45 protein-coding genes and 1 tRNA gene (2 of these 46 cut by a window edge) are annotated in these 57,671 nt (G+C 46.4%); 16 read left to right on the top strand and 30 right to left on the bottom strand.

The window, feature by feature from the left end; translation table 11 throughout:
* Both BUB18_RS12115 and BUB18_RS12110 read left to right on the top strand, forming a co-directional pair.
* A protein-coding gene (locus BUB18_RS12115; RefSeq protein ID WP_073081082.1) for a SusC/RagA family TonB-linked outer membrane protein crosses the window boundary here: on the top strand, positions 1-3,171 show its 3' portion. The gene continues 198 nt to the left of window position 1, outside the view; 3,171 of the gene's 3,369 nt are visible here — the last part of the coding sequence; its start codon lies beyond the left edge, outside the window; its stop codon occupies positions 3,169-3,171.
* A 12-nt stretch (positions 3,172-3,183) separates the two neighbouring features.
* Positions 3,184-4,710, top strand: a complete 1,527-nt coding sequence (locus BUB18_RS12110) for a RagB/SusD family nutrient uptake outer membrane protein (protein ID WP_073081080.1) — start codon at positions 3,184-3,186, stop codon at positions 4,708-4,710.
* 96 nt (positions 4,711-4,806) lie between these two features.
* Here BUB18_RS12110 and BUB18_RS12105 read toward each other — a convergent pair whose 3' ends face one another.
* The 8 genes from BUB18_RS12105 to BUB18_RS12070 all read right to left on the bottom strand — a co-directional run bounded on the left by BUB18_RS12105 (position 4,807) and on the right by BUB18_RS12070 (position 13,826).
* On the bottom strand, positions 4,807-5,466 hold the full coding sequence (locus BUB18_RS12105) for a response regulator transcription factor (protein ID WP_073081078.1): 660 nt from the start codon (positions 5,464-5,466) through the stop codon (positions 4,807-4,809).
* Positions 5,467-5,468: 2 nt separating this feature from the next.
* A complete protein-coding gene (locus tag BUB18_RS12100; RefSeq protein ID WP_073081076.1) occupies positions 5,469-6,869 on the bottom strand; it encodes an ATP-binding protein in 1,401 nt (466 codons plus the stop codon).
* Positions 6,870-6,953: 84 nt separating this feature from the next.
* Positions 6,954-7,676: an urea ABC transporter ATP-binding subunit UrtE gene (urtE, locus tag BUB18_RS12095; protein WP_143159919.1), complete on the bottom strand. Its 723-nt coding sequence runs from the start codon at positions 7,674-7,676 to the stop codon at positions 6,954-6,956.
* Positions 7,673-8,428 carry an urea ABC transporter ATP-binding protein UrtD gene (urtD, locus tag BUB18_RS12090; RefSeq protein ID WP_073081074.1) on the bottom strand — a complete coding sequence of 252 codons (756 nt, stop codon included), beginning with the start codon at positions 8,426-8,428 and terminating at the stop codon, positions 7,673-7,675. The genes urtE and urtD overlap by 4 nt, the downstream gene beginning before the upstream one ends.
* 1 nt (position 8,429) lies before the next feature.
* Positions 8,430-9,494: an urea ABC transporter permease subunit UrtC gene (gene urtC, locus BUB18_RS12085; protein ID WP_073081072.1), complete on the bottom strand. Its 1,065-nt coding sequence runs from the start codon at positions 9,492-9,494 to the stop codon at positions 8,430-8,432.
* Between the two features lie 12 nt (positions 9,495-9,506).
* Complete coding sequence (gene urtB / locus BUB18_RS28985; protein ID WP_218588035.1) at positions 9,507-11,141, bottom strand: urea ABC transporter permease subunit UrtB; 1,635 nt, start codon at positions 11,139-11,141, stop codon at positions 9,507-9,509.
* Positions 11,142-11,198: 57 nt separating this feature from the next.
* Positions 11,199-12,509 carry an urea ABC transporter substrate-binding protein gene (urtA, locus tag BUB18_RS12075; RefSeq protein ID WP_073081070.1) on the bottom strand — a complete coding sequence of 437 codons (1,311 nt, stop codon included), beginning with the start codon at positions 12,507-12,509 and terminating at the stop codon, positions 11,199-11,201.
* Between the two features lie 36 nt (positions 12,510-12,545).
* The gene (locus BUB18_RS12070) at positions 12,546-13,826 is read right to left on the bottom strand and encodes a porin family protein (protein WP_143159918.1); all 1,281 of its coding nucleotides are present in this window, start codon (positions 13,824-13,826) and stop codon (positions 12,546-12,548) included.
* Positions 13,827-14,672: 846 nt separating this feature from the next.
* Between BUB18_RS12070 and BUB18_RS12065 the strand changes: the two genes are divergently transcribed.
* Together BUB18_RS12065 and BUB18_RS12060 are read left to right on the top strand one after the other, a co-directional pair.
* Positions 14,673-15,533 carry a DUF4747 family protein gene (locus tag BUB18_RS12065; protein ID WP_073081067.1) on the top strand — a complete coding sequence of 287 codons (861 nt, stop codon included), beginning with the start codon at positions 14,673-14,675 and terminating at the stop codon, positions 15,531-15,533.
* The gene (locus BUB18_RS12060) at positions 15,526-16,182 is read left to right on the top strand and encodes a hypothetical protein (RefSeq protein WP_073081065.1); all 657 of its coding nucleotides are present in this window, start codon (positions 15,526-15,528) and stop codon (positions 16,180-16,182) included. Before BUB18_RS12065 ends, BUB18_RS12060 begins: the two co-directional genes overlap by 8 nt.
* Before the next feature lie 75 nt (positions 16,183-16,257).
* Here BUB18_RS12060 and BUB18_RS12055 read toward each other — a convergent pair whose 3' ends face one another.
* Both BUB18_RS12055 and BUB18_RS12045 read right to left on the bottom strand, forming a co-directional pair.
* On the bottom strand, positions 16,258-17,688 hold the full coding sequence (locus BUB18_RS12055; RefSeq protein ID WP_073081063.1) for a hypothetical protein: 1,431 nt from the start codon (positions 17,686-17,688) through the stop codon (positions 16,258-16,260).
* 523 nt (positions 17,689-18,211) lie between these two features.
* A complete protein-coding gene (locus tag BUB18_RS12045; RefSeq protein WP_073081059.1) occupies positions 18,212-18,964 on the bottom strand; it encodes a sensor histidine kinase in 753 nt (250 codons plus the stop codon).
* Positions 18,965-19,409: 445 nt separating this feature from the next.
* Between BUB18_RS12045 and BUB18_RS12040 the strand changes: the two genes are divergently transcribed.
* Positions 19,410-19,643 (top strand): helix-turn-helix domain-containing protein, encoded by a 234-nt coding sequence (locus tag BUB18_RS12040; RefSeq protein ID WP_073081057.1) that lies wholly within the window; start codon positions 19,410-19,412, stop codon positions 19,641-19,643.
* 268 nt (positions 19,644-19,911) lie between these two features.
* Here the strand turns inward: BUB18_RS12040 and BUB18_RS12035 are convergent, their stop codons facing one another.
* From BUB18_RS12035 to BUB18_RS12020, 3 genes are all read right to left on the bottom strand, one after another.
* Positions 19,912-20,997: a site-specific integrase gene (locus tag BUB18_RS12035; RefSeq protein ID WP_073081056.1), complete on the bottom strand. Its 1,086-nt coding sequence runs from the start codon at positions 20,995-20,997 to the stop codon at positions 19,912-19,914.
* Between the two features lie 308 nt (positions 20,998-21,305).
* A tRNA-Leu gene (locus tag BUB18_RS12025) sits at positions 21,306-21,389 on the bottom strand.
* A gap of 84 nt (positions 21,390-21,473) precedes the next feature.
* Positions 21,474-23,378 carry an AAA domain-containing protein gene (locus BUB18_RS12020; RefSeq protein WP_073081052.1) on the bottom strand — a complete coding sequence of 635 codons (1,905 nt, stop codon included), beginning with the start codon at positions 23,376-23,378 and terminating at the stop codon, positions 21,474-21,476.
* 184 nt (positions 23,379-23,562) lie between these two features.
* Here BUB18_RS12020 and BUB18_RS29650 point away from each other — a divergent pair, with 184 nt between their 5' ends.
* Positions 23,563-23,721, top strand: a complete 159-nt coding sequence (locus BUB18_RS29650) for a hypothetical protein (protein ID WP_178372129.1) — start codon at positions 23,563-23,565, stop codon at positions 23,719-23,721.
* An 82-nt stretch (positions 23,722-23,803) separates the two neighbouring features.
* On the opposite strand, the gene BUB18_RS12015 is transcribed toward BUB18_RS29650, so the two are convergent.
* From BUB18_RS12015 to BUB18_RS12005, 3 genes are all read right to left on the bottom strand, one after another.
* A complete protein-coding gene (locus BUB18_RS12015) occupies positions 23,804-25,993 on the bottom strand; it encodes a multicopper oxidase domain-containing protein (protein ID WP_073081050.1) in 2,190 nt (729 codons plus the stop codon).
* A gap of 92 nt (positions 25,994-26,085) precedes the next feature.
* Complete coding sequence (locus BUB18_RS12010) at positions 26,086-26,541, bottom strand: DUF3347 domain-containing protein (RefSeq protein ID WP_073081048.1); 456 nt, start codon at positions 26,539-26,541, stop codon at positions 26,086-26,088.
* Between the two features lie 143 nt (positions 26,542-26,684).
* Entirely contained in the window at positions 26,685-27,038 is a 354-nt protein-coding gene (locus BUB18_RS12005) for a hypothetical protein (protein ID WP_073081046.1), read from the bottom strand.
* 87 nt (positions 27,039-27,125) lie between these two features.
* Here BUB18_RS12005 and BUB18_RS12000 point away from each other — a divergent pair, with 87 nt between their 5' ends.
* A complete protein-coding gene (locus BUB18_RS12000) occupies positions 27,126-27,635 on the top strand; it encodes a DinB family protein (protein WP_073081044.1) in 510 nt (169 codons plus the stop codon).
* A gap of 228 nt (positions 27,636-27,863) precedes the next feature.
* Here the strand turns inward: BUB18_RS12000 and BUB18_RS11995 are convergent, their stop codons facing one another.
* The 5 genes from BUB18_RS11995 to BUB18_RS11975 form a co-directional block, all read right to left on the bottom strand.
* Positions 27,864-29,486 carry a RagB/SusD family nutrient uptake outer membrane protein gene (locus BUB18_RS11995; protein ID WP_073081043.1) on the bottom strand — a complete coding sequence of 541 codons (1,623 nt, stop codon included), beginning with the start codon at positions 29,484-29,486 and terminating at the stop codon, positions 27,864-27,866.
* 10 nt (positions 29,487-29,496) lie between these two features.
* Positions 29,497-32,700: a TonB-dependent receptor gene (locus BUB18_RS11990; protein ID WP_178372128.1), complete on the bottom strand. Its 3,204-nt coding sequence runs from the start codon at positions 32,698-32,700 to the stop codon at positions 29,497-29,499.
* A 219-nt stretch (positions 32,701-32,919) separates the two neighbouring features.
* Positions 32,920-34,068: a FecR family protein gene (locus BUB18_RS11985; protein ID WP_073081040.1), complete on the bottom strand. Its 1,149-nt coding sequence runs from the start codon at positions 34,066-34,068 to the stop codon at positions 32,920-32,922.
* Positions 34,069-34,141: 73 nt separating this feature from the next.
* Positions 34,142-34,726, bottom strand: coding sequence for an RNA polymerase sigma factor (locus BUB18_RS11980; protein ID WP_178372127.1), 585 nt, complete (start codon positions 34,724-34,726; stop codon positions 34,142-34,144).
* 841 nt (positions 34,727-35,567) lie between these two features.
* A complete protein-coding gene (locus tag BUB18_RS11975) occupies positions 35,568-37,088 on the bottom strand; it encodes a TROVE domain-containing protein (protein ID WP_073081038.1) in 1,521 nt (506 codons plus the stop codon).
* 108 nt (positions 37,089-37,196) lie between these two features.
* Between BUB18_RS11975 and BUB18_RS11970 the strand changes: the two genes are divergently transcribed.
* Positions 37,197-38,213, top strand: coding sequence for a helix-turn-helix transcriptional regulator (locus BUB18_RS11970; protein WP_073081036.1), 1,017 nt, complete (start codon positions 37,197-37,199; stop codon positions 38,211-38,213).
* A gap of 30 nt (positions 38,214-38,243) precedes the next feature.
* Positions 38,244-39,890 carry an acyl-CoA dehydrogenase family protein gene (locus tag BUB18_RS11965; RefSeq protein ID WP_073081034.1) on the top strand — a complete coding sequence of 549 codons (1,647 nt, stop codon included), beginning with the start codon at positions 38,244-38,246 and terminating at the stop codon, positions 39,888-39,890.
* Between the two features lie 315 nt (positions 39,891-40,205).
* Here BUB18_RS11965 and BUB18_RS11960 read toward each other — a convergent pair whose 3' ends face one another.
* Both BUB18_RS11960 and lpdA read right to left on the bottom strand, forming a co-directional pair.
* The gene (locus BUB18_RS11960; RefSeq protein WP_073081032.1) at positions 40,206-40,700 is read right to left on the bottom strand and encodes a YdeI/OmpD-associated family protein; all 495 of its coding nucleotides are present in this window, start codon (positions 40,698-40,700) and stop codon (positions 40,206-40,208) included.
* A 69-nt stretch (positions 40,701-40,769) separates the two neighbouring features.
* On the bottom strand, positions 40,770-42,170 hold the full coding sequence (gene lpdA, locus BUB18_RS11955) for a dihydrolipoyl dehydrogenase (protein WP_073081030.1): 1,401 nt from the start codon (positions 42,168-42,170) through the stop codon (positions 40,770-40,772).
* 133 nt (positions 42,171-42,303) lie between these two features.
* Between lpdA and BUB18_RS11950 the strand changes: the two genes are divergently transcribed.
* The 4 genes from BUB18_RS11950 to BUB18_RS11935 all read left to right on the top strand — a co-directional run bounded on the left by BUB18_RS11950 (position 42,304) and on the right by BUB18_RS11935 (position 47,583).
* Positions 42,304-42,561 carry a hypothetical protein gene (locus BUB18_RS11950; protein ID WP_143159917.1) on the top strand — a complete coding sequence of 86 codons (258 nt, stop codon included), beginning with the start codon at positions 42,304-42,306 and terminating at the stop codon, positions 42,559-42,561.
* An 84-nt stretch (positions 42,562-42,645) separates the two neighbouring features.
* Positions 42,646-43,926 carry a hemolysin family protein gene (locus BUB18_RS11945; protein ID WP_073081026.1) on the top strand — a complete coding sequence of 427 codons (1,281 nt, stop codon included), beginning with the start codon at positions 42,646-42,648 and terminating at the stop codon, positions 43,924-43,926.
* A gap of 132 nt (positions 43,927-44,058) precedes the next feature.
* On the top strand, positions 44,059-45,411 hold the full coding sequence (locus tag BUB18_RS11940) for a vanadium-dependent haloperoxidase (protein WP_073081024.1): 1,353 nt from the start codon (positions 44,059-44,061) through the stop codon (positions 45,409-45,411).
* Positions 45,412-45,606: 195 nt separating this feature from the next.
* A complete protein-coding gene (locus tag BUB18_RS11935; RefSeq protein ID WP_073081022.1) occupies positions 45,607-47,583 on the top strand; it encodes a KUP/HAK/KT family potassium transporter in 1,977 nt (658 codons plus the stop codon).
* Between the two features lie 230 nt (positions 47,584-47,813).
* Here the strand turns inward: BUB18_RS11935 and BUB18_RS11930 are convergent, their stop codons facing one another.
* From BUB18_RS11930 to BUB18_RS11915, 4 genes are all read right to left on the bottom strand, one after another.
* A complete protein-coding gene (locus BUB18_RS11930; RefSeq protein ID WP_073081020.1) occupies positions 47,814-48,014 on the bottom strand; it encodes a hypothetical protein in 201 nt (66 codons plus the stop codon).
* 33 nt (positions 48,015-48,047) lie between these two features.
* Positions 48,048-48,377 (bottom strand): DUF4870 domain-containing protein, encoded by a 330-nt coding sequence (locus BUB18_RS11925; RefSeq protein ID WP_073081018.1) that lies wholly within the window; start codon positions 48,375-48,377, stop codon positions 48,048-48,050.
* 96 nt (positions 48,378-48,473) lie between these two features.
* Entirely contained in the window at positions 48,474-49,097 is a 624-nt protein-coding gene (locus BUB18_RS11920; protein WP_073081016.1) for a response regulator, read from the bottom strand.
* Positions 49,098-49,106: 9 nt separating this feature from the next.
* Positions 49,107-51,326 carry an ATP-binding protein gene (locus BUB18_RS11915; RefSeq protein ID WP_143159916.1) on the bottom strand — a complete coding sequence of 740 codons (2,220 nt, stop codon included), beginning with the start codon at positions 51,324-51,326 and terminating at the stop codon, positions 49,107-49,109.
* Positions 51,327-51,458: 132 nt separating this feature from the next.
* Here BUB18_RS11915 and BUB18_RS11910 point away from each other — a divergent pair, with 132 nt between their 5' ends.
* The 3 genes from BUB18_RS11910 to BUB18_RS11900 all read left to right on the top strand — a co-directional run bounded on the left by BUB18_RS11910 (position 51,459) and on the right by BUB18_RS11900 (position 56,029).
* On the top strand, positions 51,459-51,950 hold the full coding sequence (locus tag BUB18_RS11910; RefSeq protein ID WP_073081012.1) for an LIC11966 family surface protein: 492 nt from the start codon (positions 51,459-51,461) through the stop codon (positions 51,948-51,950).
* Between the two features lie 381 nt (positions 51,951-52,331).
* Entirely contained in the window at positions 52,332-54,632 is a 2,301-nt protein-coding gene (locus tag BUB18_RS11905; protein ID WP_178372126.1) for a histidine kinase dimerization/phosphoacceptor domain -containing protein, read from the top strand.
* Positions 54,629-56,029 carry a sigma-54-dependent transcriptional regulator gene (locus BUB18_RS11900; RefSeq protein ID WP_073081008.1) on the top strand — a complete coding sequence of 467 codons (1,401 nt, stop codon included), beginning with the start codon at positions 54,629-54,631 and terminating at the stop codon, positions 56,027-56,029. The genes BUB18_RS11905 and BUB18_RS11900 overlap by 4 nt, the downstream gene beginning before the upstream one ends.
* On the opposite strand, the gene BUB18_RS28980 is transcribed toward BUB18_RS11900, so the two are convergent.
* The 3 genes from BUB18_RS28980 to BUB18_RS11885 form a co-directional block, all read right to left on the bottom strand.
* Entirely contained in the window at positions 56,026-56,466 is a 441-nt protein-coding gene (locus BUB18_RS28980) for a helix-turn-helix domain-containing protein (protein ID WP_083549817.1), read from the bottom strand. The genes BUB18_RS11900 and BUB18_RS28980 overlap by 4 nt on opposite strands.
* 199 nt (positions 56,467-56,665) lie before the next feature.
* Positions 56,666-57,214 carry a hypothetical protein gene (locus BUB18_RS11890; RefSeq protein ID WP_073081006.1) on the bottom strand — a complete coding sequence of 183 codons (549 nt, stop codon included), beginning with the start codon at positions 57,212-57,214 and terminating at the stop codon, positions 56,666-56,668.
* Position 57,215: 1 nt separating this feature from the next.
* A protein-coding gene (locus tag BUB18_RS11885) for a GH116 family glycosyl-hydrolase (protein ID WP_073081004.1) crosses the window boundary here: on the bottom strand, positions 57,216-57,671 show its 3' portion. 2,160 nt of this gene lie beyond the right edge of the window; only the last 456 of its 2,616 coding nucleotides appear in the window; the start codon falls outside the window, past its right edge — the gene reads right to left on this strand; the stop codon is at positions 57,216-57,218.

Raw genomic sequence — 57,671 nt, 5'->3', positions numbered from 1 at the left:
TACAAACACGAATTACTCCGCAAAGCAAAGCCGGTTACTATCAAAACAGTGAACGAGGAAATGTTGTCTATCCTCGATAAAATACTTAAGAATGAACCACTGGCTTATGAGGTGAATGATAAAGTAATTGCTATCAGGGAGAAGGAATTGCCGGTGCAGGAAAACCTCCGGCAGTCACCTTCCCAGGTACCAGTGTCCGGAAACGTAAAAACAGAAAATGGAGAACCTGTAATCGGGACGACTGTAAAGAACAAAAACGGTACTGCTGTTACCACCACCGATGTGAATGGTCACTTCGCCATAAAAGCTGCAGTAGGCGATGTGCTGGTATTATCTTCTATCGGTTTTCAAACAACGGAAGTAGAAGTGAAATCAGGCGAAACGCTGGCAATCGTCATGAAAGTATCGCAGGATAAGCTCTCCGAAGTGGTAGTAGTCGGCTATGGCACGCAGAAACGTGCTAACCTCACGGGCGCTGTAGCTACCGTTACTTATGACAAGGCGCTGGAAAACCGACCTATCACCAATCCCAGCCAGGCACTGGCGGGAAAAGTTTCCGGTGTGTTTGTAAGCCAGAACTCCGGTTCTCCGGGTAGCGATGGTGCCACTATTCGTGTACGCGGGTACGGTACCCTCAATAACACCGATCCACTGGTGCTCATCGACGGGGTAGAAGGCCGGATGGCAGAGCTAAACCCTGCCGATATCGCCAGTATTACCATTCTGAAAGATGCGGCCTCTTCTGCCATCTACGGCTCCCGCGCGGCGAATGGTGTAGTATTGGTCACCACCAAAAAGGGTAGTTACAATAGCGACCCGACCCTCTCTTATAACGGCTACTATGGCTTTCAGCAGCTGGGCCGTAAATATGACCGCGTTACCAATAGTGTGGAGTTAATGAAGGCCTGGAACCAGGCTGTTGCCAACAACGGTGGTGATCCTATTTTTCCACAGCAGGTGATCGATGATTTTTCAAACAATAACGATCCTTACCTGTATCCCAATACGGACTTCTACAAAGAGATATATCGTACTGCACCTATCACAGAACATAATGTTTCCGTAAGAGGAGGCTCTGCCAAACAAAACTATTATCTCTCTGCTAACTATCTGTCACAGGATGGTATCATCAAACAAACAGACAGCAAACGCTATGGTATTAACTTTTCACTGAATAACAAAGTAAAGGACTGGTTAGAAATTGGTGGCCGCGTACAAATTACCCGTAAGGAAACTAATAGTCCCTACGACGGCATCTCACGTGTTTACTATATCATGTCCAATGGCGCTTATCCGTTCATTGCGCCGTACACGTCTGATGGCCGCTTTGGCGCTACGCAGGCGTTGAAACCCAATGGCTCGCCTATCGTGGACTCACGTAATCCCCTGCCTGATCTGTATAATGGCAGGTCGCAATACATGAACAATTTCTTCCGGGCCACGCTGAATGCGACGGCTAATATCACGAAGGACCTGACCTTTAAAACCATGTTCACGGGGCAGTCCAACAACAATCGCCAGGACAGGTATAATCAAATGAACTACGTGTATACGGCAGCGGGCCAGCAGGATAAAGTGCTGGATTACCCTACCCAGATATCGCCGTACAGGGGGAATAATGAAGAGTTTTATTGGGTATACTATAACACCCTCAACTATACGAAAACCATTAGCCAGGTGCATAATATCGGTGCCATCATCGGGATGCAGTCAGAGTCTTACCAGCTGAAAAAGATGACGGCGCAAAAATCTAATCCGCCGAAATCAGGCCTCAATGAAGTGGATGCTGGTACCTCCAATGTAATTGCCAGCGGTAATACTACGGAATGGAGCAACCTGGGGTATTTTGGCCGTATCAATTATAATTATCGTGAAAAATATCTGGTAGAAGGTAACCTTCGTGCGGATGCATCTTCCCGTTTCCGGGAAGGAAACCGCTGGGGATATTTTCCCTCCGTATCTGTTGGCTGGGCGATGGAGAAAGAAGGGTTTATCCGCAATATAGCCGCTATCAGCCAGCTGAAACTGCGTGCTTCGTGGGGGCAGCTGGGTAACCAGAACATCAATAATGACTATCCTTATATAGCGGCACTCACGCAGTCAAACAGCACCAGTTATACCGTTGGCGGGCAATTAGCACCCGGGGCAGCTATTGTAAACCTGGTAGATCCCAATATCAGCTGGGAAACCACCACCAGTACGGATATAGGTCTCGATGTGGGATTGTTTGATAACGCCCTTTCATTTGAGCTGGACTATTTCAACAAAAATACCAATGATATCCTGGTGCAGCTACCTATTTCTGCTACTATGGGAGATGTAAGTGCTCCCATCCAGAATATTGGCCAGATGAATAACAAGGGTTTTGAGTTGTCAGTAAACTATCGGTCGCCGGAATATAAATCCGGTATCAGTTACAGCATCGGCGCTAACGTATCCCATATTAAAAATATGGTTACACGTTTCCGGAAAGATGCACCGGATCAGCTGTGGCTGATCCGTGAAGGCCAACCTTATAAAATGTTGTATGGCTTTAAGTTCGACGGTATTTTTCAATCCGACAAGGAAGCATCTGATTATATGCACGCTAACGGCTATACGCCCAAAGCAGGAGATATAAAGTATGAAGATGTAAACGGAGACGGCAAGCTGGATTTCAACGATAAACAGGCGCTCGGCAATACACTGCCTACCTGGACATACGGTTTAACGCTCAATGTAAATTACAAACGCTGGAGCCTGAACGTAGTAACACAGGGAATGGCCGGTGTAAATGGCTATAATCAAAGCGCCTGGACGCAGCCGCTGGGTATTTCCGGAGGTTCGTTGCTGACGCGCTGGCGCGGCGCCTGGACGCCGGAAAATCATAGCAATACTTTGCCCCGTATCAGGGTGAACGACACCTGGAACCGCTATGAATCCTCCTTCTGGGTGCAGAACATGAGTTACCTGAAAATCAAAAATATCCAGTTATTGTACCAGCTTCCTGAAGCATGGCTGCACGCCATACACTTCAAGAGCGCCAGTGTGTATGCCAACGTACAAAATTTGCCTTCCTTCACCTCCAAAGGGTACATAGGATTTGATCCGGAGCAGAATACGTTTGACAACGGTGGTGGAGTTTACCCAACACCGGTCATCGCTACTTTTGGTATCAACCTGCAACTCTAAAAAGTAAAAACAATGAGAAAGATTATAGCTATACTAACGGCAGCGCTTATATGTTTTAGTGGTTGTTCCAAATCATTCCTGGACAAGCAGCCGGACGACAGGATTACAACGGGGAATTTCTGGCAGTCAGAATCAGATGCTTTACTGGCACTGTATGGGGTGTACAATGTGTTGCATGAATCCGGTGTTTATGGCTACGGCGGGGGCTTTGATGCCTGTTCACCGAATGCCTATCAGTGGGCCCACTGGGAAGGTATGGAACAACAGGTAGGTAACGGAAGTATATCCGCCAATGATGGCGGTATCGTGATTGATCGATGGAAGCAATGTTATACCGGGATTAATCGCGCTAACACTTTCCTGGAAAATATCGGCAAGGTACCTATCGATGATGCAAAGAAAGCGCAGATGGCAGGGGAGGTTTATTTCCTGCGTGGCGTGTTTTATGCACTGCTGGCCAATACCTATGGTGGTGTACCGGTTTTCACCAAAACCATTACTGCGGATGAGGCACGGCAGCTGAAACGTAATACCGAAGAAGAAACCTGGGCGCAGGTGCATAGTGATTATGATGAGGCGATCAAGGCATTGCCCAAAGATGCGCCGGTAGCAGGCCGGGCATCACTGGGGGCAGCTTACGCGATGAAATTGCGCGCTTACCTATATACCGCCAATTGGGACAAGGTGCTGGAATATACCGGGTTGATTGATGGCCTGGGGAAATACAGTCTTTTCCCAAGTTATAAGGGACTTTTCCAACTGGCAAACGAAAATAATGCGGAAGTGATTTTTGACGTACAGTATATGGATGGTCCATTTGAGCAGGGTAGTTATTTTGACCGTCACTGGCAACCGCAGAATATGAAGTATGGTATAGATGGCTCTAACTCTGTGGCGCCTATTCAAAACCTGGTAGATGCCTATGAAACAATTGACGGTTCCCCGGTGGATAAAGCGAATCCATATGTAAACCGTGATCCGAGGCTGGATTTCACCATCCTGCGCCCCGGGGCTTACTTCCAGGGCCAGTTATATCCTGATCAGATTAAAAATCACACGGGCCAGAAAGTAGGTTTCAGTATTCGTAAATACACCATCGAAACACAACAGGTGGTGGCTGGCCAGGAACCGCTGAACTATATCGTTTATCGTTATGCGGACGTGCTGCTGTCGAAGGCAGAAGCGTTGATACAGAAAGGTACGGATATACCACAGGCAATGCAACTGATCAATCAGATCCGCACCTCCCGCACAGATGTGAAAATTACCGCGTTGCCAATTAGCCTGTCGCAGCCGGAAGCGCTGAAGCAATTGCGCCATGAGCGGCGGATTGAATTTGCCCTGGAAGGGTTGTACTGGGATGATGTAAGGCGCTGGGGAATCGGAAAGAATATTTATCCGCTGGAAGTAAGAGGTGCTGATGGTAGCCTCATTGAAACGAAATTTGCCAACGGCTATACGGAGAAGTCGAAGTATTTGCCGATAAACAATAATGAGCGGTCCATTAATACTAATTTGGAGCAGAATCCAGGGTATTAAGCATTCAGCTTGTCCTCATGCAATTACTCCCTGTGTGAGGACAAGCTTTTCTTTGCATCAATACCGGGAGTCGTAATCAAAAACGATGTCCTACTGTTAAAGCTCCTTCCATAGTGTATTCGTCTTACAGTATTCAATCGCTTCTTCGATACTATTCACCTGAAACTTCCTTAGTATATTCATTCTGTGGGTTTCGACAGTCCTGATGCTTAGCTGCAGCGACTCAGCAATATCTTTATTATTCTTTCCTCTGTTGATCATCCGGAGTATTTGTTCCTCTCTTCGCGAAAGCGAAATTTCCTGCATAGGAGCATTGCCGTTATTATGTCTGGCATCCAGATATTTTTTTACAATGATATCACTTACCTCACCTATAAAATAGTATTTGCCCTGGTAAATTGTTCTGATTGCATTGAGAAATATTTTATTGCTGGTATCTTTCAGTATATATCCGCTGGCGCCCATTTCCAGCGCTGCGGCTACATAATCTGGTTCATCAAAGAGGCTGAAGAAAAGGATACGCCTTTTAGGGTTCTTTGCAAGAATTCTGGAACTGGTTTCGAGGCCATTTAACTCCGGCATGCGTATATCCATCATGATTACATCTGCATCCAGGGATTCCAGCTGTAGTAATGCATCTTCTCCGCTACTGGCTTCACCTATTACTTCCATGTCGGGTTCGCTGTTGATCAGTTGCTGTAAACCGTTTCTGAATATCTCGTGGTCATCCACTAAAAAGACATTGATTTTTTTCATTGCTAATAAGTTAATTCCAAGTGTATGATTGTTCCGGTTCCGGGAGCAGCAGTTATCAGTAAACTGCCTCCCAGTAGTTCTGCTCTTTCTTTCATATTTCTGATGCCATTCGATTTCTTCGCCTGTTCTTTGGAAAAGAGCTGTCGACTATCAAAATGAAAACCTCGGCCATTGTCTCTCACTATTAATTCCAATGCACCTGCACCGCCATCTATCTCTACTTCAATAGTATCAGCAGCAGCATGTTTCATGGCATTGTTCAGTGCTTCCTGCAATATACGGAATACTCCTATTTCCACTTCTCTGGGTAGGGGGCCGCCGGTGAGGGTGTCTTCCAGTAAGAATGTAACACCAGGAGAGGTAAGTTTACACGACTTAATTAATTCTTCTATAGCGGCTTTAAGGCCGAAATCTTCCAGAACGCTGGGCAGCAGGTCGGCGCAGATTCGCCTGGTTTCGGTGATGATGCTTTTCATCATCTTGTTGACCAGTGCAATTTCCGGATCATGCTGGTTGGTTCTGTCTTCGATTTGTTCCAGTTTCATGCGAAGGCTGGTCAGCATCTGACCAATGCCATCATGTATTTCGGTGGCGATTCGTTTGCGTTCTTTTTCTTCTCCGTTGATGATTGAGTAGGAGCGTATTCGCTGTTCTGTTTCCTGTCTTAATAGCTTTTCCTGGTTGGCCAGATGTATCTGTTCGGTAAGTCGCTGTGCTCTTTCCTGTGCAGCTACAAGCCCACGGATGATTTTTCTTATCCGGGTGGAGAGTGGATAGAAGATGACTGCTGCTTCCACCATCAGGGTGCAGAGTACCAGACCGAGAACCAGGTATTCGATTTCCTTGAGGCTGCGTATACGTTCTTTGCTGAATCTGTCGTAGTCGAAAACAATGAGTTCCATGCCCAGCAGATAAGACTTTTCATAGGATAAGATGGTTTGTACATAAGGTCTGATATGGGCAGGATTGAAGGAACTGTCTTTCTGCAAAACGGTAATCATTTTGCTGGCAGCATCCCAGATTTCCTGGTGCGGGGTTTTGATGATTTCAAACATTTGTCGCAATTCATCCTGGTCATTGGCAGGGAGGTTTAAAAAGTGGCTGCCTTCCTGAAGGCCTTCATGCGATTTTTGCCATTGCTTAAGCGTATTGATAAACTCTTTTCTATTGTCTTCAATATCACGTCCTGATTCCAGCAACAGTGCAAGTTTGCTGAGTGTCTGGCTATAGGTGCGTAAGCGTGCTGCAAAGTTGATGACATGTGAATCATCCATCTGGTGATTGAGTGCCTGCTGGATTTTGATCTGACTGAAAACAGAAAGCAGGGCTATTGTGGTAAGTGCAACAGCATAGAGAATAGTAAATATTTTAAAAACGCTTCGATCTTCAGAAACAGGATGCATAATATGAGAACCTTTTTAATGCAGGAAGGATCTTGCCGGTATTCCCGGCAAGATCCAGATTTTTATAGTTGCTAAACCAGGTGATTATACGGAAATATATTTTTCCAGGGCTTTGTGGTTTAGTTCTTCAGCCCCGCCATCCATCACCATCTTCCCTCTGTCCATAAAATAGTAATGGTCAGTAACCTGTGTGGCGAAATCTATTTTTTGTTCAACTAATAGTACAGAAAGTCCTTTCTCTTTCACAAGTTTTTGCAATATACTACCAATTTCCTGGGCAATAGAAGGTTGTATGCCTTCCGTAGGTTCATCCAGTAATAGGAGTGTTGGATTGCTAACCAGGGCACGGGCTATGGCCAGTTGTTGCTGTTGACCACCACTGAGGTTACCACCAGCTCTTTTTCTGAAATCTTTCAGTATAGGGAACAGGTGATAGATTTCCTCCTCTGGTAATTTCGCATTTTTATCGGCATGAGCGATGAGTCCCAGTTGCAGGTTTTCATAAACACTTAATTTGGGAATAATTTCCCTGCCCTGAGGCACATAGGCGATACCAATTTTAGCTTTTTTATGGGAAGGGATTTTAGTGATATCCTGGTTGTTGAAAGTGATGGTACCTTCCTGCACAGGTAATAATCCCATGATGGTTTTTAATAAAGTGGTTTTGCCCACTCCATTTCTTCCCATTACAGTGGTAATAGCTCCTTTCTGCATGGAAAGGGTGGTGCCTCTGAGAATGGTGCTTTGTCCGTATGCTGCTACCAGCTGGTTTACGGATAAAATGGGTGCAGTATAAGCGTGGTTCATAATGTTTCCAGTTGTGCGTTTGATCTTCCTAAATAGCAGTCTATAACTCTCTGATCATTCTTTACTTCATCAAAAGTTCCTTCCATGAGTCTTTTACCTCTTACCAGCACGGTAACGAGGTTATTAGCTATCTGTTCAATGAATTTCATATCATGTTCAATAACGATGATGCTATGTGTTTTTGCCAGTTCGAGTAACAGCCCGCCTGTTTTTTCAGTTTCTTCATCCGACATGCCTGCAGCTGGTTCATCTATCAGCATAAGCGTGGGGTCCTGCAGCATCACGATAGCAATTTCCAACCATTGTTTTTGTCCGTGTGCGAGGGCGCCGGCCAGTTTATACATCACGCCATTCAGTTGCAGACGCATGGCTACACTATGTATCCTGTCTGCAATGGCTGGCGTGACCCTAAAGAATAAAGTAGAAAAAATATCCTTCTTCGTTTTTACAGCCAGGAGCAGGTTATCGTATACAGTCAGTTCAGGAAATATGCTTGGTTTCTGAAATTTTCTGCCAATGCCCATTTCAGCGATGGTTACTTCATTTTTCCCTAATATCTGTTTCCCTTTGAAGGTTACTTCTCCCGAATCTGCCCTGGTTTTACCACAGATAATATCGAGCAGGGTGGATTTTCCGGCCCCATTGGGGCCAATGATGACTCTCAGTTCTTTTTCGCCTACGCTGAAATGATCCAGGTTGAGAGCATGTACACCACCAAAGGAAACTGAGAGATTATTGACGGTTAAAAGCATATTAATTGGTGGTTTGTGCGGTTTTTAAATACAGGTTGCCAATTCGTGCCCGTAATGTTGTTACTAATCCTATCAGCCCTTTGTCGAAATATAAAACTGTAATCACGAAGAGGAAGCCGAGGATAAATAGCCAGGAATCCGGGAACCAGCTGGTACAAACACTATACAGGAAGTTAACCAGCAATGCGCCAATCACCGCGCCTTTTAGATTGCCTCTACCTCCTAAGGCCACCCACATGACCATTTCTACAGATGCTTTAACATCCATCCTGCCAGGAGTGATAATGCCTGTTTGAGGTAAATAGAGCATGCCGCCAACTGCAGCTAACAGCGCAGCCACTACGAATACGGCAAGTTTGAAATTCACTGTGTGATACGCGGTATAACTAACTCTGGATTCACTGTCTCTGATGGCTTGCAATACTTTTCCGAATTTAGACCTGGTAATACGATGACAGGCCATATAGGCAAGGCAAAGCACCGTGAAGGAAATGAAATATAACGCCAGTTTTACCTGGGTGTTAGCCAGATCAAAACCCAGTAAGGTTTTAAAATCAGTTAACCCATTGGTGCCACCAAGATTGGTTTCATTCCTAAGAAAAATTAGCCACATGGCTAACGTTAGCGCCTGTGTGATGATAGCCATGTATACACCTTTTATCCTGCTTTTAAATAATACAAATCCTATCAGGAATGCAAGGGCAGCTGGAATCAGCATACAGAGTATCACGGTGAGACTAAACGAATTAAATGGTTGCCAGAAGAAGGGGAGTGTTGTGATCTTATTCCACACCATAAAATCCGGTAAGGCAGTTTTTTGCAACACCAGGTGCATGGCAATACCATAGCTGCCCAGGCAAAAGAAGAAGGCCTGGCACATGGAGAGAATGCCGGTGTATCCCCAGATTAAGTCTATTCCTAAAGCGGCGATCGCAAAACAAAAGTATCTGCCCCATATTGAAATAGTATTGATGGAAAGGAAGCCTGAAAGATGTCCGGCAGGCAATAGAATCGCAAAAATGGCGATGAATAGTATATAGTAAAGAGAGCTGTTATTAGTTTTCATTTTTCTGATTTTTTATTCTTCAGCAATACGTCCTTTATCTGGAAACAGTCCTTTAGGTTTATACTGCATAAACAGCATAATGAACAGCAGTATGAATACTTTCCCATATACAGCCTGGAAAAATGCCTCGGAAATTTTAGTGAAAAATCCGATGCCTAGTCCGGATACTATTGTTCCGGCAAGTTTTCCTACTCCGCCTGTTACCACTACCAGGAAGGAATCTACAATGTAGGTTTGTCCCATATCCGGCACTACGTTGCCAATCAGGGTGATAGCACAGCCGGCGAGTCCGGCCAAACCTGAGCCTATAAAGAAAGTAACAGCGGCTATACGACGCGTTTCCACGCCCAGGCAGGCGCTCATTTGCCTGTTTTGCGTAACTGCGCGGATTTGTAATCCTAATTTTGTTTTGAATAACATCAGGTAAGTGAGCAGTACCATTACCGCAGTAAGTGCTATGATAAAGATCCTGTTATAAGGAAGTGTAAGGTGAGGGGCAGCCTGCCATCCGCCGGCTAACAGCTGTGGGGTTTTAACAGCAGTAAGATCCCCAAAAATTAATCTGGCTGTTTGCACCAGTATTAAGCTGATGCCCCATGTTGCCAACAGGCTTTCTAATGGTTTGCTGTAAAGATGTCTTATTACGAGTCGTTCTAGTATGAGGCCCATTAGTCCGGCAACGATAAAGGAAAGGGGGAGTGAGATGATGAAGAACCAGTCGCCATACCCACGGCTGAACAACATTTGGATGCAATAGGTGGTATAAGCGCCTATCATCATAAACTCTCCATGGGCCATATTAATAACGCCTGCCAGGCCGTATACGATAGAAAGGCCCAGTGCTATCAGGATTAAGATGCTGCCTAAGCTAAGGCCACTAAAAAGGTTTTGAATGCGTTGCAGGTTGTCGTATTTACTTTCGAGTTGTTTTGCTTTTTCGATGGCGTAATTAGCCGTGTTGGTATTGAATGCTTTTCCGGAGCCATAAGCTGTGAGTAATGCAGAGGCATTGTCGCTCCAGTTCCGGGCGATGCTGTCTATATATGCTTTCGCTGTTGCTTCGTTTTTGGCGGTATGTAACTGAATTGCGTAGAGTGATTCTTTTCCGATGCGAAGTGCATTGTAGTCTGTTTCTTTGCTGACTACATCTGCTAAAATCTTTTGCACTTGCGGATCCTGGAGGTCGGTAAGTTGCCCGTATGCCTGTATTCTTTTTTGGGCATCTGGGCTGTAGAGATTAAAGAGCGGGGCGATTGGTAGCAGCAGTAGTCTGTCTGCCCTTGGAATGTCCACAGTTTTCAGCTGTGAGAGGGATAACAGCAGCGGATCACCGCTGCTGTTATGTAATGGTCTGGTATCGGGATAAACACGGTGAAGTCTGTATTTTTCTTCATCGGATGGTTTGCCATCAATTGTTATTGCCTGGTTATCCAGCAAATACAGCTTTTTATCATTAATAGCCATTAACAGGGGGAAGGTAGCAGGTATGCGAAGGGCTACCAATCTGCCAATGGCGTGGGTGCGCACACTGTCGGATTGCGGATGTAGTAACTGAGCAACATAGAGGGAGCTACTATCTTGTGCCCTGGAAGCCATGGCAACAAGTAGCAGTAATAGTATCCATCCGAATTTTAAAGAATTTTTCATACAGACTTGGTTTCAAAGTTTGGAAAAAGCCATGCTAGTGTTATTGGATCACTCGTATTATTTTTTTGCGTAGGTACCGTTATGATTTACCCAATCGCAATCTTTATCAGGACTGGTGAGTGGCGACCAGGGTTGCGGATCAACGAGTCCTTCAGATTTCCAGAGTATATCGAATTGTCCATCAGGTTTTATTTCTCCGATCACAACAGGTTTTGCCAGGTGGTGATTGCGGGCATCCATTTTTACAAGGCCGTCGGGGGAGTTGAATTCGAGGCTGTAGAGTGCATTACGGACTTTGGATACATCAAACGAACCTGCTTTTTCAGCAGCTTTAGCCCAGAGATAAACGCCGGTGTATGCCCAGCAGATTGGGTCGTCGGTAACTCTTTTGTCGCCGCCAGGCAAACCTTTTTTCGCGCAGAAAGCTTTGAAGTCGTCAACGAATTTTTTGTTTTCAGGCAGGTCATTTGACTGGAAGTAGTTCCATGCTGCCAGGTGGCCCACGAGGAATTCAGTATCCATTGACCGCAGTTCGTCTTCCGCTACAGAAAAAGCCATGATGGGGCAGGTGGCTGCAGATAGTCCCTGGTTGGCAAACTCTTTATAGAAAGGAACATTGGAGTCGCCGTTGATAGTAGAAAGGATGCAGGCTTTACCATCTGCAGCAAAACGCTTGATTTTGGAGATGATAGTCTGGTAGTCCTGATGGTGGAAGGGGGTATATTCTTCGATGATATTTTCTTTAGGAATTCCTTTAGACAGCAGGTAAGCTTTCAAAATTTTGTTGGCTGTGCGAGGGAATACGTAGTCCGTTCCCAGCAGGTAGAATTTTTTGTAACCACCACCTTTTTCGCTCATCAGGTATTCAGCAGCCGGGATGAGTTGTTGGTTGGGGGTAGCGCCGGTATAGATAACGCTGTTAGAGCATTCTTCCCCTTCATATTGCACAGGGTAGAAAAGCAGACCATTGTTTTGTTCGAAAACGGGGAGCACTGATTTTCTTGAAACGCTGGTCCAGCAGCCAAAAACAGCAGATACTTTTTTGTCTATCAGCAGTTCTTTTGCTTTTTCAGCGAAGAGGTCCCAGTCCGAAGCCGGATCAACGATTACTGGTTCAATTTGTTTACCGAGTACGCCACCTTTAGCATTGATTTCATCTACCGCCATTTGAACCGCATCTTTTAGAGATACTTCAGAGATGGCCATCGTACCAGAAAGTGAATGTAGTACTCCAATTTTTACGGTTTCTTTGCTGGTAGCGGTAGAATCGGTGCTGGCTGATTTGGAGGCGCCTTGATTACATGAAGAGAAGCCAATAGCAGCAGTGAGTGCAAAGAGTGATAGATTTTTGAAGAAAGCGGATGTCATGAGTCCAATAATTTATGATAAGGAATAAAGTGATGATTAGAAGATGAAGAACTGAGCCTGTAGCCATATTTGTCCGAAAGTCTTTTTCGTATAGTCGTCTGCTGCTGTTGGTACATTATAGGTCCTGGTAGTGTAGGAGAGGCGGAGGTTAGTGCCAGTGCCGTTAAAGAAATAGTTTAAGCCTCCACCCATTACACTGCTGGAGTTGACCTTATCGAAAGAAGCTGTTTTAATACCGCCTGTTTGTTCAGCTTCAGCGCTGATGGCCTGATTTTCGTATCTGATCCAGGGCTGGAGTTTTACTTTTTTGAAGTAATAGCCTAATTCCAGGAACTGGATAGTTTGTTTAGGTATTAAAGTGGCGAATGAGTATTTGGATGAAAGGTCAGTGCCGCCGGAGAGGTATTGGAATGCAGCGTTTGCGGTGATGGAGCCGGCGTTACCCAGGGGGTAATCGAAGAACACATCTGTGCTGTAGTTGATGTAGTTAGCTTGTGCATCAAAGCCTGCAGCCCATGCGAGGGTTTTGCCTTTGCCCAGTTTTGTTCCTGCGTAGTAGAAATCTTTTTCCGCATCGAGGAAGTTGTAGGCGAGTCGGCCTACGGTGCGAAGTGGTGCTCCGCCATCGATGTTTCTGCCGGTGAAGACGCCTAGTCTGTATTCCAGTTTATCGTTAGCGAGAAATCCGCGGGCGTTGATTCCGAGGTCTCTTCCGAAGTTGCCTTGTAAAGGACTATTGGAAAACAGGTTGTAAGGGTACTGGAAGTAGCTGAAGTCGTTGGCCATTAATCCTGCGGCGCCTTGCAGTCCGTTACGGTTATTCGACACGAGTTGCATACCGGCGATGAGTTGGAAGGCGTTGGAAAAGGTATATTCCAGTTGAGCATCCAGAATGATTGGAGAAACTTTTACATTTTTTTCTCCATTAGATTGAATACCTATAGGCGACGGAATTTCAGTTTCCAGGAAGAAGCTGGCTTTCTTTGTTAGCTGGCCGCCTACGAGTACTCTTGCCCGGTAGAGTGAAAATCCTTTATTCCAGTCTTTGGCACTTTTATCGGCCGAAGGGTTGCTGTAGCCCGTTTGTTCGCCTGACGCGAACATATGGACGATAGCTCCCACCTGGATGGATGGTTTAAAAGGAAGATCGACAGCAGGAGTGCTGGTACCGGTTGCTACAACACTGTCCGTATTTAAAGAAGCCGGAAGTTCGATAAGGTAGTTTCTTTTTTTCTTTTTGCTCTTTGGAGGGTCGTCTTCGGCTTTTACAATAAGAGAAAGGGTACTTAGGGTGATAAAAAGTATGGCAGATTTCATAAAAAAGTAATTAAAAAATGAATTAATGTACTTAAGTACCATTTTGGTTGATCGATCGTTGTACTTAAGTATAAAATTAGAAGAATAATTTATTTAATTCATTTAATTATTGAGTTTTTAGTATAAAATCGCTGTATTGTGCCGTGGATATATTATATATTTATTTTTATAATATAATTTAAGTGTCGGGATAATTTTATGTTAAATAATTGATTTATTGCAATGTAGGTTATATTCTTATCTTGATGGATTGATACTACTTACGTAGTGAATATTAATATGTAAATATTATTAATATAATTATGCGCTTTAATATTCCTGGCAGCCTTTTTAATAATTCAGGAGACTGTTCAGTATTTATTCATGATTGCTGATTTAAATGACGAGCAATAGTTTGCAGGGGAATCGACGGTAAAATTGGCGAAGAGATAGCCGTCAAAAATGATGACATGCTGGAAGTAAAGATTTCATCGCCCTACTTCTCCGATGTTAATACTGTATCAAAATGGAGAGGCATGAAATGCTATAAATAAAACGGAAGATTATAAAAATAGCGGGGGAACTTTAGACTAACAGAAAATAAAAAAGGTTGTAAGTTTATTACTTACAACCTTTCTAGTGCCCAGAACTGGATTCTTATCTAGTTAAGGTGGAATGAGTTGTGAGGTATTTGTGTCAATGAAGTGACGTAATCGTCCGATAATATAAAACTACATTTTTTTTTGTATTTTCATTTTATCAACCATTATCTAGGAATTTTAACCACCCTTTTATTGATACCTGATCACCCGTTTATATTGACATGCTGACCTATTTGTCTAGCATTTTTACAAAAAAAAAATTTTGATGGAAAGAAGAACTCAAAGAAAAAAGCCCAAACGGGTTAAATATTATGTTTTTAACATTAAGTTGAGATCCAACTTACGTTCAGGCACAGAAGCCTACAAAAATATGTTTATTGAGTTATTTAGAAAGAAAATAATGAAGCCAGTTCCTCATGACAAAGAAATGATATTGAGGACCCAGTTTCTAAAAGTAAACGAAGGGAAAGAATTTTTTACCGGAAAAATTTCAAAATTTACCAAGATCGATAACAAAGATTGGATTAATTTGGATAACTTAGAAATAGAGGAGGTTGCCATACCTGCAAATCGTTTTCCAAATCTAAAGGAAACCGATTATGTTTTTGTTCCCAGCGCTCACCGTTTTGCAATCGTAAAAAAAGTCGAAGTTACCGTTCCTAGTGTGTTAGCTTTTTTAACAGATGCTCTTCAAGAAATTATTATGGAAGGCGAATATGTTGATGTAATAGTTCAACAAGCAAATAACGTTTTTGAAGAAATCCTGAATGCCAATTCGATAGAAAAGTTGAAGATTGAGATATCATATACCAATGATGATATTGTAGAAGGGGCAGAAGAATTCATGGACGAATTGCTAAAAGGTGCTGGAATTGGAAAGTTAACCATTGAAGCAAAAGCTGATCATAATAGAAATATAAATGTTACTAGTGAAGTGATTGGCGGTGCGTTATTACTTGCTAAAAGTAATGGCTCGGTAGAAGCAAAAATTGTAGATAATCAAAACAAAAAACAATTATTGAGAACAGAGGAGTATCCTGAAGAATTTGTTACTACTTATTTGGATGCATTTGAAGAGTCGGACTCAATCGCCAGAGATATCTTAAATGAATACAGGAATGAATAATGATAGGGATTTATATTCAATTTTAAAGGCAAGCCATAAGCCTGGACTTAAAGGGATTTTGCGAATCCAATCTTGGGATAAGTTTCGCAAGAAACTCCCGTTTCAGCTTTCTGTTATAGGTACCATTTTTTCAGCTGCCCTTTTCTATTATTCTCCAAAATCTTATTATGAAATATTGTCCTTCCTTCTACAACTTACCCTGTCAATTTTACCAAATTTGTTAGGATTTTCTTTAGGGGGCTATGCCTTAATAATTGGGTTTGGAAATTCGTCTATGATTAAAGAGATGACCAAAAAACTTGAACATGAAAACTGTAGCCTATTTCAAAAGTTAAGTGCTATCTTTGCATTTGGGTTAGTATTACAAATTATTTCTTTGACCAATAGTATATTTATAAATATTGCTTATAATTTGAACTTATCAGTTTTTGATAAGTTCACCTGCTCAAAAAATATTTATCCTATTATTAATTTTTTAGCTTGTATTCTCCTAATCTTCCCTTTTTATTGGGCCTTGTTTATTGTACCTTATATTGTTACTAATATATTTTCATTTGGACAGGTATATCATATGTTCTTGACAATTGATCGAATTAAGGATGATAATAAAGGAATGCGATCATCGGAAAATGAGGAACCGGACAAATAATTTAATAATATAGATAACTTTGATTTTGCATATTAAGTGCAGCATCCATTTTACTTTGCTAAGTTCTACGAGTAATTAAACCAGGCGAGCAAGTTCAGGTTCCGCTTGCGCAAATACTATTCTTAATTGGAAAGTTAGTGTACTTTTATCGCAAACCATTCCAATAATATAACTCCGAAAGTGCCAACAACGCAGAAGCTTATCTAAATCGCTATTTTCGATATCCCCGGTTGTGACAAGTCCATTTCCTTCATAATCATTACCCAACGCAGTTACAATTTTATTAGCAATAAATTGAATCTCCTTATAAATAAAGTTCCTTCCAGAATCTTTACCATTTTGTAAAATGAATGAGTCTATCTCTATTTTTTCTTTTGCAACTACGTCAAAAAAGTGAATAAAGCTATTTTCTAAATTGAAAAAATAATAGTTCTCATCTTCCACATCAAGGGGTGTGTTCAATTTCTTTAAATCCTCTATCAAATTCAAGAATGATATCTGATTATCAGTATTTATACTCAGCTTATTTAATTCGTCCACAGAAACAATTTCCGTGGATTGATGGCCAAACAAATTATATAATATGTGGGATTTAACTAATAGTCCTTTATCATTTGTTACAAAATAATCACAAGACATTGCGTTAAAAGCATGGGAACAGTCTTTACTAAGGCTTAAAAACGAATTGCGTTTTCTCTTCCCCCCTGCTCTCTCGTCGGCAATGTTAAAAACGTCTATTAGACCATAAGCATATTGAAAATTTAACCATAAATCCTTTTTTTGGTCACCAACTGTCAACAAATCAAGAGCCTCAATAAAGGTTTTTTTTAATGGTGTTTTGGCAAATTGTTCATTGAAATCCATACCCCATTTAGCGAAGCTAAAATCATCCTTGTTCATGCTTTCCGCAGTGGTCTTTTTAATTAGATCCATTTCTGCTGTTTCATGAAGAAATGATTTTGTGTATGGCCGAAAGCTGTCATAGAACTCTTCCACTGTCATTCCCGGATTGTATCCCGGAACCATATGCTCAATCATTTTTTGTGTTCGTTCGTCTAAATCTGATTGGGGCAAATAATGTCCGAATGAACTGATTGGTAATTGAAGAAAGCCTTCTATTAGTGGCAGGATCATCTCTAAGTCTGGATTGTCCTTGAATTGTCCAAGAATATTTCTAAGGTCGAATGGGTTTTCCAGGGAACTATTATATAAATTAAAATCTTTACTGTTGTATGCAGCAACAGGGTTTGTTAAGTAGAATTCGGTTTTTTTATTTAACTGGTTATACTCGAAATAGAAATCGTTTGTATATGATCCCATTAATTCTAAGTCCTCAAGCCTGAAATGCTCAGGAGACTTGTTTAGGTCATCAAGGTGCGCATCAGAACAGGCAAAAATTGCATTCTTTCTTATTCTTTCAAGATGATCATAAACAGTTTGGTTAAATTGCTTGGAAGTAGGCTTGACCATCCGATAAATATTGCTATCGCAATAAACACGTATCATTTTTTTGAGGTTTAGTATTATGTAATTTACGTTTTCTCAGCCTAATTCTTCTATCTTGGTTTTTGCTCGATATTGTTTAGACGGCCTAGCTGCGGCCGTAGCAAGTTGTATCATTGTTACACAATGAACTTGAAAGCATCCTCCGGAGTCGGCCACTTTAGAAATAAAGGCCGCTCGGAACTCGCGGCCCAGTAACAGGAAATAGCCAAAAAATAACCCTCAAAATGGCGCAAAAGTGAGCCAGATTGAGGGTGGTTAAGCTAAATACTATTTCAAAATCTTATCAAGGTCACGATTTAAAGCGTCCTTAATTTCCTTAGCTGCTCGCTTAATCATTTCCTTTTCCGCGTTGCTTATACTGGCAGGAAGAGATGATTTATTTTTAAAATAGCCCAATGGTTTTGACTTTCTGTAATAGGTGGATACACTCCAATCGCATTCTTTACATATCCTATCCCGAAGTAAGACAGGCGCCGAGGCTAACAACTTTTGAAGGTCATTCAACAAATTCTTAGGCATGTTTCTAATTGGTTTTGGTGGTTATCGGAAGGGAAACATTAAACTTTGTAATGCCGTTTTTGCTTAAAACGTAAATCCTGCCTCCTAGCAATTCCGAGTACTTTTTGCATATATGTAACCCCAGGCCTACCCCTGCCTTCCCTTTATCCAAGGACTGGTATGGTTCAAATATTATTTTGCATTTTTCTCGTGGGATAGTCGAACCAAAGGTGGTAAGATAGAATTTTAGAGCCCCGTTCTTGACATGGGCATAAAAATAAATTGTAGTGCCGCTACCGCAATATTTAAAAGCGTTGTGCAGAAGATTGCTGATTATCTGCTGTATTTTGATGGCATCTGTTTTTATTTTTGTTCCGGGCATGATGTGGATTCTAACGGAAAGATCCACACCGGTAATCGTTTTATTAATCATAAATGGTGCAACACATTTATGAAGGAATGGCGCAATTTCTACTAATTTTTTAATGGTTACAGCCCCAGGTTGTACCATTCCTAACATATTGTCATAGACGTTCAGGGCATTATTTGTAATTGCTTTAACAAAGTCAAAGTATTCCGCTGCATCGCTGGCAATGGCCCCATCTGGCAATTGATGACACTCTATTGCCTCTAATGCCTGGGTGATCCCGGCCAGTTGACCTTTCAGTTCGTGGGCCAATATGCCCATAAAGTCTTCTTTGAGCCAATCAGCGTTGGCGGATTGAATGCACTCGTTTTGCCGTTGCGGAGAGGCATTTGCCTTAGTTGGATTTTTCATAAATATAATCTTTGAGGTGAACGATTACACATGAGCATTCCGGCCCGTTTTTCAACCGGAAAATGTAAAGGAGTAAGATAGTGGGGGGAGAGCTGGTTGAAGGTGTAACAACAAAAAAGGCGCAGAACCAACTCTCCGCTATAGAGGCCGTAGGAAGCCCGAACACAGATAAGTTGGCCCACGCCTTTTCGGCATGAGCCTTTACACTTATCACCTTGTGTTCTGAAATTTCCTACGTTTCTATAGCAAGGTAAAAAGCGAAATGCTTCAAAATATCTTTATTTGAAGAATCGCAAAAATATTAATAATCACAATAATACTCAAATCATCGCCATAAGCAGAGTTATTTAGGTGAATGATAATTTCTTTCTCATGATACGAATATAGATAAAATACTGACATATTCGTCATTAATCAAAAAATTATTTATCTCCATCTTGTACAGATGGCAACACAAATAAGAGATAACAAGCTATTAAAAGGTATCGCTGCTGTCCTGAAGGATTTAAGAGAGGCTAAGGATGTCAGCCAGGAAGAGGTTTATAACGACACCAATATCCATGTAGGCAGAATTGAAACAGCTAAGGCTAACCCAACCGTTAGTACGATTTCAGCTTTGTGCAAATATTTTGGCTTGTCTGTATCTTCCTTTTACAAAAAAGTTGAAGAACATTTATAGGCCCTTCATTCTCCCCTCCACAAAAATAATTCACTGTTCCGAGCCTACGTAACGCTGCGCCTCTGCTGCGCGCCGGCTTGCCCTTCGGGTGTACTGGAAAAAAATCTCCACCCTCACCATCACTTCACCGCCGGACTTTTTATCTTTTTGATCCACTAAACTACTAAACCCAGCTATAGCACAGGGTAGTATTTTTTTCCAAACACGTTACTCCGGCCTCCACAGTGAATTGCTGGTCGCTACGGGATAATGAAGGGCGGGGATGTGCTCACAGCGTTAAAAAATAAGGCAACAACTCCGGTGTTGGTAACTGCTCAATAGAGTTTTGCTGATCTGCCGGCCTATGCCTTTTATATGTTTTCTGAACCTGCTTCGTGGTACTATGCCCCATCAAATAAGCAATCGTGGGATCGTCCACCAGTTTATCTTTCAACAGTATCGCAAAGCTCAGGCGGGCGCAGGACCATGTAATGTATTTGCCTATCCCTGTCGCGCTAATCCATCTTTCCAGTACTTTATTAGCCCCATCCGCTGTTGGTAAGCGAAACAGCAGGCCCGTTGTTGAAAACCTCCTTTTCTCCACTATCATACGTGCAATGGGGTGCAAGGTTAGTGTAACAGGCAAGCCTGTTTTAGCCTGAATAATACGTGTGGTTAGTTTGGTTCCGCTAATCTGGTTTATCTGTAGCCGCTTCACATCCACCCAACGCAAGCCGGTATAGCAGCAAAAAATAAAGGCATTTTTCACTTCTTCGTTGGTGCATGGTGTATTAAGCAGTTCCAGATACTCCGGGACTTCCAGGTGTTCTTTTAGTCTGATACTGGGGTTCGATCTGGCAGCTACCTTTTCGGAGGGGTTTATTCGGAAATAGCCATCAGCAGTAGCAGCCGCCAATACCCATTTAAACCGGGTATAATAATCGGAGGGCGTTTCTCCTGTATATTTATCTAACAAGAATCTACGAAAAGCCTTACAGGTATTTTCTGTTATATCTGCTGGTGAAATAAAAGTAACCCCAACAAATAGCCTGAATTGTTTCAGGCTACTTTCCAAATGCCTGTTACCGTCGCGTCTATTGTTATTTACATACTCTTGGTAATAATCGAGAAAGTTCTCTTTGAACTTATGCGCAGGTATAAACGCGGTGCCGATTGACTGTTGCTCAATAATAACCTGGCTCTTTTTGACCTCCAATAAAGCCAATGCCTGTTTGTTATGGTTCTTCTGTGTCTGGTCTTTCGGCTTCGTATACACGAAAATGCCAGTGGCCGGTCGTTGCCCCTTAGCACGGCCAAAGTCGTAATAATAATACGTTTTATCCCCTTTAGTGTTTTTACGCTTCAGGAAATTCATACACCAATGATTTTGAAAGTACAACCATTGGCACCAATAGCATGCCGTACCAGCAAGGATTGCAGCCCATTTTCAAAAGCGAACGAAATGGGAAGAAAGTGGAAGAAAGAAATTTTTTGTAACACAAGTGCCGTGTTGACAAACTGCCAGTATGTAAGCAGGCAGTGATTTTGGAGAGTAAGAACGTGTGTCATGTCGTGTGTCAATTTTGTGTCGTGAATAGTGGAAGAAAGTGGAAGAAACCGGACAAAAAACGACATTGACACAAATAAAAAAGGTTGTAAGTCAAATACTTACAACCTTTCTAGTGCCCAGAACTGGATTCGAACCAGCACACCCTTGCGAGCGCTGCGACCTGAACACAGTGCGTCTACCAATTTCGCCATCTGGGCAACTGATTTTGTGTTTCAGGACCGCAAAGATACACAGAACTTTCATTCTGCCAAATTTATTTTAGTGATAATGAGAGCGTTAGCTTACTCTGCATACTCCCAGGCGCTCTGGTAGCTGTTTTGCGCCTCCGCATAGGCGATAAAATCAGCGTAGAAAGGCAGTTGCGACAACGTCCCGCTATCGCCAATGATCACCAGTTTCTTTCGTGCACGGGTCATCGCCACGTTCATCCGGCGGATGTCGGACAGGAAGCCAATCTTGTTTTCCGTGTTACTGCGGGTCATGCTGATGTACACCATATCCCGCTCCTGCCCCTGGAAGCTATCGATCGTGTTAATGGTAATACGCCCCTTGTAAGGCTGTAATGCCGGGTAATGGGCCAGCTGCTCCTTGAGTACCTCTATCTGTTGCCTGTAGGGAGATATAATGGCTACCGTCGGGAAATTTTCCGGCGTATAATGGGGCGCCAGCGCGTTGGTCATGATCTCCAGGTGACGGAACAGAAATGCCGCCTCTTCAGGATTGGTAGTGCTGGTGCCATCCGTTTTTTCATCGAAGCCGCAGCCCGCAGTGTCGATGAATGCCAGCGGCGTATCGTTGTCGTACAGCAGGTGCGCCGCCACAGAGGCGTGCGCCCGCAGTCGGTCGTTATAAAATACGTTGGAAGAATATCCCATAATCGTGGCGTGCATCCGGTATTGCTCTTCCAGCAGCACCACTGCTTCAGGATACAGCGCTACCACCTTTTCCAGCAGTGTGGTGGCCAGGCCTGCCGCCGCCGCTTCATTGGACTTAATAGTTGGCGGGAGCTGACAATGGTCGCCGGCAAGGATCACCTTTTCTCCTTTCAGGATCGGAATCCAGCAGGCCGGCTCCAGCGCCTGCCCTGCCTCATCAATGATCACCGTGCGATACTTTAAATTTTTCACCGTATAATGATTGCTGCCCACCGGCGTAGCTGTAATCACCTGCGCTTTGGCCACCACATCCTCAATCACATACTGCTCAATATTCTCTACTTCCTTAATGATTTTCCGGGCTTCATCAAACAAGGCTTTGCGCTGCTCCCGCTCGGCTTTACCGAAGTTGCGTTTGTATTTATGCGCCATGTTGCGAAACTCATTGGCCTGCTTACGCAGCCGACTAACCTCTTTCAGACTGCTATGCCCCTGCATCTTGCGTTCCAGCGTGAGCGATAATAGTCGCTCGGATACACGTGCTGGGTTGCCTACGCGCAATACATTCAGCCCCTGCTCGGCCAGCTTCTCACTTAATAAATCAACTGCAGCGTTGCTGGGCGCCACCACCAGTACCTGCTGGGGCTCCTGTTGTATCAATGCCTTGATGGCCTGTACCAGTGTAGTAGTTTTACCGGTGCCCGGAGGGCCGTGTACCACCGCCACATCGCAGGCCTGCAATATTTTATTGACCGCTTCATTTTGTGAATGGTTCAGGCTCGGGATATGCACTGGCGCCACATCTGTACGGAAGTTAGGCGTGGCCTGCCCGGTAAGTACGCGTACGAGCCGGCCTGCTTTATTATCGTCCGCCAGAGCAATGGCCTGCTTCAGTGCATTTTGCATTTCATCGTAGCTGTTGTCGTCAAACAACAGATCGATGCCGAGCTTACCATCGTCAGCCCATTCGGGCAGCTCATCTGTGCGGAGGGTGATCTTGAGGCGGTTATCGCCTACCCATGCAATCACGCCTTCCTGCTGGTGCCGACTCCGGTCATGATTGGAAAAAAGCACGGCAGAAACGCCGCTTCTCAACTGGTGAGGAATATCGTGGTGGGTGGTGCGTTCTACTTCTACGGTCAGGTAATCGCCGCGGCTCATTTCACTGCCCCTGATTGCAATGGGGTACCAGGCCAGTCCGCCGGCTCTGCGATCCTGCACAGAAGTGCTCTCTGTCAGCGCCTGATATGATTTACGGTCTTCTTCCCGCTCTGTTTTGAGTAATTCCTGGAGCTTTTTGAAATAATCCATCCTGCAAAGATACGATGTGGGCTGGATAAGAAGAGGATAGGCCTCAGTTCACGTCCACCGAAGCGATGGAACCCCGTGCAGACGGCCCTTGTAGCAATAGTCCGTGACTGGCGTACAAAGCCGTGATGCATTTATATCTCCCTACATTACTATATTTAGGGTTTTAACCAAAACCCCTGTTCCCATGACGTACGGACTCGGTCTATTCCTATATGTATTTTTATTTTACGGCCTGATTGCAGTCGCAATAGTAGTTATTGTGATTTACTTCGTGAAACAAGCCAAGAGGCTGAAAAGAATGGAGGATTTGCTGGCGGAAATCAGGGATCTGAACAAGAAATAATAAATACCTCTGGGAAAAGAGACCTTCTGTCTCTTTTCCCAGAGGTGCTCTTCCCGGGACTCCCGGGAAGAGCACCTCCGGGTTAGTAGCTTAAAGTAATACCCGCTCCAAAGCCCATGTCACTATCATAATGCGTACTCAACGCAAAGTTTTTCGTTACCACATACCTGAAGCCAGCCATATACTCATAGTCGGTATTCACCATGAAATTAAACCGTAAGCGGCGGGAAATAGGCACGTCCTCGCGGGATAACTGCACGCGCACACGGCCATCTGTATCCAGGGAGGCATCGGCTACAATCAGCATTGGCAGGGTATATTGCAAACCAATGTGGAAAACCTGGCGGAAATCTTTTGTGTTTTTCTGACCAAACAGGTTTTTCTCCGGTTCATCCATTTTACGGTAACGCACATCCCAGCCAACGTATGGAAACAGCCATTGCATCTTCCCAAAATATCTCCCGAAGTGGCTTTCACTTTCGTAACCATGTCTATCGTTAAGGCCTACACGCCATTCTGTACTCAGCTGGTACCTCGTGTTTGATAAACGGATTTCACCATCGCTACCATTGCTTTCCAGGCCTACCTGCGCCTGCAGGTATTTCATACGGTCATCTTTTTTCAGCATTTTCCAGGCATAGGCCGGGTCCGGCACCTGCGGGTTAGGAGGCCCGTCCACATAGCTGAACACCCTGCCCATACCGCTCATCATGTGATACAGGATATGGCAGTGGAAAAACCAGTCCCCGCTTTCCGTGGCGGCAAATTCAATGGTGTCCACTTCCATTGGCATTATATCCAGCACGGTTTTCAGCGGAGAATATTCGCCCTGGCCATTCAGGACCCTAAAGAAATGGCCGTGCAGGTGCATCGGGTGGCGCATCATGGTATTGTTGAAAATCACCATCCGCACTACTTCGCCTTTGCGTATCAGGATTTTATCAGACTCAGAAACAGTTTTGTTATTCACCGTCCAAACATACCGGTTCATGTTACCGGTTAATTCAAATTTCAGCTCTTTTACCGGCGCATCCTTCGGCAGGGTAGTTTTCTCCGGAGCCTTCAGCATGCCGTAGTTCAGGGTTACAATTTCCTGGGGAGATGTCATATTCATGTGCTCCATATTGTGCCCGGAGTGGCTTTGAGGTGCGTCACTCATTTCGGGATACATAACGGTGTTCATGTCCATGGTCTGATTACTCATTTGCATACCGTTGCTGGTATCGAGGTTGCCGTTCATGAGCATCATGTCGTTCATCATTTTCATGCCCTCGAAATATTTCAGTTTGCCCAGCGGCTGCATGGGCATGTCCATTCCCTTACCCAGCCAGAGGCTGGTGGAGCCGGTTCTGTCCTCTGCGGTAGCCAGCAGCTGGTAGCGCATATCTTCCGGAATCGTCACTATCACATCATATGTTTCGGATACCCCTACCAGCAGGCGGTCCACTTCCACCGGTACCACATCTGCGCCATCGTTGGCTACTACGGATAGTTTGCCGCCGGAAAAATTGATCCAGAAGTAGGTGGATGAGCTACCGTTGATAATACGGAGTCTTACTTTATCGCCGCCTTTCAATGCCGGCATACTATCGCTCAGTCGGCCGTTGGCCAGGAATTTCTCATAGTATACGTCACTCACATCCATGGCAGTCATACGTTTCCACTCGTTGGTGATTTTAGTACCAAAGTGCTTTTGCTTTACGGCTTCAGTATAACTCTGTGTGCTGCCTTTTTTGATGGCAAACCAGTCGTTGGCAGTATGCAGATAGCGGTTGATCTGGTGCGGATGCATGTCGGACCAGTCGCTCAGCAACAATACTTTTTCAGGGATATCGCTTTTTTGTTTGGGATGAAAGATCAGGGAGCCATACAATCCGCTTTGTTCCTGGAACATGGTATGACTATGATACCAGTAGGTACCATGCTGTACTACCGGGAATTTAAATACATGTGTTTGTCCGCCTTTAATAGGCTGGGTGGTGAGGTATGGTACCCCGTCTTCCTGGTTGGGAAGGATAACGCCATGCCAGTGGATGGAGGTTTCACCTTTGAGTGTGTTATGTACGTAAATCAATGCAGTATCGCCTTCGGTGAATTCCAGCACGGGGCCGGGAATAGTGCCGTTGATGGCGAGTGCGTGCGACATTTTGCCGGAGTAGTGCACCATGGTATCGCCGATATACAGGTCATAGCGGACGGTTTTAGGTGACTGTGCGTATGTAAAGCTGCTGGCAGTGGCAAGCAGCAGGAAGAAGATAAGAAAGTGCTTCATAAAAATAAATCAAAGGGTAGCAGCGCCCGGTTAGTTATATCCGCTTGCTATGGATATAACTAATGCCGGGTGCCAATTGTTTGCGGTGGATGTTACTCGATGGTGTCTGCTACCTTGCCGCAGGTGAGCATCTGGTTGCCGTAATAAGGATTTTTGATGTCCTTGTTAGCGGAGAGCCAGCTGGCTTTTTTCATCGGGCAATATTGCTGATACACTGGTGCATCAGAGAGTTTGGTAGTTTTAGCGAGGGAGTACATGTCGGCAGACAGCTGTTTGAACTGTTCCCTTTGTTTGGCCAGGTCCTGCGTGGTGGCAATTTGTTGCGCATCAGCTACCAGTTTGGCTTTGGCGGCTTCGATGGATTTGTCGGCAGCGGCTTCACCTGCGGCCTTAACGAAGGCGGCAGCTGCTGCGCTGGCATTAGCGCTATTGCCGCTTACGAGGGCATCCTTAACGGCGAAGTATTGGGTGAGCAAACCGGATTTGTTTTGTGCATAGGCGCTGCCCAGTTGGAACAGCACGGCCATGGCGAGAAATACTTTTTTCATGATGGAGTAATTTGAGTTTGATATGATTTATTGGAATGAAGTATTGATAGGATAGTGGAAACTGCTACCAGGCTGCCAGGAAGGACCTTATCTGTCCTTTCCGGCAGAGCAGGCAGGTTTCCGCAATGTTGCGGGGCTTGTAATCAAATCAAAAAACTCTGTATTTCTATTCTGATATCCCTGACGGGAAGGCTTCTGGAATGGTTGGTTAAATATCGCTGTAAAGCGGCCGGTGTTGCTTCGGCCAAGTTGGTATTATAAAGGCTTGCTGCTGCCGGCTGCATATAGGCAGGGGCCGCCGCTACTTCCAGGGAAGCGTTGATGGCTTTGTCCAGCAGGGTGAACTTCACCATATCGCCTGAGCAGCAATGCTGCTGGTGACTGCTGTGCTTACTGCTCTGTGCCATCATTATGGCGGAGCAGGTGAAACCTGTTAACAGGTGCAGGCTGAAAATCAGCAACAGCGAAAAGGCTTTTATGGTGGATCTGCGTTTCATAATACATCCCAAAGATAGGAAGCGGCAAATCCGTGTTGTTTATATAATTTGTAGAATGATTTATATAATTTCCGAAACAGGTAATATATGGCAGTAGAATACTGGATGAGAGGGCCTGTGGAACAGGTTCCGGCGTTATTACAACCGGTGGCACACGCACTGTTGCAGGCCAGGGAGGAAATCCAACAGCTGATGGAAGGGTTTCCGGATGAACTACTATGGGAAAAGCCTGCCGGCAATGCCTCGCCGGGTTTTCACCTGAAGCATTTAACGGGTGTGCTGGACCGGCTCTTCACCTATGCGCAGGGCAGGATGTTGTCGGAGGAACAAATGGCCTGGCTGAAGCAGGAAGAGTTGCCATCGTACACCGTGGCGGAGCTGGTGGAAAAGTTCAGTCAGCAAACGGATGCCGCATTGCAACAGCTGAAGGCTACAGATCCTGCTACGCTGACGGATTTCCGCGGGGTGGGTCGCAAGCAGCTACCGTCTACCGTGCAGGGGTTATTGTTTCATGCGGCGGAACATACAACGCGCCATTTAGGGCAATTGCTGGTGACGGTGAGGGTATTAAAAACAATTAAAAACAACATAACATAAGTCTTTGCTGCTTACCTGCTTGGCTGCTTTGCGAGCAAAAAAGATCGCGCCCTGGCGCCGAAGGCGCCTAATGCCTAATAAGTTTTTGCGAGCTTAAAACCCTTTTGCTGCTTTGCGAGCAAAAAAGCCGCTCCTGGTACGGAAGCGGCTATCGCAAACATGGGATACAAACAAACTGGTCGAAAGGCCGATCTGGCTACTCCTAAGTGTACTGTATATTAATGCGTTTTACCATTTAGGATTCTGTACCATGGCAGGATTGCCGTTGATTTCTGTAAGCGGGATCGGCCACAGGTAATCGCGTCCCGGATCGAACACACGCGTTTCCACTATCACCGGCTGGCCGGTGTTTGGATTGATGGCGCCCATGGCAGGCCCTTTCAGCACTTCTTCGCCAATCTGCCACCGGCGGATGTCAAACAGGCGGGTGCCCTCAAATGCCAGCTCCACCTTACGTTCCCTGCGATATAACACACGCATTTTTTCCTGTGTATTGTATACGGCCGTATTCACATTTGGCATACCGGCGCGGTTGCGGATTTTGTTTAAGTACAGGAGTACATCCGGATTTTGCCAGTCGCCGGATTCTACAAGTGCCTCCACGTAGCTGAGCAGGATTTCTGCGTAGCGGGTGATCATGAAATTTAGTGTGCCGGAGTTGTTTCTGGATACGTCCTTTGGATCTACGTATTTCTTTACCCAGTAACCGGTTTGGGTGGACTGTGCGGCCCCTAACTGATCTACTGAACCCGCAGTAAATGGATCCAGCAGACGGTTTACAAAGGTTTGACCAGGAATGAGTATGCTGGCAAACAGGCGGGGATCGCGGTTGTTTTTATACAGCGGATTTTTCCAGTAAACTGCCAGGCTATCGGGGCCTAACTCATCCAGGGTTTTACCCTGTAAGGTTTCGTAACTGTTTACCATCGCTGCGGTAGGACCATTACAAGCCTGACCGGATAAGCTTTTGGGCGCCATCCTGAAGAATGCACCGGAGTTGCCGGTACGGCGGAAAAGAATGCGCTCTTTGTTTTCCAAGGCGTCATACGAAAAGAGTTGGGCATAACTGTTTACACCTGCGGTAGTGCTATAGTGCAGGTCATATACGTTTAGTCCTATCAGCTTTTTCGCGTATTCAATCACTTTCGGATAATTTTTTATACTCAGGTACAATTGAACCTGCATGGCGTAGCAGGCTCCTTTTGATATCCTGTAGGCCTCACTGGAAGCATAGGTGGTGGGCAGAATTTCCGCTGCTGAATCCAGCTCGGTCGTAATGAATTTTACCACTTCTTCAGCAGTGTTGCGCGGCACAGATGCGCCGGCAGCGGGCTCCAGGCTCTTGTTTACGATCGGAACAGGACCATAAAACAGGAAGAGATTCAGGTGCGCCCTTGCGCGAAGGGCTCTTGCCTCCGCAGCACGTTGCTCCTTTACCACGGCGCTTTCCATGTACACACGGGAATAGTTTTCCAGGATGCGGGAAGCATTTCGTATATCCTTATAGTTTTGACGGTAGGTATCCGATAGATAACCATCGGTAGTGGTGACGGCGCCCAGCGGGTAACTATTCCAGCTGCCAAAGTTGGCGCGGAACACAGATTCATCTGTGATACCACTCATATGCATGCGGCAGTTCGCCTGGTAGGAAGAGGAAGTTATCAGTGCACCAGGCGACATTTGGTTATTATAAATTACTTCCAGGTAATTGAATAAATCTGATTCCAGCCGCCACCATTTATCATCGGTAGTAGCGGTCGGATTATCTCTTGTAAGGTAGTCCTTTGAACAGCCAAACAGCAGCAAAGATGCCAGCAGGGCGGTGAATATATTTTTATTCATATAGTTCATGTTCCCGATTTTAGAATTTAAGATTAAGACCAAAAGTGTATGCTTTCAGCAATGGAACTGTGTTTTGGTCGCCCCCACTTTCCGGATCAAAGAGTTTAACTTTTGAGAAAGTGAATGCATTTTGCGCATTGAAGTATACACGCAGCATTTTAGCCCTGATCTTTTTAGCAATTGGTTGGGGTAGATTGTAACCCAGTTCTATGTAACGGACACGCAGGAACCGGCCGTTTACGCGCCAGAAATCAGAGAAGTTAGCGTTTGTACCTGGTGTAGGTGTCAGTCTTGGTCTGGAAGCAGTAGTATGCTCAGGCGTCCAGTAATCCAACTGTGATTTTTGTGGTGTGCCGCTCTCGCCGCCGATATTCAGTGGTATGGCGAGGTTGCCGGAATAGAACAGGGAAGCTCCGGATTCTCCCGATAACAAAGTTCTGAAATCAAAACCTTTGTAACTCAGGTCCAGGTTGAAGAAAAAGACATCTGTAGGCTCTGTATTACCCAGTGGCACACGGTCCAGGTTGTTGATAATCGTATCTCCGTTTGCGTTAAGGAAATGTACATCCCCCGCGGCCTGGCCGTTCAGCTTCATTACTTTAGGATTATCGATATCTGCCTGTTGCAATAATCCCTGGGTAGCATAGCCATAGAATTCTTTGAGCGCACCACCTTCATACATGATGGTGTTACCGCTGATAATGGGTAAGCCGTTACCTACCAACCGGAGTATTTTGGTTTTGTTCTTACTGTAGCCAATACCTGCATCGAAAATAAACGCTTTGCCTAGTACTTTGTGATAGGAAATTTTTATTTCCTCACCGCGGTTTCTTACGCTTCCTACGTTTATCGGTGCTCCATTGTTACCTGATCCGATACCTACTCCTGAAGTATAATTTGGTTGAGGAGTAATGATCATGTCAGTGGTTGTTTTATCATACCACTCAGCAGTAATACTAATGCCTGGTTTAAAATGGATGTCCGTACCAACGTTCAGCTCTTTTACCTTTTCCCAGCTCAGACTCGGATTACCGATCACTGTTTCGGTGCCATTACCTGCGTCGATAGTGGTTTGGTAGAGATAAGGGTCTACGTTGTTATTACCCAGTATGCCCCAGGAACTGCGTATTTTCCAGGCATCAATGAAATTGACATTAAAGAAATTTTCTTTATCAATATTCCAGCCTGCAGCAACAGAGGGGAAAATGCCCCATTTCTTGCCGTCGCCAAAAAGGGAGGAGCCATCACGTCGAAGTCCTGCTTCCAGGAGATAGCGATCATCGAAGGTGTAGAATGCTTTGGCAAAAAAGGAGCGTAACGCTACATCCTTCCAGGATTCGTATGTGCGTAGTTCCTGTGTATAGCCGGCGATAGCGTTCACATTGTGTTTACCGAAATCGTGGTTGTAATCCAGGTTACCGCCGAAATAAAGGTAGCTCTCTCTTGCTGTAAGTGTGGCCGATTTAACGGTAGGATAGTTTACGCCGGCGGTGCGGTTGGTATAGTAATCGAAGAAGATGTAGGATTCCTGATCAGCCTTATCGATACCGGAGGCAACGCGATAACTTGCTTGTCCTTTCAGGCTCAGACCCGGCAGTATGTTCCATTGAGGACGGATGTTGAGTAAAGCCTCATCTCTCGTTTTGCCCAACTTACCACCTTTTTCCAGCATGGCCACCGGGTTCCAGCTTTCACCATAAATACCGTAGTAGGTATAGCCCGGATTATCTGCACGGGTAGGGAATTTAGAAATGATGTTAGGTGGTACTGTGTACATGCGGCGATAGATGTCGGTGGTGAGCCTGTTGGTGGCATAAGGCTGGTTTTGCTGGCTACGGCTGGCAAACAAATCCATATAGATGAAAAAGTTTTTCATCAGGTCCACCGTGGTGTTAGCGCGTACGGTAGTGCGACTATAATCAGAGTTTTTTACGTGTCCCTGCTGAAAAGTTTGGTTGATAGCGAGGGAGAAGCGTGCAGCCGTATTACCTCCTGAAACCAGGATGGAGTGCTGTTGAATGGGAATAGACTTCCGTAATACAAGGTCAGGCCAGTTGGTATTTGGATTTTTTACCGGGTCAATACCGCTTTGTGTTACTGCAATGATGGAATCGGAATATATCGGGTTGCCGCCGGAGTTTTTCATGGCCTCGTTGTTCATGCGCATCCACGTGGCCGCATCTACGAAGTCGGGCATGTACTGCGGCCGTTGAATACCATAGTAGCCATTGTATTCGATATTAGGCACACCGGCAACTCCACGTTTAGTGGTGATGATGATCACACCGTTGGCTGCGCGTGCTCCATACATGGAGGCAGAAGCGGCATCTTTCAGTACGGTAATGCTTTCAACGGTATTAGGATCGAGGTTGTTCATGTCGAAAGGTACGCCGTCTACCAGCACCAGTGGGGAGGCATTCAGGAGTGTGCCCACCCCACGGATACGAATGTTAGCCTGATCACTTCCTACCAACCCGGTAGTTTGTGATACCTGTATCCCAGTGGCGCCACCTTGGAGGGCCTGCGACAATTGCACAATGGGTTTGTTTTTCACATTGTCCATATTCACCGTGGCTACGGAACTGGCAATATTTTTTACTTTTTGTGTGCCAAAGCCCGTTACTACCACCTGGTCAAGTGTTTTCAGGTCTTCTTTCAGGGAGAAGATCAGGTTCACCTGTTCATCGTATACCACGTATTCCTGCGGCTTATAACCTACCATAGATACCACCAGGGTGCTGCCTTTCGGTACATGCAGTTCAAATACGCCATCTGCGTCGGAGTGTGCACCTTTGGTAGTGCCTTTTACCTGTACAGATGCGCCTACCAATGGTCCGGGAGGATCTTTGGCTTCCAGCACACGGCCCAGAATTCTAAGATTTTTTTCCTGGGGAGGGGCCACCATGGGAGTGCTGGAAGCAGCCGGCACCTCCTTCTTTTTTACCACCAGGGTTTTATCGATGATGTTATACACCAACGGCTGGCCTTTGAGGCAGAGGTCGAGGGCTTGTGCAAGCGAAGCGTCTTTTACCTGCAGTGAAACAGGTGCAATGGTGCTGAGTTCTTTCTCTTCATACACGAGGTATACGCCTGCCTGCTTCGCAATTTTTTTCAATACGGTTTTCAGCTGTTCATTTTTTGCGTTGATGGTGATGTGCTGGGCAATGCCGTTTGCATAGATATTCATCATTCCCAGGAACAACAGGAGTGAAGTGATGCGCATAATCCTGAATATTTTTGATCGTTTTTTACTGCCCTGCTTCTCAGCAATCGATTGCTGGCACAGGCATGGCAATACCGTGGGCGCCGCAGTTTGCGGTGCTCCGTTGCAAGGGTACGGATTCATACACTAATGGAATTTAGTTATAGACTATAGTTGATTTGTTTTAGAAAAATGATTGCATGTTCATAAACAGTACGATTGATTTTGGTTGTTCTTATATTATTGGACGGATACTACAGTAAGCGTTCTGTTTTCCAGCCTGCATTGTATATCGTATAGTTCCAGTATTTTCATAACGTCCTGCAGGTTCATATCGCGACCAATCTGGCCACCGAATTTTTTAGCTGCTACTGCGGTGGCGGATGCGTTGATGCGGATGTCGATATCATACCATCTGGCAAGCTGCCGCAGGAAAGCAGGCAGGTCGGTGTTTTCGAGTTCAAATTTTCCATTGCGCCAGGCCAGCACCTGATCTACGTTGGCGGCTAGCACACTGATGTTGCCGGTGGCAGGGTCCAGACGGGATTGCTGCCCGGGTTGCAGCAACGTGGAATTATTATGCTGTAAAACCCTGACTGCACCGCTTACCAGCGTAGTGTGTATCTGCTGCTCATCGTTGTAGGCCATTACATCAAAGCTGGTTCCGAGTACCTGCACTTCCATATCGGCTACCTGTACAAAAAACGGATGCCTGGCATCCGGTGCTATTTCGAAGTAGGCCTGACCGTTAAGCGTTACCATACGTTTATCCGTAAACGTTACAGGATACTTCAGGGAAGAGGCCGCGTTGAGCCAAACGTGGGTACCATCCGGAAGTGTTACCTGGAATACGCCGCCACGGGGAGTTTCCAGCACATTAAATGCGGTGGGGTCCACCTGTTTGCTGCGATACTGTAGTTCTCCCTCATGTTGTTCTATCGCAAGGTTACCGGTTTTAATCACCTGGTTACCGGTATCGCTCAACGTTACTTTGGAGCCATCCGCCAGCGTTAGCACCGCTTTATTTCCTGCCGGCTGTATAATATGTGCCATGGCGGCCGGCTTTTTGTGTTGGCGTGTCAGGAGGGGATAAGCTGTTATTGCAAGCACTGCCGCCGCCGCCGCTGCCCACCAGTAAATGTTGCTGTTACGGCGCACCGGGGCATTAGCTGGCTCAGTTCTCTCCCTGATATGCTCCCACATACGTGCCGTAGTAACAGCAGGCAAAGGCTGATGCTGCTCCAGGTGCTGCTCAAACAGTTCCTGGCTCAGCTCCCGCAATTCGGCCGCATCGGTATTTTGGAGATACGACTGCAGCCATGCCTCGTCTTCCGCAGTACGCTGCGTAGTGGAAAGGAGTGCTTTTAATCTTTGTTGATCGCTTTTCAAAATGCCTTGGTGCCTTTTTAACTATTATATACAACGGGTAATAAAAAAAGGGGGGGTAGGGAGAGAAAAAATTTTAAAGGCAGGAGAGTAGCAGCAGCACCAGTAAGGTGGTATCGTAGCTAACATGCTTACGGACATACTCCCTCAGGTTATGCATCACCTCCCCCAGATATTCTTTGACGGTGTAACGGGAGATGCCCATCAGCTGCGAGGCTTCCTCATAGGTACGGCCTTCCATTTTGCACAGCTGAAATACCCGCCTTTTCTGCGGAGAAAGCTGACTCACCGCGGCTTCCAGCAGCTCCCACTGCTTTTCCACTTCCAGAAAATCATGGTCCGGCATGGGCTGTAAGCCGGCTGCCTTACTTTTTTCTCTCAGTTGTTTTTTCAGGTGGTTGACGGCCCGGTTGAAGGTAACCGTGAAAAGCCAGGGCCCTAAAGGCCTGGCAGTATCAATATCATGGCGTTTTTCCCAGAGGGTGATAAATGCCTCCTGTATAATGTCTTCTGTTTCGGAAGCGGAATGTAGTAATTGGAAGGTTTTACGGTACAGCGCATGGTGATATTTTTCATACAGCGCTTTAAAAGCTGCCTGATTGCCGGCCTGTAATGCTGCCAGGAGGCCGGTTTCATCGTGGACGTCCGCTACGTTAATCAATAACTGGAATTCAAGGTGATTGTTTTCAAAGTAAATAAAAACTTAGCAATCAACCTGATAGTGTATTGATAAAACCTAATAGTAGATTCAGCTAAAATTGAAATGGAGGGTAAAAATTATAATGAGTGTTTGTTTCTACCTAAAAGAAGTAACTCATTAAAACGACACCTCCATACAGGCGACCGGGCAAGAAATCGCACCAGGACTTTACTGCGGCGTGTTAACATTTACACTAACCCTTTCGGGTGCAAGGAATCCAACCTGCTGTTCCGCCTTGGAACGAAGTAACCCGATACTACGGCACCGGTAGCCTGATAAGGTAAAACGGAAGGGTAATAATAATGATGAGTGTATATGTTCTTAAAGAGAAGTAACCCATCATAACGACACCTTCCGGTATTTTTAGTAAAATTTGCAGTCAGGCAAATAATGTAAAAGGTCCGCAGGCACCATCCTGCGTATGCGGCGGAGTAACCATTTACGACGGCACCGACTGCAAAAAGTATTTTAACGATTGGCCACTGGGCAATAAGTCGCTACAGGTTTCTATTTCCGGTGCTCTACTCCTTGAGCTTCCGCAACAGCGGGCAGGAGTTGCACCTGCTACCTCCGGGGTCACGTCGAAGTATCCCATAACTACGGCACCAATGGCCAGTTCATTCAAAATCATTGTAGGGCAAAAAGGCGTTCCAGGGCTTTTCATTCCGGTACTCTACATTGAGCTACCATGTTTGCACATGAGCAGGACTTGCACCCGCAACCGCCGGATCCCTACGAAGTATCCCGAAACTACGGCACCTGCAATGATCAAAATATTTATAAGGGTCAACAAACCGGACAACTACAAAGCCACTTCACGTATTTTGCTCAATGCATCCTGTCCTTTTTCAAGGGCTTCCAGCACGTCAAATACTTTGTCGCTCCATCCTGCAATCAGATATACATCGTTTTCCAGGATGTTCAGTGGTGCCTGACCATACCCCTGCAAATCGAAGAGGTACAATTTTGCGTCCGGCGCCACTTTTGTTTTATAGTCTGCCCACGCCTGGCGGAAGGAGTCAGCAGTACGATTTGTATTGGAGTTCCACATTTGCAGGTCAGAGAAGAACATCAGCTTATCGGCTTTGTATCCTCGTTTGATCAGATCGCGCAACACCTCGTGTCCGTTAGTGCTGTATCCTACTTCGCCTTCGCGTTGGTAGAATTCTTTCACATTGGACAGGATGTTTTTACCTGGCATGTTGATGACTTTCCACGTATCTCCGAACATACCGGCAATAACGTTGTCGCATTTATGTTGCAACAGCATACCCAGCATCAGTCCTATATCATAGGCCAGTACTTTGCTTTTCGCAGATACCGGCTGCTGCATGGACCCGGAAACGTCGCAGGCGATCACGATTTTGGTGTTACCATCAAAACCTCTCATGTTATGAATGCTTGCCTGCAAGGCTTTTTCCAGCGCTTCTCCGATTTTTGCGGCAGCACCATGAACTGGTAACTCGCGGTAGGCCGCCAGGAAACGGAAGGGCAGTTGTTTTGCACGTTTTACCGCATCCGCATCACTCAACAGGTCACATACCTTTTGTATATGTGCTGCACTGATATCTGCCTGCAACATATTACGCAGGTTACGCATCATGGCCATGTAACCCAGCTGACCACTTTCGATCAACTGTTCCCAGATGGCTTTGAAAGCGAGGTCTTTGGCCAGTGGCGATTCGTATTTATACTGCCCTGCGGCCGACAGCTCAGTTTCCCAGGTATAAGGCACGGCCAGCTCCTGTTTTGCTATTTTATTGAACAGCAACTGCTGCGATTCATCTTTTGCTTTAGGGTGCACCATAAACAGGGCGTCACGCAGGGTGATCGCAGTTTTACGGTCATATTTTGCAAACTGGTATTCGTCAAATTTGTTGAAGGCAACAGACAGTCCTTTCTGCACCTGCTTGCTCAGCTTATGCAGTTGTTTGGTTGCTGTACGGCCATTTGCCAGGGTGTAGTAGGCCAGAAGTTCTGTTATCTCATCTGCGCGCTGTACCACGCGACCTACCATTTTACCTACCAAACCATCACCAGTATGCTGTTTGGCCAGTTCCACCGCCAGTACCATTGGTACACTTCGCAGGTACATTTTTTCACGGGCATATACTGCCAGTCGTGCAATAAATGCAGGATCGGTTTTAGTCATCAGCAAACGGATACGATCCAGTTTCTCTGTGCTGCCTTCGTAGAACTGATCGCTCAGTGAAGCCGTTACCACGGTGCTGTAAAGCTCCATCTCAGGAGTCATGGCATATGCTTTTGCTCCTTCGTGGTTGGTGATTACCGGTTGCTGCTTGCGTTTAAAATTGAATTTCATATCGTTTGTGTTTTACTGTGTGATTGACTGTACAAAGATGCATGCGCATGTGCGCAGTGTTTTTGCGCAGTTAAATTTTTTTTCTATTTTTCCAGAAATTTATTTGAAATGCCGGTCAACAGGAACGCCCTTATACGCTATAAAACGATTGATGCATGCCTCCGAAATCGCCGCCGGCGCTGGACTTTAGCTGATCTTATCGAGAAAGTGTCCGATACCCTTTACGATTATGAAGGCATGGAAAAAGGTATCAGTCGCCGTACCATTCAGGCGGATATACAAATGATGCGCAGTGATAAACTGGGCTATAATGCCCCCATTATCATCGTGGAAAAGAAATACTATATGTATGAGGACCCTGACTACAGCATTACAAATATCCCTTTGAGTGATGCTGACCTCACCCGGATGACAGAGGCCGTGGAAGTGCTCAAGCAGTTCAAAGGCTTTACACACTTCGAACACCTCAACGGGGTGGTGCAGAAACTTGAAGGCCACGTGTATGCGTCTGGCCATGATAAGCAGACGATCATCGATTTTGAAAAAAATGAAAACCTGAAAGGGTTGGAACACCTCAATACTATATATGAAGCTATTGTAAATGGCATGGTACTGGAAATTTCCTATCAGTCCTTTAAGGCACTGGAACCCACACCATTGGACCTCCATGGCTGGTGGCTGAAAGAGTTTAAGAACCGTTGGTTTGTAGTAGGCGCCAAAGGCAGAAATGAAGAGCCTACCACTCTGGCGCTGGATCGCATCGTAGCAGTAAAGGCTAATAAGGAGAAATTATATTACCCTAACGAAAGCGACTATACGCCGCAAACTTATTATCAGCATGTTATAGGCCCCACTGTAATGAAACTCCGCCCAAATCGTGTGCGCATTGCCGTTACAGGTGAACATGTACCTTATGTGGCCACCAAACCACTGCATCCCAGCCAGCGTATTATTGAAATGGCGCAAGACAGAATGATAATAGAATTATTGGTTATAACTAACCTGGAACTGGAACGGGAAATCCTCGGTTTTGGAAATGGTATGGAGGTGCTGGAGCCAGCGCGGTTGCGTAACCGTATTGCGGAGAAAACCAGGAAAGCTGCCGACCTTTACTCAACGGAATAGCTTAATTTTAGCCATCCAAAACAACACCCCATGCAGGAAGCCGATTTCGATTTTTACAGCAGCCATAACCAGCCCCCTGTGCTGGAAGATTATAATTCCTTTACCAGCAACAGGATACTGAAAGATGCAGCGCATGCCTACGGAGCGGACTGGATTCACCCGCAGGCGGTAAAGTTCGGTGCCGCCATGGGCAGCAGTGGGATGCAACAGGCCGGCTTCCTTGCCAATAAGCACACCCCGGTACTTAGAACCCATGATCGCTTTGGTAATCGCCTCGATATAGTAGAGTTTCACCCGGCCTATCATGAGATGATGGACGTTAGCATCAATGCCGGCGTGCATTCCATCGCATGGTCCGCCAATAAATACGGTGGCTACCTCGCTCACAGCGTGCTCTCCTACCTCAAACAACAGATAGACGAAGGTACCAGCTGCCCGCTGACGATGACATTTGCCGTGGTACCGTCGTTACGCATCAACCCTGAAATCGCCGATGCCTGGCTGCCGCTGGCACTGTCTGACAAATATGATCCCCGCCATATTCCCTGGTACGATAAAAACGGGCTCACCTTCGGCATGGCCATGACGGAGCCACAGGGCGGCAGCGATGTACGCACCAATACTACCATTGCCGCACCCGCCGGCGGTGGCATCTATTATTTAACAGGTCGTAAATGGTTCTGCAGCGCTCCCATGAGCGATGCCTTTTTAGTGCTGGCGCAAACCAGCGGAGGGCTCAGCTGCTTCCTCGTGCCCCGGTTTACTCCGGACGGTGTAAAAAACAAGCTGTACTTCCAGCGGCTCAAAGATAAACTGGGCAACAGGTCCAACGCCTCCGGTGAAGTAGAGTTCCATGGTGCCTGGGCCCAGCTGGTAGGAGAGGAAGGGAGAGGAGTGGTAAATATTATGGAGATGGTAAGGCATACCCGGCTCGACTGCGCCGTAGGCTCAGCGGCTACTATGCAACGCGCCCTCGCCGAAGCGGTACACCATTGCAGTTACCGCCAGGCATTTGGGGCCACGCTGCTAAATCAACCCCTGATGCGGAATGTACTGGCCGACCTCGCACTGGAATCCATCGGCGCCACCGTACTCGCTATGCGTATCGCCAAAGGCTTTGATGACGCCCTGCAGGACGAGCAATCTAACCACTTTATTCGTATAGCCACTCCCGTAGCCAAATACTGGAACACGAAGCGCGCTGTACTGGCACTGGCAGAAATTATTGAATGCCTGGGCGGCAACGGTTATGTGGAAGAATCCATCCTGCCGCGACTCTACCGCGACGTGCCGGTAAATGCCATCTGGGAAGGTTCCGGTAATGTGCAGGCCCTGGACGTACTCCGTGCCATGGAAAAAGAGCCGGCATCGCTTACCGCACTGCTCCAATACTTCCAGGCGGAAAAAGGACATCACCCCCTGCTGGATCAACATCTCACTAAAACAGAAAAACTACTCACCAGTAACCCCGGCCCATTACAGGCCAGAGAAGTAGTGACCGCTATCGCACTCGCCATCCAGGCAACGGAGCTGATCCATATCGCAGCGCCAGCGGTAGCAGCACTATTCTGTCAGTCACGGCTTGCCCCCAATAACTCCGCCGGCTGGGGATGCCTGCCCACTGATAACATGGACCTCCTGCTGCAAACCATTGCCTATGCGTTCCAACACCAGTGATAAAACATTATTTTTCATTCATTTAAACCTTTTGTAATTAACCGGTGTTGTTTTAGTAACTATATTTCCAGGCAATCCAAAGTAGCAGCCATCCCCGTATTTTTTATTCACAATCAACTTAATGGTCATACTGGGACCGGCGACCTTGCTATTTTTCGCGTTGCTTGTAGGGAAAAGGATTGGAAGCAACCTCAAAATTTTAAGACACCGTCTGGCTCCCAGCTATGACTATTTTAACGTGTACGTATATACGATATTGCCATAAATAGGAAGAGGGGACGGCCATTGGCCGCCCCCTCTTTCATGAACAATAATTTACTTTTTATTACCAAGGTAAGTTCTGCCTGCTGCCAGGTGATTAATCGCGTCCGCCATGCGCTGAATCCGCGTGTCCGTCACCGTAATCTCCATCAGCCATTGCAGGCATTTTTTCTGTTCAGCCGGTGACATCGTGTTATAAGCCGCCAGCGCCGCCGGCTCATCATGCAGGCAGTCAATAAAATCCTGTGTGGCTACATCCATTATGTTTTCGCCTGCTGCAAACAGGATCAGGTGTACGGTGGCACCGGCCTCCTTCTTGATTTTTTTACGAATAGTGGCATTTACCGGCAACATCATATGGCTGCCTTTTACCGGCATCAGGTTACATACCGGTAGCTCATGGCCGTCAATGGTACCACGTACTTTGCGCATGCCAAAGTGCTGGCGTGGGTCCTTAGGGATTTCCGGTAAGGAAATGTAAGTCCAGCCGCCCTTTACTTCCCAGCGTTCCAACAATTTTTTCTTATCAATCAAGGCCTTCTCTGTCATAAAATAATAACTCCTGCCGTAAAAGTAATTACTGCAGGAGTTATAAAAAAGAGAAGGATGTTTTCACACCTAAATATTGATGGCTCCCCTGCCGGTGGCAGCGAGGTAAGCATCTTTCATTGTTTCGGAGAAAGTAGGATGCGCATAGGAGATCTTGCCCAGTTCAGCACCGGTCAGTTCAAATTCCTGTGCCATTACGCCCTGGGCAATGATGTCTGCCGCGCGGGCACCAATGATATGTACGCCCAGCACTTCCCCATATTTCGGATCCACGAGCACTTTGGAAAATCCATCCAGGTCGTCCGAAGCTCTTGCGCGACCACTGGCAAGGAAAGGAAATTTCCCTTTATTGTAAGGGATGCCGGCTTCTTTTAGTTGCTCTTCGGTATAACCTACGGCAGCTACTTCCGGCCAGGTGTACACTACGTTAGGAATGCGCAGGTAGTCGATTTTATGCGTGTGTCCCTGGATGTTATCGAGGATGGCGATGGCTTCATCTTCTGCTTTGTGCGCCAGCATGGCGCCACGGATCACATCCCCGAGTGCATAGATATTTTCTTCGCCGGTGCGCAGCTTGTCGTCCACTTCTACGCGGCCTTTGTTATCCAGCTTTACTTTTACGTTTTCCAGTCCCAGCCCTTCGGTATATGGTCGGCGGCCAACGGCCATCAGACAGTAATCGGCGGCAATGGTCTGCTCTTTACCCGCTGTATCCAGGTATTTCAGCGATACGCTGTTGCCATCGGTAGTCACCGTCTGCACTTTACAGCTGGTACGGATGTCAATGCCCTGTTTGGTCAGTACTTTCTGCAATTCTTTACCTAACTCCTTATCCATAGTAGGTATCAGGCTGTCAGCATATTCCACCACCGTTACCTGTGTACCTATGCGGCTATACGCGGAGGCCATTTCCACGCCTATCACGCCTCCGCCTACTATCACCATGGCTTTTGGCTGTTCGGAGAGATATAAAGCTTCCGTGGAAGTGATGATACGTTTTTTGTCGATTGTGATTCCCGGCAACGTAGCGGGTTTAGAGCCGGTAGCGATAATGAAGTATTTGGAAGTAACCGTCTTTTCTTCCTTGCCACTTATTTTGATGGTGGTGTTATTGACGAAGCTGCCTTTCCCGGTGAAAACAGTGATCTTATTTTTTTTCATCAGGTAGGTGAGGCCTTCGGTATTGGATTTCACTACCTCGCGGTTACGGTTTACCATTTTAGCGAAATCCACTTTAATGTTGTCGGCAAAAATGCCCTGCTTAGGTCCCTTGTGAAGAATGGCGTAATAACTTTCACTACTGTCGAGCATAGCCTTGGAGGGAATACAGCCTACATTGGTACAGGTACCGCCCAGCACGTCGTATTTTTCAACGATAGCTGTTTTGTAACCCAGCTGTGCGGCGCGTATAGCGGCAACGTAACCTCCGGGTCCGGAGCCGATAACGACCATGTCAAAATCTTTTTCCATAATAAATATTAATAATTGGTGAAGACAGACTTTTAATCAGGTAAACGAACAGAAGAGCATGGTTGTTTGTGCCAGCCAACCCTTTTTTCGTTTTCCTGGTACGGGTGTTGTGTCAGGTTTCCTAAAAATCAAAATGGAAATTACTGATATTACCGTATACATCGACAATAAACCTTACAGTTTTCACGTAAAAGTGGATCATAAGGCCAACAGCACTACTTATCAGGTGGATCCCGTGGCAGATGCGGACCCGGTACCGGATTTCATTCCCGAACACCTGGAGTTTAATGAAAATGGGGAAGTAACGCTGAAACAACGTTTAAAAACGGTGGAACAGGAGCAACTGGCCCGGCTGGTGTGGCAAAATATCCTGGACAAAACAAAGCCATAGCGGGTATTCATCTCCCCAAACCCTTTATTACAAGCTAAACAATAGGTTGCACTGGTTGTTAGTGCAATCAGAACCCGATTGCATATGATTTCCATCCTGATCATCCTCATCCTGATTGCTTTCAATTTTTATTTTTCTATGGCAGAGATAGGATTGATTTCTATCGACAAATCCATCTTACAGCAACAGGTCGACAAAGGCAATAAAAAAGCAGCGCGCGTGCTGGAACTGATAAGTGACCCTGACGAGTTTCTAAGCGCCGTGCAGGTAGGCATTACATTGGTAGGTATCCTCGAAGGGCTCTATGGGGGCGATCTGATGGCAGCCATGCTGGAACCACGCTTCATTGCCTGGGGGATGCACACTTCCTGGGCGCATCTGACGGCACTGGTGATAGGGGTAGGATCTATTACCTATCTGACAATCGTGATCGGGGAGCTCATCCCGAAAACCCTTGCCCTGCTGGATCCGCTGAAAGTATCTTTTCTTATTACCCCCTCTATGATCATCTTCTCTAAAATAACTTATCCCTTTATTAAACTACTCACGGCCAGCACTAAATTTATCCTGGGCCTGTTTAACATCAATACGATCCGGGAAGAAAAAATTACGGAGAACGACTTACGCGGCATGCTCACCGCCGCCTACAAACAAGGGGTTATTGACAAGGGGGAATTTATTCTCCATAAAAACCTGTTTACCACTTACGACCTCAAGGCGGAAAATATTATGACACCCGCCACTATGATTACAGCGGTGCGAACCAATATGTCGAGAGCGGAAATAACGGATGTGATCAAAAGCAGTATTCACCGCACTTTTCCCGTAATAAATGCCGAAAAGGAAATGTTGGGAGCCCTGGGAGTGAAAGAGTTTTTTCTGTACCCCGACAAACAGGTGCAGGAAATGGTGCAACCGGTTTCTTTCCTCTCTGTAAACCAGGAGGTGTACGATATTTTTCAGCAGATGAAAAATGAAAATACCAACATGGGTATTGTGATTGATGAATACGGCGCGCTGGAAGGCATGATATCCTACCATGATATTGTTTCGGGCCTTATGGGCGGGAGCCTGCCAGGCTATAATATTTCCGAACGGTTCCTGAAAAAACTGCCGGAGGGCAGCTGGCAAACCTACGGCTATACGAAGTTGAGTTATATCCGGGAAACCCTTGGTTACGACTGGTTACACGAATATGAAAGGGAAGATAATACAGTGGCAGGGTTGATCATCGATAAGCTGAAACATATACCTGCGGTGGGAGAGAAGATTATCCTGAACAAGGTGAGTTTTGAGGTGACTAAAATGGACCATCATCGTATCGACGAGGTGGTGATTCGTGTGCTGCCTGATCCATCGGCATAATTTATTTTTATTTTAGGGAGACATTTTTTTCGCTACGCCAATTGGCTGCGTAGTGGGTTACTATTTTTGTATTCCAAAATAACCATATCTACTTTCTGACCCTGTATTTTGTAACCTACTAAAAGAAAAAGAATGAGATCTAATTGTTTGTTGGCCCGTTTCACGGGACTATTCCTTGTTTTTGTACTGTATGCCTGTAAAAAGCAGGATGCCTCACTACAGCAGGTTCCCAGTCCTGCGGTGGCTGCCGTTCAGGTGGAAACAGTTAATGGAGAAGTAAATGTACCGTTGTCGTGGTACACCCTGGAATTAAAGCTGATCAGGGAAACGCCGGGGTTTAGCCCGCCGGTATCCGCCAGGGCCATTGCCTACACGGGTATTGCATTGCACGAGGCCGTGGTGGGCCGTAGTGCAAATGCGCAAACTTTGGGCGGGCAGCTAAACGGTTTACCGCCATTGCCGCCGCCATCAAAGTATAAGCAATACAATTGGGCGATTGCTGCCAACAGTGCGCTGGCTTATATCATTAAGCAGTTGTTCCCGAATGTGAGTGCGGCAAATCTGCAGCTCATCAATCAGTTGGACAGTACCAACAAAGTAACCTATGCCAACAATTGCAGTGCGGATGTTATGGCCCGTTCCGTGGCGTATGGCGAGCAGGTAGCTACGCTTATTTACCAGTGGTCTCTCACGGATGGTGGTAAAGACGGTTACCTGAACAATTTCCCGGCGGATTATATTCCACCTGCCGGCCCTGGCCTGTGGGTGCCTACACCGCCTGCCTTTCAGCGTGCCATGCTACCTTACTGGGGCAATAACCGTACTATGCTGAAGCCTCACTGGACGGATGCGGTGGCTTATCCTCCGGTAGCTTATTCTACTGATACGGCCAGCAATTTTTACAAGGCAGCCAGGCTGGTATACCAGAAAGGAGTGGCTGGCACGCCGGCAGAAAAAAACATTGCGCTGTACTGGGCAGATGGTGCGGGTACCTTTACACCTCCGGGGCACCTGATTGCCATTGCCACACAGCTGATCGGGGATAATCAGCTCAGCCTCAGCGCCGCCGCTAACCTGCTGGCGCAGGTAGGCATCAGCCTGAATGATGGCGGTATCAAATGCTGGAAGTACAAATTCCATTACAATGTGCTGCGACCAGTAACGTATATACGTAGTCAGATCGACAGTACATGGTCGCCCCTGATCGGCACACCGCCATTCCCCAGCTATACCTCCGGGCATGCCACCTTTACCAGTGCCGCCGGCAATGTGATGGCCGCAAAATTCGGCAGCAGTTACGCTTTCACCGACCAGCAGAAGGTGCCGGAAGGCTTTGCCCCACGCTCTTTCAGTAACTTTAACCAAATGATAGATGAAGCCAGCATTTCAAGAGTGTATGGTGGTATTCACTATGATTTTGACAGCGAGTTCGGCAAGGTAACGGGAAAACAGGTGTCGGACCGGGTGGTGTTGCTGAAGTACTGATGTGGTTTTTAGCCCGTTTTGGCAAAGAGAAACTTGTACGGTAACAGTTGTTGAAGTACTGATGTAATTTTTAAACTCCCATGCCGGGGTCGGTCACGTGGCTGATCCCGGCATGGCACTGCCGCCACTGCTCAACAATTAACGCACCCGATTGTAATTATCGTGGCATCTTTGTATTCGGAATACCACAATTACATGGGTACACAACACCATAAATCAGTAACGGCAGCAGGATTGCTGATTGCATTAGGCATCATTTACGGCGACATCGGAACGTCCCCGCTGTATGTGCTCAATGCCATCCTGAAAGGTAAGATGGTAACGGAAACGGTAGTACTGGGATCTTTATCACTGGTGATCTGGACGCTTACGCTGCAAACGACCATCAAATATGTAGTACTTACGCTGAAGGCGGACAACAGGGGAGAAGGCGGCATCTTTTCCCTGTACACCCTTGTGCGCCGCCGCCGCAAATGGCTGGTATTTCCTGCAATGATAGGCGGAGCTTCACTGCTGGCTGATGGGATGATTACCCCTCCTATGTCTGTAACCTCTGCCATAGAAGGGTTAAGAGGTATTAATAACATCGGGGAGATCTCCGATGGCACCATTGTCATCATCGTGCTGAGCATATTATCCGTACTGTTTTTATTGCAGCAATTTGGCACCCACTCCATTGGTCGTTTATTCGGCCCTGTTATGACCCTCTGGTTCCTGATGCTGGGCACGCTCGGCGTGATGAACCTGCTGCATTACCCGGTCATTTTCAAGGCCTTTAATCCCTATTACGGGCTGCACCTGCTGTTTACCTATCCGCAGGGTTTCTGGATTCTGGGAGGGGTGTTTCTGTGTACCACAGGGGCAGAAGCATTGTATTCCGACCTGGGCCACTGCGGCCGGGGGAATATCCGCGTGTCGTGGGTAATGGTGAAAACCTGCCTGATTCTCAACTACCTTGGGCAGGGCGCCTGGCTGCTGGTAAACATGAACCAGCAAACGGTAACGGATGAACTGATCCGAACAGGTTTTAACCCGTTTTATGCCATCATGCCGGACTGGTTTCTGCTCATAGGCATTATCATTGCTACCAGCGCAGCCATTATTGCCAGTCAGGCACTGGTGAGCGGCTCCTTTACGCTCATCGGTGAGGCAATGCGACTGGGATTATGGCCACGCATGAAAGTAAACTACCCCACCACGCAAAAAGGACAGTTATTTTTGCCAGGGATCAACGTATTACTCTATCTCGGTTGCTGCGGGATTGTGTTGTATTTCAGGAAATCCACCAACATGGAAGCCGCGTACGGACTTGCCATTACACTCTGTATGCTGGCCACCACGGTGTTGTTTGCCAATTACCTGGTGATCAAACGCGTGAAGCCGGCATGGATCTACCTGTTCCTGGCCATTTACCTTGCTATTGAAGGCAGCTTCCTGTTTGCTAACCTCGTGAAATTTGCACACGGTGGCTACGTAGCGTTAATTGTAGCTGGTGGCCTCTTCTGGATAATGTATGTATGCTATAAAGCCAGACGCATTAAAAACAGGCTGGCCGAATTTGTAAAGCTGGAACCATATGTGCCCATGCTGCGGGAACTCAGCAATGATGCGGCGGTGCCTAAAACCAGTACACACCTCGTATTCTTAACCGCCGCCGATTCACCAGGCGAAATCGATAACAAGATCATTTATTCGATCTTCCGGCGACAACCCAAGCGGGCAGACATCTACTGGTTCGTACATGTGCAAACGTTAGATGACCCTTACACCACGGAATATGAAGTAACGCACTACCTGCCCAACGAAATTATAAGAATCGATTTTAAACTGGGATTCCGCGTGCAGCCACGTATAGACCTGTTCTTCCGGACAGCGCTGCAGGACCTGGTGGCCCGCCGCGAAGTAACCATCACCAGCCGCTACGAAAGCCTGGAAAAACGTCACGTCATCGGCGACTTCACCTTCGTGGTGATGGAAGCATATCTAAACCAGGGGCATCAGCTTTCCTTCTTCGAACGCTGGATCATGGAATTCTATTTCTGGCTGAAAGATTATACCCTTTCAGAGGAAAAAGGATTTGGCCTGGACGCCAGCAGCGTGCGCGTAGAGCTGTACCCGTTATTCCTGAATACGTCCAGTAATATTAAACTTAAGCGAATCGCTCCACGATAAGGTGTACTTCCTGGCTGACTAAACAGGAAGATGAAGGTGCTGAGGACCGCGTAAACACACGCTGGTCCTATCACCTACCTGGGAACGGCTACACGTTTTTGTCAGCCTCATATACTACGATGGAAAATTGAAACTCCAATCAGGTGGAAAGCCATCATCCGGCCCCGCAAGCCGGCGAAATCATACAAAAAGTCCGGCTACCTTTGGCAGCCGGACTTTTATCCTATATACTATTTCGTTGCTTCTTCTGAACTTTTACTGCTCATGATATACAAAACAGCACCTATTACAATCAGGCCTATTTTAATGGCCCACGCCGTGGGTTCGCCCCATTGATATATCCAGATCAGGACCTTGGGCACGTGGTTAAAGAAACCAGCTACAATGGATAAAAGGCCTACGATTACTAAAAATGATCCGATTCTTTGCATAGTGTAAGGTTTTCGTGGTTAATCAGAAATGGGTTAAGAATTGAGGAAGCTGAATTTGCCTTCGAAAATAGGACCCGCTACCGGCACTGGTTTCATTTGTCCGTTATAGGCATTGATGATCCCCATAATCCAGAGAATCAGTATCGCTATATTAGCGTAAACTACTACTGATAAAGCCGGCACCAGGCTCACCACCACGTTGATGGCTACACCGAGTAAGATGCTGATAATCGCAATGCCTAATGCCTGCTTTAGATGGTAGCTTACAAAATGATCTTTAGGCTTATCCTTATACTGAAAATATGCAATGAGCCATCCGATGATGGAGAGGTAAGAAATGATGGCCAAGGTTTTTCTGTCCATGCTGTTTTTTTTAGTTTGTTAAAATTTGATTTAACAAAGCTACGGCCGATGGCCAGGGGTTTTTCTCCCTGAAAACAGCTATTTTATTGCGATATATTACAGCAAACCGTATTGTGTAGCCAGTTTGATCACCGCCGTCATAGTGGTAACGTCAAATTTTTCAATGAGATTTTTACGGTGACTCTCTACTGTATGCGTACTGATAAACAGTTGCTCCGCAATCTGCGCGGTAGTGAGTCCTTTACTCACCAGCCCCATAATTTCTTTTTCGCGACGCGTGATTTTAGGAATATCTGTTAGTTCTCCTTCCTGTACCTGGCTCACAATTTCCCGAGCGGCATTACAGAGGTAAGTATCCCCTTTCAATGCAGCGTTGATCGCCATGATGATTTCTTCTCCCACGGAGTTTTTCAGCACGTAGCCATTGGCACCACTGTTGAGGATATTTTTGATCACAGGTCGTTCGTTGTGCACGCTCAGTGCAATAATCCGCACGTCTTTATCGTACTTGCGTACCTGTTTGCATAAGTCGATACCGTTGATGTCGGGCAGGTTAATGTCCAGCAGTACTACATCCGGTTCCAGCGTGTTGATGGCTTCCAGGCCGGCAGCGCCGTTGCTGAAACAGCCGGCTACGGTGAGTTCTTCCCGGGTGGCGAGCAGATTTTTAAGTCCTTCCATTACAATTGGATGGTCGTCTATCAATATTACTTTTATCATAAGGCGTTTTTAGTTTACAGCACATTCCACAGTAAAAGAGGCACCGGTGCCAGGGGAAGAAGTTACTTCCAGGGTGCCTTGCAGCATTTCGGTGCGGGATTGGATGTTTGCCAGCCCGGCGCCTTTCAGGGCAGCCATTTCCGACTGGTCAAAACCTTTGCCATCATCTTCTACTGTCAGGAAGATGCGGTGGTCACTTTGTTGTAATTGCACGAGTATTTGTGTGGCACCGGCGTGTTTAACGGCGTTATTCACCAGCTCCTGCATAATGCGGTACAGCGTCACCTGCCGGCCGTGATTCATTTCATTACGATAATGGTAAACCTGGCAGGTAACGGGCACGCCTGATTTTTTCAGTCCGTTGCAATACTCGCGGGTGGCCTCTCCCAGGCCATAGGTCAGCAGTACTTCCGGCATCATACTACGTGCAATTCGGCGCAGTTCGTCCACTGCATTGTCGAGGTGGCGGAGCGTTTTATGTACTATTTTTTGTTGGGGAGATGTTGTTTCAGGCGCATTCAGTGCCGATAATTCAATTTTAACACCCGACAGCAGGCCGCCCAACCCATCGTGTAAATCGCGGGCGAGGCGGGTACGTTCCTGCTCTTGTCCTTCCAGCATGGCAGATAACATGGAGATACGGTGTTCCTGTTTGATTTTATCCAGCTCCATATTGTGGAGCTGTTGCTTTTGCCGGAGTGCTTTGGAGCGCTGTTTAAAGGCGAAGTACAGGAATGCTGCCGCCAGGAATAGTGCAATGGTCAGCACCGAATAAATTTTATTCAGCTTGCGGTTATACGTAAATCGCTCGCTCATTACTTTCAGTTCCTGCTCCCGTTGTGATGTTTTGTAATTAGCGGTGCTGAGTGCCTGTTGCTTTAGTTCTGTTTCATATTTGGCGTTGAGGAGGGCTTTTTCCTGCAGGCTGGCCGCGTATTTGGCGGCCAGCAGGGCCTGGTCTTTTTGTCCGGAAATGTAGCGGGCCTGTATCAGATCTTTGTTGCGCTGCTCCGCAATGAGGCGCATTTGCAGCAGGTCTTTTTCTTTTCTGGCCATTTCATACTTTGCTTCCAGGTCTTTGGCTTTGTTCATTTTTTCCACGTCAAACAGTTCCTGGTACAGGGTCATGTATTGTTTGTAGTTGTGGAGGGCCTGGGCAGTATCTTTCAGCTGTTCGTAGCATTCGGCGAGGCCCAGGTGCGACTGCGACAAATTATATTTATCAAACAGCGGATCTTTGGCGCTAACGAGGATGGCGCCATTGAGGTAGTTAACAGCCGATTGATAATCCCCGCGTCTGGCGGCTTCGGAGGCCAGCTCGTTGTATACGCCGGCTTCCACCGCAAACTGTTTGGTGAGCTTACCTTCCTGCAGGGCGATGTTGTTGTAATAGTCCACACTGTCCTTGTTGGCAGCGGTGGCGGGCATATTTTCCCGGAAAATATTGGCGATGCCGATGGCCGAAAAAGGAATATTGCTGGGTGTTACCAGTCGCTCCCGGTTGGCCCTGGCCAGGTGGAGCGACTTCCGCATATAAAACAGTGCGGAGTCCAGCGCCTCTTTTCTTTCGGTATTTTCGCGGTACAGGTTAATGAAGTAGCCTCCTCTTTCCTGGTTGGCACTGATGAGTTTTTCCAGGATGTGCAGCTGGTTGGCGGCATTGAGAGAGAGGCGCGTATATTTTTCAACGTTTACGAGGTCGTACCATTTGAAGTAAACCCCGGCAATTTCTGAGTATACTGCCTGTATGTAGGTAAGGCCGCCGGGGGCCTTTTCCAGTACTTCCAGTGCCTCCTGGAGCGTTTTAATGGCGTCTGTTTCCTGTCGTGACCGCACCTGTAGCCAGCCTTTCATATACAGCACATAGCCTTTCATCAGCTTACTGTTAGAATGCCTGATGTAATAGGTGGCGCTGTCAAAATGTTTATAGGCGGCTTCAGTATCCCCGCTGATGAAGTAGGAGGCGGCCATCATGCCGTAGGTGTGGGCCCTGTAGCTGCCGTCTTTCATGGGCGCAGCCAGTTGTATGGATTCCCGGAGGATGTCCAGGCCTTCTTTCCAGCCGGTATTAAAAAATACGACCTGCCCCAGCCGGTCAGTAGCGTCGATGCGCATTTCCAGCGGGAGGTCCTTTCGGACAATAATATTCCTGAGCGAATCGGCCAGCAGCTGGGCCCGGGCACAAACCGTTGCTGTCAGGAAGGTGATGGTAAGTATTATTCGGTACAAAATATCTCGGTGTTGATCAGTTATCTGCAAAATTACTATTGTATAGGAATTAAAAATGGCTGATTTCAGGGATATCGCCAACCTGCCCTGCTCACTACTTTTGCTATATCAATCATGAAAAACTCGAAAAGAATGAAAAAAGTAAACAGCATCCTCGCCATTTTCGGCGCAGCCTTTATCAGTATGAATGTAGCAAGTTGCGGCAGCGCGCCTGATCCGGTGGAATACAACAATAAGCTGATGACCGTGATGAACGAGAATGAAAAAGATATGAATGCCATGAACGGCGCTATGAGCAGCCAGGATTATTCCAAAGCTGAAAACGTTCGTAAATCATGGTCCGAACACCTGAGTAAATCCATTGAAACCGTTGATAAAATGGAATCTATTGATGATGCCGGCCTGAAAGCCGCAGTGTCAGAGGGGTTGAAGAACTATAAGAAAATTGCGGACGAAGATTATAAAACATTGATAGACCTGCGTACCAAAGAAAAATCTGGTGATGTAACGGTGCAGCCTCAGATCCAGTCCACCCTCGATAAGATGAACAATTCCTTTGACGCTATCGGGAATAAGATTAATCAGGCATCCAACGCATTTGAGAAAAAAGCGACGAAACAGTAATAGTTGTATACCCCAAAATCATTTATTGTCCCCATACATGCCGGATGGAGTGGTGCAACAGCACCATCCCATCCAAATTAGAAAAGCGCCGTAGGCGCTTTTCTAATTTGGACTAAATAACAAGTTTATTTGGACTATCGGCAAACGCTCATTAACTATCTCTCCATAAATTGGTTTCTTTTTTCGGCTTTGTGTTAACAACCAAATCCGGTGGCAGGGAAGCTGCCGCCGTTTCTATTGTTGAAATATCGACAATTAATTTCGGAGATTGACGATATATCGTCAATATACATATGTGTTTTATTCGGATATCGTTGATTGTTAGTGGGTTGTAATGCGGCACATTAAATGTATATGCTGGTAGGCTATTTCTTATCTGCTATGTACAAGAACCTACTATTTTTATGTTGTTTGCTGTGTGGTAACCTGGCCTACGGGCAGGATGAAGCACGCGAGCCATTACCGGTATTACTCCATCAGCTTAAGTTCATCCATGATCCCGGCACCAGGGCATTGCAGTTGTTAATTGTAGCCGACAGTTTTATCCTCCGGCCAGGGGAAGCAGCTCATGACCTGGATACCGCCCTGTTGCTGATTAACCAGAGCAAGGAATTAAATGCAAATTTGGGAGATGCCACCGTTGCAGGGATCAGCCTCACATTACTATCCAAATGCTACCGCGAAAAAGGGGAAAGGGCCAGGGGCAAAGTATATGCGCAGAAGTCAATAGAATGGGCTGCTCGGCATCACCTGGATGTACAGTGGGCCTACGCCCTGGTGGAACGGGCCAGCTACTGCAACTATGAAATCTCCAACGAACTGGATGAGAAAATTAAATACAACAGGCAGGCAGCGGACCTTTTCGGTAAAACAGGCCGTTTGGAAATGCAGGCAAGAACGTTGGAACATCTGGGTGACTGCCTCTCCCTCGATAACAATGCGGACGACGCCATAGCCAGCGTGCTTAAGGCTATACGCTTATATAAAGCCCTGGGGATAACAGATATCTTACAAGCCTATAACCTCCTGGGCAACATTTATACGGATGCGGGCGACTACCAGGAAGCCCTCCGATACACGCTGCTATCTCTTCGTTCAGGCAAGCCCGGTAGTGATACCACCGCCGCCTGGATTACGATAAACAATCATGCAGGTATAGCTTACTTCCGGGTGGAAGATTATAAGCAGGCAGCCGTTTATTTTCAACGTGGCGCCACGCTGGCTGAAAAATACAGGGACACCTCCGGCTATCGCCTGTTGCAGTCCAATTATGCCAATTCTATGAATGGGTTACACGACTATCGTTCTGCATTGGATGCTATGTGGAAGGTGAATACACTGGGTGAAATTCCGCTGACTCCTGAAATGATCGGTCCCCTGCATATTATACATACAGCCTATCTGCGTTTACATAAGCTGGACAGTGCTTCGATTGTAATGAAAAAAATGCATCAGATTCATTACGCGCTGCCGGTATACCACCGTATGCAGCGATACTATTACGGTGCTGCTGCCCAGCAATACTTTGCTGACCACCGTTACAAAGAAATGATGCTGGCAGCTGACTCCATGGAAATGATAGCCATCCGCAACAAATTTCCCAAGGAAGTAGCTTCAGCCAACCTGTTGCGCTTCCAGGCTGATTCTGCCATGCACTTCTCCCCCAAAAGCATGCAGTATTACCGGCGTTACGTAAACATAAAGGACTCCTTGCTCGGTGAAGCTAAATTAAGGCAGGTAAACCGCCTCAAAATTGAATTTGAGTCCGAGGAAAAGGATGAAAATATCCTGGAGCTAAAAAGGCAACAGGAAAAAAAAGACCGGGAGCTACAGGCCGCCGATTTTCGCATGAAAGTGTTCATAGGGGGGGTATTGATGCTGCTGGCGTTGCTGATCCTCGTTTACAACCGCTATAAAATTAAACAGCGCAGCAATCAGCTCCTCCTTGAACAAAAGCAACTGATCGACAATAAAAAAGAGCGCCTCGAAGAACTGAATAAAACCTTGCAGCAAACCCTGCACGACAAAGAATGGCTGCTGAAAGAAATTCACCACCGCGTAAAAAATAACCTGCAGATTGTAATTAGTTTGCTCAAAACGCAATCTACCTACCTGGAAAATGGCCGTGCTAAAGAGGCTATCCGCCAGAGCCAGAACCGCATGTTTGCCATGTCGATTATTCACCAGCGGCTCTACCGCCAGGAAAACCTCGCCAGTATTGATATGCAGGCTTACATCGGGGAACTGGTGGAATACTTGCGACAGAGTTTTGATTCAACTGGTAATCTCCGGTTTATCAAGGAGGTGGCAAAGCTGGAGCTGGATGTAGCACAGGCAGTGCCTATCGGCCTGATCTTAAATGAAGCTATTACCAACGCTATTAAGTATGCATTTCCTGATGGGCGTTACGGCGAAATCCGGGTGCGACTGGCGCAGGAAAAAGAAAACGAAATCTTGCTGGAAGTGGCGGATAATGGAGTGGGCTTACCGCCGGATATGGACCTGGCACATTGCAAGTCCATGGGCATGAACCTGATTCATACGCTCACAGAGCAGCTGGATGGCAACCTGGAAATCAGCCAGGATAGCGGACTTTGCTTGCAGGTACGTTTTCCGCTGGAAGAAACGGAGAAGGATATACGCAGTTATGAAACAAATATGTTAACTGAAAAGCTGGTATGATGCATTCAATTTTAATAGTGGAAGATGAGCTGGTAGTAGCGGGAGATATCCGTCAATCGCTGGAAGCTGCCGGCTATCATGTAGTGGGCGTGGCACGCACGGTGCTCCGTGCCCTGGAGATCATGGAGCGTTGTAGACCTGACATGGTAGTACTGGATATATTCCTGAAGGGGGATCAAACGGGTATCGACCTGGCAGCCATTCTGAATGAAAGAAACATTCCTTTTGTTTACCTTTCCGCCAATGCAGACGAGCAAATTTTGGCAGCAGCACGGGTAACCCGGCCATTCGGCTTCCTGGTGAAACCATTCCGGGAAAAGGACCTCCTGGTAACACTGGACATAGCGTGGTACCGTAATCAATGTAATGAAGCGATTGATGCAGCGGGGAAAAACGGCAGACCGCCATCCGCCGCTGCGCTTACATCTCCCGATAAAAATAATTTCCAGGGTATTATAGGACAAACACCTGCCATGCAGGAAATTTTTGAGCAGATAGATGTGGTGGCACCGCTGGATACTTCCGTGCTGATTATGGGGGAAAGTGGTACGGGCAAAGAAGGGGTGGCTACGGCGGTACACCGTCTGTCAAACCGCGCTAATGGCCCGTTTGTAAAAGTCAATAGCGCTGCTTTGCCGGCTAACCTGGTGGAGTCAGAACTCTTTGGTCATGAGAAAGGTGCGTTTACAGGCGCGCTGGAAAGGCGCATCGGTAAATTTGAACAGGCACATGGTGGTACGCTGTTCCTGGATGAAATAGGGGAGATGCCAATGGAAACGCAGGTCAGATTGCTGCGTGTATTGCAGGAAAAAGAGATTGAACGGATAGGTGGCAAAGGCCCCATCAAAATTGATGTACGGATCATCGCGGCCACCAACAGGAATCTTGAAAAAGCGATTGCCCTCGGGCGATTCAGGCTGGACCTGTATTACCGGCTGAATGTATTCCCTGTTACCCTGCCCTCGCTGCGGGAACGTAAATCCGATATTCCCTTGCTGGCCACCCATTTTTGCAAATACTATGCACAAAAAGCAGGTAAGCTAATCACCGGCTTTTCTGCCCGGGCCATGAATCAATTGGTGGAGTACCCCTGGCCGGGAAATGTGCGGGAGCTTCAGCATTTCGTGGAAAGAACGGTGCTGCTGTCGCAATCAGCCGTGCTGGATGCAGTACCAGGGCCCTGCAGGCCGGAAGGTGCCACTACTACTGCATCGGCGGAACCGGCCGTAAAAACCTTTGCTGAAATGGAAAGGGATTATATCCTGGCCATGCTCAGGCGCTGCAATAATCGTGTGGCAGGCCCTGGTGGCGCCGCGGAGCTGATGGATATTCCGCCCAGCACATTAAACTCACGCATGAAGAAATTGGGAATAGCGAAAGTATTCAGAGGATACTAGTGATGCATCTTTGCAATACCTAATTTTTTCATTTTTGAATGTAAGGTGGTAGGAGGTACGCCCAGCAACTGTGCGGCTCCTCCTGCGCCTGCAATTTTCCCCTTCGTTTTCCTGAGCACTTCCATAATATGATCCCGCTCATTTTCATCAATGGTTTTAATCTGGCGGTGTAGGGTAATGCCGGTAAGTGCAGGTGGCTGCCGGCGTGCTTTCATCTCTCCCTTTAAAATAATATTTTCCTGCTCCGGCTGCTGGCGCTGTTGTATTCTTTTTTCGTAATGCGCTTTAAATATTGTAAGCAACTGCCGGCTCATGGCGGCTATCAGCTGGTCGGGGTGTTGCTGGTGCACAAAAGCTGTCCCGATGGCTGATTGTATATCCCTTTCCAAATGCTGATCCAACAATACGTCCGCCGGGTCTGATGAAGCTTTGATCATGACTAAATGACTGATTAAAAAAACTAAATAACAGTAACGGGTCGGGCGCTAGTTAACTAAAATTTCGCAAATGATACTGGTATTCGTTTAGGTTAATTGTTTTCAATTAATAATACAAGGGAAAGTGGAACAATGTTGGGGAGGGGTGTTTTAGAGGATTTACCGGCATGGCCATCCGATGGCCATGCCGGTAAATTAATTATTGTCCTTTCATCGCTTCCCGCAGCGCCGCTTCCTTCTCCGCATTCCAATATTTACAATCCAGGTTAATAAACACGGACGAATAAGCCAGTGTAGTCGTAGTCTTTAATACCACTACCTTAAACAGCCCTGCGGTTTTATCCAGCTTCGCAAATACGGAATCATGCAGCAGTGTTTGAACCGGTTGCCCTTTGAAAATTTGCTGTAAAGTATCCCGGTAGGCAGGGCCGCCGGGTACGAATGAGAGTTCTCTGTCGAGGTACAGTATAGGATTTACATGGTGGGCACTGTCCAGCTGTTCCATCACATACTGTGCAGCTTCCGGCAGCGAAGTGCCGGTATTTACGTAGGTCATACCTGCGGAGGACTGTAACGGAAACGCCTGATCGGCAATGATGATCCAGTTGCGGTGCCCGAGCAGTGGCAGCAGACTGTCCACCTGCGACTGCCAAACCGGTTTGCTGGAAATCAATGCTGCCGGCGGATTTTCCATCTTACAGGAAAATAGCAGGCTAACGGCCACGACTATAGGAAAGTACTTTTTCATGTTATGCAATTGTAAGTTGAAGCTGCTGACCGGCTTTTAACTGCAGCGGCTTGTCCAGCTGAATGGTTACAAATCCGTTTGCTTCTCTGAAGGTAACTGGCACGCTGGTAATCACTTTCTTTACGTTGGTGTGCGGAAAGCGCAGCGTTTGAATTTGGAGGCTGCCGTATTTTACCTGCAGGGTGTGCTGGTTACCTTTTTGTGCATAACTGCCCCATCCTTCAGCCGTTACAAAAGGTGCCTTAAAATCTTCTTTGTTCATGGCCGGCGCAAAGGCGATATAGCCTTTAGGGCCATGATACTGGAATCCGCAGGCAGTCACGAATGTACCATAGCTGGCCATGGCGCGTGCATAGTGGTCACTGCATTCAATTTCGTTAAACGGATTACGTTTGGCGGCGTGGTAGCGGTCGTGGATAGCGCGGGTGAGGGTAAGCGCCTCATCGGTCATGCCTTC

It is taken from the genome of Chitinophaga jiangningensis, assembly GCF_900142605.1.
GTDB classification, from domain to species: Bacteria; Bacteroidota; Bacteroidia; order Chitinophagales; family Chitinophagaceae; genus Chitinophaga; species Chitinophaga jiangningensis.
This window is presented reverse-complemented; position numbering and strand designations above follow the sequence as displayed.

Bases quoted from the DNA above. Each gene is read 5' to 3' on its own strand.
- BUB18_RS12110 (WP_073081080.1), top strand. From the start codon at position 3,184: ATGAGAAAGATTATAGCTATACTAACGGCAGCGCTTATATGTTTTAGT.
- BUB18_RS12105 (WP_073081078.1), bottom strand. From the start codon at position 5,466: ATGAAAAAAATCAATGTCTTTTTAGTGGATGACCACGAGATATTCAGA.
- BUB18_RS12100 (WP_073081076.1), bottom strand. From the start codon at position 6,869: ATGCATCCTGTTTCTGAAGATCGAAGCGTTTTTAAAATATTTACTATT.
- urtE (WP_143159919.1), bottom strand. From the start codon at position 7,676: ATGAACCACGCTTATACTGCACCCATTTTATCCGTAAACCAGCTGGTA.
- urtD (WP_073081074.1), bottom strand. From the start codon at position 8,428: ATGCTTTTAACCGTCAATAATCTCTCAGTTTCCTTTGGTGGTGTACAT.
- urtC (WP_073081072.1), bottom strand. From the start codon at position 9,494: ATGAAAACTAATAACAGCTCTCTTTACTATATACTATTCATCGCCATT.
- urtB (WP_218588035.1), bottom strand. From the start codon at position 11,141: ATGAAAAATTCTTTAAAATTCGGATGGATACTATTACTGCTACTTGTT.
- urtA (WP_073081070.1), bottom strand. From the start codon at position 12,509: ATGACATCCGCTTTCTTCAAAAATCTATCACTCTTTGCACTCACTGCT.
- BUB18_RS12070 (WP_143159918.1), bottom strand. From the start codon at position 13,826: ATGAAATCTGCCATACTTTTTATCACCCTAAGTACCCTTTCTCTTATT.
- BUB18_RS12065 (WP_073081067.1), top strand. From the start codon at position 14,673: ATGGAAAGAAGAACTCAAAGAAAAAAGCCCAAACGGGTTAAATATTAT.
- BUB18_RS12060 (WP_073081065.1), top strand. From the start codon at position 15,526: ATGAATAATGATAGGGATTTATATTCAATTTTAAAGGCAAGCCATAAG.
- BUB18_RS12055 (WP_073081063.1), bottom strand. From the start codon at position 17,688: ATGATACGTGTTTATTGCGATAGCAATATTTATCGGATGGTCAAGCCT.
- BUB18_RS12045 (WP_073081059.1), bottom strand. From the start codon at position 18,964: ATGAAAAATCCAACTAAGGCAAATGCCTCTCCGCAACGGCAAAACGAG.
- BUB18_RS12040 (WP_073081057.1), top strand. From the start codon at position 19,410: ATGGCAACACAAATAAGAGATAACAAGCTATTAAAAGGTATCGCTGCT.
- BUB18_RS12035 (WP_073081056.1), bottom strand. From the start codon at position 20,997: ATGAATTTCCTGAAGCGTAAAAACACTAAAGGGGATAAAACGTATTAT.
- BUB18_RS12020 (WP_073081052.1), bottom strand. From the start codon at position 23,378: ATGGATTATTTCAAAAAGCTCCAGGAATTACTCAAAACAGAGCGGGAA.
- BUB18_RS29650 (WP_178372129.1), top strand. From the start codon at position 23,563: ATGACGTACGGACTCGGTCTATTCCTATATGTATTTTTATTTTACGGC.
- BUB18_RS12015 (WP_073081050.1), bottom strand. From the start codon at position 25,993: ATGAAGCACTTTCTTATCTTCTTCCTGCTGCTTGCCACTGCCAGCAGC.
- BUB18_RS12010 (WP_073081048.1), bottom strand. From the start codon at position 26,541: ATGAAAAAAGTATTTCTCGCCATGGCCGTGCTGTTCCAACTGGGCAGC.
- BUB18_RS12005 (WP_073081046.1), bottom strand. From the start codon at position 27,038: ATGAAACGCAGATCCACCATAAAAGCCTTTTCGCTGTTGCTGATTTTC.
- BUB18_RS12000 (WP_073081044.1), top strand. From the start codon at position 27,126: ATGGCAGTAGAATACTGGATGAGAGGGCCTGTGGAACAGGTTCCGGCG.
- BUB18_RS11995 (WP_073081043.1), bottom strand. From the start codon at position 29,486: ATGAACTATATGAATAAAAATATATTCACCGCCCTGCTGGCATCTTTG.
- BUB18_RS11990 (WP_178372128.1), bottom strand. From the start codon at position 32,700: ATGCGCATCACTTCACTCCTGTTGTTCCTGGGAATGATGAATATCTAT.
- BUB18_RS11975 (WP_073081038.1), bottom strand. From the start codon at position 37,088: ATGAAATTCAATTTTAAACGCAAGCAGCAACCGGTAATCACCAACCAC.
- BUB18_RS11970 (WP_073081036.1), top strand. From the start codon at position 37,197: ATGCCGGTCAACAGGAACGCCCTTATACGCTATAAAACGATTGATGCA.
- BUB18_RS11965 (WP_073081034.1), top strand. From the start codon at position 38,244: ATGCAGGAAGCCGATTTCGATTTTTACAGCAGCCATAACCAGCCCCCT.
- BUB18_RS11960 (WP_073081032.1), bottom strand. From the start codon at position 40,700: ATGACAGAGAAGGCCTTGATTGATAAGAAAAAATTGTTGGAACGCTGG.
- lpdA (WP_073081030.1), bottom strand. From the start codon at position 42,170: ATGGAAAAAGATTTTGACATGGTCGTTATCGGCTCCGGACCCGGAGGT.
- BUB18_RS11950 (WP_143159917.1), top strand. From the start codon at position 42,304: ATGGAAATTACTGATATTACCGTATACATCGACAATAAACCTTACAGT.
- BUB18_RS11945 (WP_073081026.1), top strand. From the start codon at position 42,646: ATGATTTCCATCCTGATCATCCTCATCCTGATTGCTTTCAATTTTTAT.
- BUB18_RS11940 (WP_073081024.1), top strand. From the start codon at position 44,059: ATGAGATCTAATTGTTTGTTGGCCCGTTTCACGGGACTATTCCTTGTT.
- BUB18_RS11935 (WP_073081022.1), top strand. From the start codon at position 45,607: ATGGGTACACAACACCATAAATCAGTAACGGCAGCAGGATTGCTGATT.
- BUB18_RS11930 (WP_073081020.1), bottom strand. From the start codon at position 48,014: ATGCAAAGAATCGGATCATTTTTAGTAATCGTAGGCCTTTTATCCATT.
- BUB18_RS11925 (WP_073081018.1), bottom strand. From the start codon at position 48,377: ATGGACAGAAAAACCTTGGCCATCATTTCTTACCTCTCCATCATCGGA.
- BUB18_RS11920 (WP_073081016.1), bottom strand. From the start codon at position 49,097: ATGATAAAAGTAATATTGATAGACGACCATCCAATTGTAATGGAAGGA.
- BUB18_RS11910 (WP_073081012.1), top strand. From the start codon at position 51,459: ATGAAAAAAGTAAACAGCATCCTCGCCATTTTCGGCGCAGCCTTTATC.
- BUB18_RS11905 (WP_178372126.1), top strand. From the start codon at position 52,332: ATGTACAAGAACCTACTATTTTTATGTTGTTTGCTGTGTGGTAACCTG.
- BUB18_RS11900 (WP_073081008.1), top strand. From the start codon at position 54,629: ATGATGCATTCAATTTTAATAGTGGAAGATGAGCTGGTAGTAGCGGGA.
- BUB18_RS28980 (WP_083549817.1), bottom strand. From the start codon at position 56,466: ATGATCAAAGCTTCATCAGACCCGGCGGACGTATTGTTGGATCAGCAT.
- BUB18_RS11890 (WP_073081006.1), bottom strand. From the start codon at position 57,214: ATGAAAAAGTACTTTCCTATAGTCGTGGCCGTTAGCCTGCTATTTTCC.